The sequence below is a fragment of the Mycobacterium sp. DL genome, from assembly GCF_039729195.1.
GTDB classification, from domain to species: domain Bacteria; phylum Actinomycetota; class Actinomycetes; order Mycobacteriales; family Mycobacteriaceae; genus Mycobacterium; species Mycobacterium hippocampi_A.
Genome location: NZ_CP155796.1, coordinates 2,397,324 through 2,452,649, shown reverse-complemented (window position 1 = coordinate 2,452,649; position 55,326 = coordinate 2,397,324). Strand labels below are relative to the sequence as shown.

At 67.0% G+C, this 55,326-nt stretch carries 63 protein-coding genes and 1 pseudogene (2 of these 64 running past the window's edge); 36 read left to right on the top strand and 28 right to left on the bottom strand.

The window, feature by feature from the left end; translation table 11 throughout:
- The 5 genes in view from hflX to ABDC78_RS11825 are tightly spaced (at most 44 nt apart) and all read right to left on the bottom strand, a layout consistent with a single transcriptional unit that may run on beyond the window.
- Window positions 1-115 carry the 5' end (the start) of a GTPase HflX gene (gene hflX / locus ABDC78_RS11845; RefSeq protein ID WP_178358572.1) on the bottom strand. It extends 1,283 nt beyond the left edge of the window, so only the first 115 of its 1,398 coding nucleotides appear in the window; the start codon lies at window positions 113-115; the stop codon falls past the left edge of the window.
- A gap of 44 nt (window positions 116-159) precedes the next feature.
- The gene (dapF, locus tag ABDC78_RS11840) at window positions 160-1,026 is read right to left on the bottom strand and encodes a diaminopimelate epimerase (protein ID WP_178358573.1); all 867 of its coding nucleotides are present in this window, start codon (window positions 1,024-1,026) and stop codon (window positions 160-162) included.
- 4 nt (window positions 1,027-1,030) lie between these two features.
- Window positions 1,031-1,957 (bottom strand): tRNA (adenosine(37)-N6)-dimethylallyltransferase MiaA, encoded by a 927-nt coding sequence (miaA, locus tag ABDC78_RS11835; RefSeq protein WP_178358574.1) that lies wholly within the window; start codon window positions 1,955-1,957, stop codon window positions 1,031-1,033.
- Window positions 1,954-2,649: a hypothetical protein gene (locus ABDC78_RS11830; RefSeq protein WP_178358575.1), complete on the bottom strand. Its 696-nt coding sequence runs from the start codon at window positions 2,647-2,649 to the stop codon at window positions 1,954-1,956. Before ABDC78_RS11830 ends, miaA begins: the two co-directional genes overlap by 4 nt.
- A 22-nt stretch (window positions 2,650-2,671) precedes the next feature.
- The gene (locus ABDC78_RS11825) at window positions 2,672-3,547 is read right to left on the bottom strand and encodes a DMT family transporter (protein ID WP_178358576.1); all 876 of its coding nucleotides are present in this window, start codon (window positions 3,545-3,547) and stop codon (window positions 2,672-2,674) included.
- Window positions 3,548-3,754: 207 nt separating this feature from the next.
- On the opposite strand from ABDC78_RS11825, the gene ABDC78_RS11820 reads away from it, so the two are divergent.
- On the top strand, window positions 3,755-5,110 hold the full coding sequence (locus tag ABDC78_RS11820; protein WP_178358577.1) for a DUF349 domain-containing protein: 1,356 nt from the start codon (window positions 3,755-3,757) through the stop codon (window positions 5,108-5,110).
- Between the two features lie 25 nt (window positions 5,111-5,135).
- Here the strand turns inward: ABDC78_RS11820 and ABDC78_RS11815 are convergent, their stop codons facing one another.
- Entirely contained in the window at window positions 5,136-5,735 is a 600-nt protein-coding gene (locus tag ABDC78_RS11815; RefSeq protein ID WP_178358578.1) for a hypothetical protein, read from the bottom strand.
- Window positions 5,732-7,252: a tRNA (N6-isopentenyl adenosine(37)-C2)-methylthiotransferase MiaB gene (miaB, locus tag ABDC78_RS11810; RefSeq protein WP_178358617.1), complete on the bottom strand. Its 1,521-nt coding sequence runs from the start codon at window positions 7,250-7,252 to the stop codon at window positions 5,732-5,734. Before miaB ends, ABDC78_RS11815 begins: the two co-directional genes overlap by 4 nt.
- Before the next feature lie 138 nt (window positions 7,253-7,390).
- Between miaB and ABDC78_RS11805 the strand changes: the two genes are divergently transcribed.
- The 6 genes from ABDC78_RS11805 to ABDC78_RS11780 are packed head-to-tail and all read left to right on the top strand — an operon-like array spanning window position 7,391 to window position 11,314.
- Window positions 7,391-8,119 (top strand): amino acid ABC transporter ATP-binding protein, encoded by a 729-nt coding sequence (locus ABDC78_RS11805; protein ID WP_178358618.1) that lies wholly within the window; start codon window positions 7,391-7,393, stop codon window positions 8,117-8,119.
- 52 nt (window positions 8,120-8,171) lie between these two features.
- Window positions 8,172-9,014: a glutamate ABC transporter substrate-binding protein gene (locus ABDC78_RS11800; RefSeq protein WP_178358579.1), complete on the top strand. Its 843-nt coding sequence runs from the start codon at window positions 8,172-8,174 to the stop codon at window positions 9,012-9,014.
- 31 nt (window positions 9,015-9,045) lie between these two features.
- Window positions 9,046-9,726, top strand: a complete 681-nt coding sequence (locus tag ABDC78_RS11795; protein ID WP_178358580.1) for an amino acid ABC transporter permease — start codon at window positions 9,046-9,048, stop codon at window positions 9,724-9,726.
- Window positions 9,723-10,604, top strand: coding sequence for an amino acid ABC transporter permease (locus tag ABDC78_RS11790; protein ID WP_178358581.1), 882 nt, complete (start codon window positions 9,723-9,725; stop codon window positions 10,602-10,604). The genes ABDC78_RS11795 and ABDC78_RS11790 overlap by 4 nt, the downstream gene beginning before the upstream one ends.
- Window positions 10,605-10,634: 30 nt before the next feature.
- Entirely contained in the window at window positions 10,635-11,048 is a 414-nt protein-coding gene (locus ABDC78_RS11785) for a DUF1622 domain-containing protein (RefSeq protein WP_178358582.1), read from the top strand.
- Entirely contained in the window at window positions 11,045-11,314 is a 270-nt protein-coding gene (locus tag ABDC78_RS11780) for a hypothetical protein (RefSeq protein ID WP_178358583.1), read from the top strand. Before ABDC78_RS11785 ends, ABDC78_RS11780 begins: the two co-directional genes overlap by 4 nt.
- 3 nt (window positions 11,315-11,317) lie before the next feature.
- On the opposite strand, the gene recX is transcribed toward ABDC78_RS11780, so the two are convergent.
- Window positions 11,318-11,875 (bottom strand): recombination regulator RecX, encoded by a 558-nt coding sequence (gene recX, locus ABDC78_RS11775; RefSeq protein ID WP_178358584.1) that lies wholly within the window; start codon window positions 11,873-11,875, stop codon window positions 11,318-11,320.
- Window positions 11,844-12,893, bottom strand: a complete 1,050-nt coding sequence (gene recA, locus ABDC78_RS11770) for a recombinase RecA (protein WP_178358585.1) — start codon at window positions 12,891-12,893, stop codon at window positions 11,844-11,846. Before recA ends, recX begins: the two co-directional genes overlap by 32 nt.
- A 158-nt stretch (window positions 12,894-13,051) precedes the next feature.
- Here recA and ABDC78_RS11765 point away from each other — a divergent pair, with 158 nt between their 5' ends.
- The 16 genes from ABDC78_RS11765 (at window position 13,052) to ABDC78_RS11690 (ending at window position 28,233) form a co-directional block, all read left to right on the top strand.
- Entirely contained in the window at window positions 13,052-13,951 is a 900-nt protein-coding gene (locus ABDC78_RS11765; protein ID WP_178358586.1) for an alpha/beta fold hydrolase, read from the top strand.
- 79 nt (window positions 13,952-14,030) lie between these two features.
- Entirely contained in the window at window positions 14,031-14,360 is a 330-nt protein-coding gene (locus ABDC78_RS11760) for a hydrogenase maturation nickel metallochaperone HypA (RefSeq protein WP_178358587.1), read from the top strand.
- A 2-nt stretch (window positions 14,361-14,362) separates the two neighbouring features.
- Window positions 14,363-15,184: a hydrogenase nickel incorporation protein HypB gene (hypB, locus tag ABDC78_RS11755; protein ID WP_178358588.1), complete on the top strand. Its 822-nt coding sequence runs from the start codon at window positions 14,363-14,365 to the stop codon at window positions 15,182-15,184.
- Between the two features lie 128 nt (window positions 15,185-15,312).
- Entirely contained in the window at window positions 15,313-16,368 is a 1,056-nt protein-coding gene (locus tag ABDC78_RS11750) for a hydrogenase expression protein HypE (RefSeq protein WP_178358589.1), read from the top strand.
- 88 nt (window positions 16,369-16,456) lie between these two features.
- Entirely contained in the window at window positions 16,457-18,256 is a 1,800-nt protein-coding gene (locus ABDC78_RS11745; RefSeq protein ID WP_178358590.1) for a nickel-dependent hydrogenase large subunit, read from the top strand.
- Between the two features lie 3 nt (window positions 18,257-18,259).
- Entirely contained in the window at window positions 18,260-19,213 is a 954-nt protein-coding gene (locus ABDC78_RS11740; RefSeq protein WP_178358591.1) for a NifU family protein, read from the top strand.
- Entirely contained in the window at window positions 19,213-19,851 is a 639-nt protein-coding gene (locus ABDC78_RS11735) for a DUF5947 family protein (RefSeq protein ID WP_178358592.1), read from the top strand. Before ABDC78_RS11740 ends, ABDC78_RS11735 begins: the two co-directional genes overlap by 1 nt.
- Complete coding sequence (locus tag ABDC78_RS11730) at window positions 19,848-20,501, top strand: DUF6084 family protein (RefSeq protein WP_178358593.1); 654 nt, start codon at window positions 19,848-19,850, stop codon at window positions 20,499-20,501. Before ABDC78_RS11735 ends, ABDC78_RS11730 begins: the two co-directional genes overlap by 4 nt.
- Complete coding sequence (locus ABDC78_RS11725) at window positions 20,498-21,856, top strand: hypothetical protein (RefSeq protein ID WP_178358594.1); 1,359 nt, start codon at window positions 20,498-20,500, stop codon at window positions 21,854-21,856. Before ABDC78_RS11730 ends, ABDC78_RS11725 begins: the two co-directional genes overlap by 4 nt.
- A 123-nt stretch (window positions 21,857-21,979) precedes the next feature.
- On the top strand, window positions 21,980-22,468 hold the full coding sequence (locus tag ABDC78_RS11720; RefSeq protein ID WP_178358619.1) for a hydrogenase maturation protease: 489 nt from the start codon (window positions 21,980-21,982) through the stop codon (window positions 22,466-22,468).
- A 3-nt stretch (window positions 22,469-22,471) separates the two neighbouring features.
- Window positions 22,472-22,714 (top strand): HypC/HybG/HupF family hydrogenase formation chaperone, encoded by a 243-nt coding sequence (locus tag ABDC78_RS11715; RefSeq protein ID WP_178358595.1) that lies wholly within the window; start codon window positions 22,472-22,474, stop codon window positions 22,712-22,714.
- A complete protein-coding gene (gene hypF / locus ABDC78_RS11710; RefSeq protein ID WP_178358596.1) occupies window positions 22,711-25,002 on the top strand; it encodes a carbamoyltransferase HypF in 2,292 nt (763 codons plus the stop codon). Before ABDC78_RS11715 ends, hypF begins: the two co-directional genes overlap by 4 nt.
- Window positions 25,003-25,020: 18 nt before the next feature.
- Window positions 25,021-25,320: a HypC/HybG/HupF family hydrogenase formation chaperone gene (locus ABDC78_RS11705; RefSeq protein WP_178358597.1), complete on the top strand. Its 300-nt coding sequence runs from the start codon at window positions 25,021-25,023 to the stop codon at window positions 25,318-25,320.
- A complete protein-coding gene (gene hypD / locus ABDC78_RS11700; protein ID WP_178358598.1) occupies window positions 25,317-26,417 on the top strand; it encodes a hydrogenase formation protein HypD in 1,101 nt (366 codons plus the stop codon). The genes ABDC78_RS11705 and hypD overlap by 4 nt, the downstream gene beginning before the upstream one ends.
- A complete protein-coding gene (hypE, locus tag ABDC78_RS11695; RefSeq protein ID WP_178358599.1) occupies window positions 26,410-27,483 on the top strand; it encodes a hydrogenase expression/formation protein HypE in 1,074 nt (357 codons plus the stop codon). The genes hypD and hypE overlap by 8 nt, the downstream gene beginning before the upstream one ends.
- Complete coding sequence (locus ABDC78_RS11690; RefSeq protein ID WP_178358600.1) at window positions 27,484-28,233, top strand: DUF6390 family protein; 750 nt, start codon at window positions 27,484-27,486, stop codon at window positions 28,231-28,233.
- A 5-nt stretch (window positions 28,234-28,238) separates the two neighbouring features.
- Here the strand turns inward: ABDC78_RS11690 and ABDC78_RS11685 are convergent, their stop codons facing one another.
- Complete coding sequence (locus tag ABDC78_RS11685) at window positions 28,239-28,433, bottom strand: DUF3046 domain-containing protein (protein ID WP_178358601.1); 195 nt, start codon at window positions 28,431-28,433, stop codon at window positions 28,239-28,241.
- Window positions 28,434-28,442: 9 nt separating this feature from the next.
- Window positions 28,443-29,615 carry a nucleotide disphospho-sugar-binding domain-containing protein gene (locus ABDC78_RS11680; RefSeq protein WP_178358602.1) on the bottom strand — a complete coding sequence of 391 codons (1,173 nt, stop codon included), beginning with the start codon at window positions 29,613-29,615 and terminating at the stop codon, window positions 28,443-28,445.
- A gap of 41 nt (window positions 29,616-29,656) precedes the next feature.
- Here ABDC78_RS11680 and ABDC78_RS11675 point away from each other — a divergent pair, with 41 nt between their 5' ends.
- Window positions 29,657-30,097, top strand: coding sequence for a limonene-1,2-epoxide hydrolase family protein (locus ABDC78_RS11675; protein ID WP_178358603.1), 441 nt, complete (start codon window positions 29,657-29,659; stop codon window positions 30,095-30,097).
- A gap of 16 nt (window positions 30,098-30,113) precedes the next feature.
- Here the strand turns inward: ABDC78_RS11675 and ABDC78_RS11670 are convergent, their stop codons facing one another.
- From ABDC78_RS11670 to pgsA, 5 genes are all read right to left on the bottom strand, one after another.
- On the bottom strand, window positions 30,114-30,932 hold the full coding sequence (locus ABDC78_RS11670; protein ID WP_178358604.1) for a hypothetical protein: 819 nt from the start codon (window positions 30,930-30,932) through the stop codon (window positions 30,114-30,116).
- A 27-nt stretch (window positions 30,933-30,959) separates the two neighbouring features.
- On the bottom strand, window positions 30,960-31,787 hold the full coding sequence (gene pspA / locus ABDC78_RS11665; RefSeq protein WP_178358605.1) for a phage shock protein PspA: 828 nt from the start codon (window positions 31,785-31,787) through the stop codon (window positions 30,960-30,962).
- A gap of 131 nt (window positions 31,788-31,918) precedes the next feature.
- Entirely contained in the window at window positions 31,919-32,260 is a 342-nt protein-coding gene (gene clgR / locus ABDC78_RS11660) for a transcriptional regulator ClgR (RefSeq protein WP_178358606.1), read from the bottom strand.
- Between the two features lie 99 nt (window positions 32,261-32,359).
- Complete coding sequence (locus ABDC78_RS11655; protein ID WP_178358607.1) at window positions 32,360-32,848, bottom strand: CinA family protein; 489 nt, start codon at window positions 32,846-32,848, stop codon at window positions 32,360-32,362.
- Window positions 32,826-33,422, bottom strand: a complete 597-nt coding sequence (gene pgsA, locus ABDC78_RS11650; protein ID WP_178358608.1) for a CDP-diacylglycerol--glycerol-3-phosphate 3-phosphatidyltransferase — start codon at window positions 33,420-33,422, stop codon at window positions 32,826-32,828. The genes ABDC78_RS11655 and pgsA overlap by 23 nt, the downstream gene beginning before the upstream one ends.
- A 42-nt stretch (window positions 33,423-33,464) precedes the next feature.
- On the opposite strand from pgsA, the gene ABDC78_RS11645 reads away from it, so the two are divergent.
- Window positions 33,465-33,986: an amino-acid N-acetyltransferase gene (locus ABDC78_RS11645; protein WP_347133437.1), complete on the top strand. Its 522-nt coding sequence runs from the start codon at window positions 33,465-33,467 to the stop codon at window positions 33,984-33,986.
- 117 nt (window positions 33,987-34,103) lie between these two features.
- Here ABDC78_RS11645 and ABDC78_RS11640 read toward each other — a convergent pair whose 3' ends face one another.
- Window positions 34,104-36,764: a DNA translocase FtsK gene (locus ABDC78_RS11640; RefSeq protein ID WP_347133497.1), complete on the bottom strand. Its 2,661-nt coding sequence runs from the start codon at window positions 36,762-36,764 to the stop codon at window positions 34,104-34,106.
- A 65-nt stretch (window positions 36,765-36,829) separates the two neighbouring features.
- Between ABDC78_RS11640 and ABDC78_RS11635 the strand changes: the two genes are divergently transcribed.
- From ABDC78_RS11635 to ABDC78_RS11610, 6 genes are all read left to right on the top strand, one after another.
- On the top strand, window positions 36,830-37,144 hold the full coding sequence (locus ABDC78_RS11635; protein ID WP_178358611.1) for a putative quinol monooxygenase: 315 nt from the start codon (window positions 36,830-36,832) through the stop codon (window positions 37,142-37,144).
- A gap of 10 nt (window positions 37,145-37,154) precedes the next feature.
- Window positions 37,155-37,973 carry a mycofactocin-coupled SDR family oxidoreductase gene (locus ABDC78_RS11630; protein ID WP_178358612.1) on the top strand — a complete coding sequence of 273 codons (819 nt, stop codon included), beginning with the start codon at window positions 37,155-37,157 and terminating at the stop codon, window positions 37,971-37,973.
- Between the two features lie 4 nt (window positions 37,974-37,977).
- Window positions 37,978-38,853 (top strand): SAM-dependent methyltransferase, encoded by an 876-nt coding sequence (locus ABDC78_RS11625; RefSeq protein WP_178358613.1) that lies wholly within the window; start codon window positions 37,978-37,980, stop codon window positions 38,851-38,853.
- Window positions 38,854-38,915: 62 nt separating this feature from the next.
- Window positions 38,916-39,308: a hypothetical protein gene (locus tag ABDC78_RS11620; RefSeq protein ID WP_347133436.1), complete on the top strand. Its 393-nt coding sequence runs from the start codon at window positions 38,916-38,918 to the stop codon at window positions 39,306-39,308.
- A gap of 32 nt (window positions 39,309-39,340) precedes the next feature.
- Window positions 39,341-40,789 carry an ATP-binding protein gene (locus ABDC78_RS11615; protein ID WP_256736492.1) on the top strand — a complete coding sequence of 483 codons (1,449 nt, stop codon included), beginning with the start codon at window positions 39,341-39,343 and terminating at the stop codon, window positions 40,787-40,789.
- Window positions 40,790-40,797: 8 nt separating this feature from the next.
- Window positions 40,798-41,460 (top strand): response regulator transcription factor, encoded by a 663-nt coding sequence (locus tag ABDC78_RS11610; protein ID WP_178362356.1) that lies wholly within the window; start codon window positions 40,798-40,800, stop codon window positions 41,458-41,460.
- Between the two features lie 10 nt (window positions 41,461-41,470).
- Here ABDC78_RS11610 and ABDC78_RS11605 read toward each other — a convergent pair whose 3' ends face one another.
- Genes ABDC78_RS11605 through thyX form a run of 3 tightly spaced genes read right to left on the bottom strand, consistent with a single transcriptional unit; the run spans window position 41,471 to window position 44,875 of the window.
- The gene (locus ABDC78_RS11605) at window positions 41,471-43,147 is read right to left on the bottom strand and encodes a ribonuclease J (RefSeq protein WP_178362355.1); all 1,677 of its coding nucleotides are present in this window, start codon (window positions 43,145-43,147) and stop codon (window positions 41,471-41,473) included.
- A gap of 9 nt (window positions 43,148-43,156) precedes the next feature.
- On the bottom strand, window positions 43,157-44,059 hold the full coding sequence (gene dapA / locus ABDC78_RS11600) for a 4-hydroxy-tetrahydrodipicolinate synthase (RefSeq protein WP_178362354.1): 903 nt from the start codon (window positions 44,057-44,059) through the stop codon (window positions 43,157-43,159).
- 51 nt (window positions 44,060-44,110) lie between these two features.
- The gene (thyX, locus tag ABDC78_RS11595; RefSeq protein ID WP_178362353.1) at window positions 44,111-44,875 is read right to left on the bottom strand and encodes an FAD-dependent thymidylate synthase; all 765 of its coding nucleotides are present in this window, start codon (window positions 44,873-44,875) and stop codon (window positions 44,111-44,113) included.
- A 62-nt stretch (window positions 44,876-44,937) separates the two neighbouring features.
- On the opposite strand from thyX, the gene ABDC78_RS11590 reads away from it, so the two are divergent.
- Window positions 44,938-45,525: a nucleoside deaminase gene (locus tag ABDC78_RS11590; RefSeq protein ID WP_178362352.1), complete on the top strand. Its 588-nt coding sequence runs from the start codon at window positions 44,938-44,940 to the stop codon at window positions 45,523-45,525.
- 59 nt (window positions 45,526-45,584) lie between these two features.
- Here the strand turns inward: ABDC78_RS11590 and ABDC78_RS11585 are convergent, their stop codons facing one another.
- The 4 genes from ABDC78_RS11585 to ABDC78_RS11570 are packed head-to-tail and all read right to left on the bottom strand — an operon-like array spanning window position 45,585 to window position 49,200.
- Window positions 45,585-46,664, bottom strand: coding sequence for a diguanylate cyclase (locus tag ABDC78_RS11585; protein WP_178362351.1), 1,080 nt, complete (start codon window positions 46,662-46,664; stop codon window positions 45,585-45,587).
- 19 nt (window positions 46,665-46,683) lie between these two features.
- Window positions 46,684-47,892, bottom strand: a complete 1,209-nt coding sequence (locus ABDC78_RS11580) for a crosslink repair DNA glycosylase YcaQ family protein (RefSeq protein ID WP_178362350.1) — start codon at window positions 47,890-47,892, stop codon at window positions 46,684-46,686.
- Window positions 47,889-48,377 (bottom strand): dihydrofolate reductase, encoded by a 489-nt coding sequence (locus ABDC78_RS11575; RefSeq protein ID WP_178362349.1) that lies wholly within the window; start codon window positions 48,375-48,377, stop codon window positions 47,889-47,891. Before ABDC78_RS11575 ends, ABDC78_RS11580 begins: the two co-directional genes overlap by 4 nt.
- A 22-nt stretch (window positions 48,378-48,399) precedes the next feature.
- The gene (locus ABDC78_RS11570; RefSeq protein WP_178362348.1) at window positions 48,400-49,200 is read right to left on the bottom strand and encodes a thymidylate synthase; all 801 of its coding nucleotides are present in this window, start codon (window positions 49,198-49,200) and stop codon (window positions 48,400-48,402) included.
- Between the two features lie 42 nt (window positions 49,201-49,242).
- On the opposite strand from ABDC78_RS11570, the gene ABDC78_RS11565 reads away from it, so the two are divergent.
- Entirely contained in the window at window positions 49,243-49,980 is a 738-nt protein-coding gene (locus ABDC78_RS11565; protein WP_178362347.1) for a dienelactone hydrolase family protein, read from the top strand.
- 34 nt (window positions 49,981-50,014) lie between these two features.
- On the top strand, window positions 50,015-50,944 hold the full coding sequence (locus ABDC78_RS11560) for a CoA ester lyase (RefSeq protein WP_178362346.1): 930 nt from the start codon (window positions 50,015-50,017) through the stop codon (window positions 50,942-50,944).
- Here ABDC78_RS11560 and ABDC78_RS11555 read toward each other — a convergent pair.
- The 4 genes and pseudogenes from ABDC78_RS11555 to dapB form a co-directional block, all read right to left on the bottom strand.
- Window positions 50,938-51,397: pseudogene (locus ABDC78_RS11555) on the bottom strand (hypothetical protein). The gene ABDC78_RS11560 and the pseudogene ABDC78_RS11555 overlap by 7 nt on opposite strands.
- A gap of 145 nt (window positions 51,398-51,542) precedes the next feature.
- Entirely contained in the window at window positions 51,543-51,998 is a 456-nt protein-coding gene (locus ABDC78_RS11550) for a flavodoxin family protein (protein WP_178362345.1), read from the bottom strand.
- Window positions 51,995-52,456: a hypothetical protein gene (locus ABDC78_RS11545; RefSeq protein WP_178362344.1), complete on the bottom strand. Its 462-nt coding sequence runs from the start codon at window positions 52,454-52,456 to the stop codon at window positions 51,995-51,997. The genes ABDC78_RS11550 and ABDC78_RS11545 overlap by 4 nt, the downstream gene beginning before the upstream one ends.
- Window positions 52,453-53,190, bottom strand: a complete 738-nt coding sequence (gene dapB, locus ABDC78_RS11540; protein WP_178362343.1) for a 4-hydroxy-tetrahydrodipicolinate reductase — start codon at window positions 53,188-53,190, stop codon at window positions 52,453-52,455. Before dapB ends, ABDC78_RS11545 begins: the two co-directional genes overlap by 4 nt.
- Window positions 53,191-53,306: 116 nt before the next feature.
- On the opposite strand from dapB, the gene ABDC78_RS11535 reads away from it, so the two are divergent.
- Complete coding sequence (locus tag ABDC78_RS11535; protein ID WP_178362342.1) at window positions 53,307-54,857, top strand: HNH endonuclease signature motif containing protein; 1,551 nt, start codon at window positions 53,307-53,309, stop codon at window positions 54,855-54,857.
- 189 nt (window positions 54,858-55,046) lie between these two features.
- Window positions 55,047-55,326: the 5' portion of a hypothetical protein gene (locus tag ABDC78_RS11530; RefSeq protein ID WP_347133435.1), read on the top strand. The gene runs 92 nt beyond the window's last position; 280 of the gene's 372 nt are visible here — the first part of the coding sequence; it begins with the start codon at window positions 55,047-55,049; its stop codon lies off the right edge, out of view.

The window sequence follows — 55,326 nt, the reverse complement described above, 5'->3', positions numbered from 1 at the left end:
GGTACTCGACCTCGGTGACGTCGGCGAGTTCGGTCGACAGGCCCGCCACGCGGCGCAGTGCCACCCGGTCTTCGAGGGCGAGTTCGCCGGTGCTGGGAATGTTGGGTTCAGTCATGTACTCGGAGATGTTGCCCTCTCGGGGTGCGTCCTGCATCTGATTTACTGCGCCCGCCACCAAGCGTCGGACAGTTCGCCGTCGGCGACCAGGACCGACGGCCCCCGCAGGTAGCTCGCGGCGTCGGTGATGGTCACCGCGACCTCACCGCCGGGAACCCGGACCCGCAGGGTTCCGGTCGTACGTCCGTCGTGCTGCAGGGCGGCGAACGCGGCGGCCACCGTTCCCGTCCCACACGAGCGGGTCTCCCCCACACCACGTTCATGCACCCGCATGGTCACTGCGCCGTCGACCGGGGCGGTCAGCACTTCGACATTGACCCCCTCGGGGAACTGCGAGGCGTCGAACGAGACGGGCGCAGCGACATCGAGGGCGGCGAGGTCGGCGTCGGTGAGGGCGGCGTCAACACAGGCCAGGTGAGGATTGCCGACGTCGACTGCCACCCCGGCGAAACGGCGCCCACCGACAACGGCCGAACCGCTCCCGAATTGACTGGCCTTGCCCATCTCGACGGTGACGTCCGCGCGCAGCGCACCGGCGTCGTGCAGTTCGACCGGGCGCGGACCGGCCAGCGAGCCGACGACGAACTGACGGCGCCGTTCCAAGCCGTGCGCCCACAGGTAGTGGGCAAAAACCCGCACCCCGTTGCCGCACATCTGCGCAGGAGAACCGTCGCCGTTGCGGTAGTCCATGAACCAGTCGTCAGCGCTCACGCCTTCGGGCAGTTCCTCGAGCACACCCGCATCGCGTGCCGCGCCGGCGATGGTGACACGCAGCAGTCCGTCCGCACCGAGGCCACGCCTGCGGTCGCAGAGGGCAGCGACCGCCGCCGGCGTCAGGTCGATCGCGGCGGTCAGGTCGGGCAACAGCACGAAGTCGTTCTCCGTGCCGTGCCCCTTGGCGAACTTCACCTGCTCAGGATACGTCGCGCCACAGGCGCAGCACCCGGTCGACGTTTCCCGGGGCGGCTCCGTCGAGCCAGGTGATGCGGTGATCGCGGCGGAACCACGACCGCTGTCTACGCACATAGCGGCGCGTGCCGATGAACGTCGGCTCGTGGGCGGCCGATCCGTCTCCACCGGCATCCAGGTCGGCGATCACCTGCGCGTATCCCAGCGCCCGCGACGCCGTCACCCCGTCGCGCAGACCTCTGCCCAGCAGCGAGGTGACCTCCTCGACCAGACCGCAGGCGAACATCGTGTCGGTTCGGCGCGCCAGTCTTTCATCAAGAATCGTTGTCTCCCAATCCAACCCGATGATCGCAGTGTTCCATCGCGGTGCGCCGATCCGGGGCGCCGACGCGGCGAACGGCTGTCCGGTGAGCTCGACGACCTCCAATGCCCGCACGATGCGGCGGGCGTCGGTGGGCAGTATCGATGCCGCCGCGGCCGAGTCGACGCGGGCCAGTTCCCGGTGCAGCGCAGCCACGCCGCCCTCGGCGAGGCGCTGCTCCCACCGTGCCCGTACCTGCGGGTCGGTGGCGGGAAATGCCCATTCGTCGAGCAGTGACTGGATATAGAGCATCGATCCGCCGACCACGATCGGCACCGCTGACCGCGCGGCGATCGCCTCGACGTCCGCCGCGGCGGCCTGCTGGTAGCGGGCGACGGTGGCGGTCTCGGTGACGTCGAGGACGTCGAGCTGGTGGTGGGGCACCCCGCAGCGCTGCTGCGCCGGCAGCTTGGCGGTGCCGATGTCCATGCCGCGATACAGCTGCATCGCGTCGGCGTTCACCACCTCGACGGCGACCTCCGAGGCGAGCGCCCCGGCGATGGCCAGCGCCAACTCCGACTTGCCCGTTCCGGTCGGCCCGACGATGGCCAGCGGGCGCGGGTTGCTCACGGATGCCAGACGCCGACGAAGTAGCCGACGCCGTAGGGCGCGCCACGGTAGAGCTCCCGGGTCGTCCGCACAGGGGAATCGACCAGTCCGGCCAGCACCTGGTGGGCGACGCGGCCGACGATGCCGTCGGGCAGGCGGGTCAGCGCCGCGGTGTCACCCGCCGCCAGAGCGTCGTCCAGCGCCGCCTGCACGGGGACCGACTGCGGGTCGTAGCCTCCCGGCGCGGGCGGGGTGAGGGTGTTGGCGCCGTCGGCCACGACGAGAACCCCGACCGGCTCGTCGCTGCGCGCGATCTCCGCGCGCAGCGCCCGGCCGAACCCCACCGCGGTGTCGCACCCGTGATCGCCGCGATAGACCCGCATCTCGACGGCGGCGCCGGGCGCCGCGATTCCCCGTAGCCACCCCGCAATCAGGACGCACAGCGGCAGCCGGATCGGGGCGCTGCCTGATTCGACGGCACCGCCGGACAGCCCGACCCGCACGTCGGCGCCGTAGCCGGCGAAGGTACCCACCGATTCGGGGCCCGCGACACTGTCGGCCGACCCCACGCCGATACCGATCCACCGCGCGGGCAATGCCGTCACCGCCGACCGCGCGGCATCGCGCAGATCCGTAGTCTCGGTGGCGGCCGAGGCCGCGAGTTCGGGAACCATGACCGGCGCCGACGGCACGATCGCGATGGCGCTCAGCACGCCACCAAGGTAGCCGCCGGGTTCAGACGGGTTCGCGGGTGGCGGCTTCCCCCCGTGCCAGCGCCGCAGCCGCCGCGATCATCACGGTCACCGCGAGGACGAGGATGACCCAGCCCGCTTCGCCCGGGCGCAACGTCTCGCCGAGAACGACGACGCCGAGCGCGCACGCCACCAGCGGCTCGGTGAGCGTCATCGTCGGCAGCGAGGCCGTCAGCGCACCGGCACGGAACGACGCCTGCTGCATCGCCGTGCCCGCGATCGCGACGACGACCCATATGTAGAGCTCCGGGGTGACGAGTAGCTCCCCCACACCCGCCCAACTCGTCACGTCGAGGCGGTCCACCACAGCCTTGGTCAGCACCGCGAACAGTCCCCACAGCGTGCCCGACACCACCGCGAGCAGCACCGCGCTCGTCGGTCCCGACCACACTCTGGCTCCCAGCAGGCACAACGCCACGACGGGCCCCAGGACCGCCGCCACCTCGAGCCACGTCTCCAGCGAGGCGCGCGACTGGCCGGCGGTCGGATTGCCGACCGTGACGATGACGATCACTGCCCCGGCAAGCAGCACAGCCCAGATCCACTGCCACCGCGTGACCCGCCGGTGTGCCTGCCTCGCGCTGATCGGGAGCGCGAACAGCAGCGACGTGACCAGCACCGCCTGCACCAACAGCACCGAACCCAGACCGAGCGCTGCGGCCTGGAAGGCGAACCCGGCGGCGGCCACTCCGCTGCCCAGCCACCACTGGCGGTCCCGCAGCAGGCTCAGGAACAGCGTCAGGTGGCCGACGGGCTCGTCGGTCACCTCGTGGGCGGACCGCTGATGGATGACATCACCCACCGCGATGAAGAACGCGGCGGCGAGGGCGAGCAGAACAGCGATATCCGCTCTCGCCATCTACGACCTCCCCGGGTTTTCGACCGAGCTTAGATACCGGGCATCCCAACGCATGGGCGCAGCACCCGATGACCTGTTTCAATGGCTGCTACAGCGTTCGGTAGGTTTCGTCGGCTGACAGAACTTCCGACGCTGGGGTCAGCTACCAGGCGCCGCGTTGCGCGGCAGGTGCGCGGAGGTCCGCGCGGAGGGCACGAGGTTACCGATATGACGATCACCGATCCGGGCGGTCCCCAGGACTCCCAGCACGACGCGCCGAAGCCGAAGCCGGGCCCGCGGCCCGGACCGGGTTCCGCGCGACCGGGGCCGAGACCGGCCGCTCCCGCCAAACCGGCGACCGCCGGTGTCGCCCCGACCAGCGACCCCCATCGATTCGGGCGGGTGGACCCGGACGGCACCGTATGGCTCATCACGTCCTCCGGAGAGCGCAACATCGCCTCCTGGCAGGCCGGTGACACCGAAGCCGCCTACGAGCATTTCGGTCGGCGCTTCGACGACCTGCAGACCGAGGTGTTGCTGCTCGAACAGCGGCTGGCATCCGGAGTCGGCGACGTACGCAAGATCCGCGGTGCCGCGTCAGCCCTGGCCGAGACCTTGCCAACGGCTCACGTGCTGGGAGATATCGACTCCCTGGCCGCCCGTCTCCAGGCGATTCTCGAACATGCCGAGAGCGCCACCGCAGAGGAGAAGGCCAGGCGTGAACAGGCCCGCGCCGAGCAGGTCGCACGCAAGGAGGCCCTGGCCGCCGAGGCCGAGGAGTTGGCCGCCAACTCCGTGCAGTGGAAGGCCGCCGGCGACCGGATGCGAGCGATCCTCGACGAGTGGAAGACGATCACCGGCCTGGACCGCAAAACCGACGATGCGCTGTGGAAGCGTTATTCGGCCGCGCGCGAGACGTTCAACCGTCGCCGGGGCTCACACTTCGCCGAGCTCGACCGCGAACGGGTCGGCGCCAAGCAGGCCAAGGAGTCGCTGTGTGTGCGCGCCGAGGAACTGTGTGACTCCACCGAGTGGAGTGCGACGTCGGCGACGTTCCGCGACCTGCTGACCGAGTGGAAGGCCGCCGGCCGGGCCGCCAAGGACGTCGACGACACGCTGTGGCACCGGTTCAAGGCAGCTCAGGACAAGTTCTTCTCGGCCCGCAATGCAGCGACAGCCGAACGCGACGCGGAGTTCAAGTCCAATCTCGCCGCCAAAGAGGCCCTTCTGGCCGAGGCCGAGAAACTCGACGCCTCCGACCTCGATGCGGCACGCGCGGCGCTGCGCACCCTCGGAGACAAGTGGGACGCTATCGGCAAGGTCCCCCGTGAGCGCAGCGCTGATCTGGAGCGCCGGCTGCGTGCGGTCGAGAAGAAGATCCGCGATACGCCGTCCGGCGGGGTCGACCCCGAGGCGCAGGCGCGCGCGGACCAGTTCCGGGTCCGCGCCGAGCAGTTCGAACGTCAGGCGGAGAAGGCAGCCGCCGCCGGCCGCACCAAGGATGCCGAGCAGGCTCGGGCCAGCGCCGAGCAGTGGCGTCAGTGGGCCGACGCGGCCGCCGACGCGCTGGGCAAGAAGAGATAGCCGGCCCCGGACCGTAGAGGTCGGGTCAGGATTTCTCCGGTCCGGGCTGCTCGTCGTCGCCGAAGCTGTCGAGCACGCTCTTCTGCCGGCTTTCGGCTGCCAACCGTCGGCGATCCTCTTCGGCGGCCAGGTGCAACGCGGTGCGGGTGAGCACCACCCTGGCCCAGTTGTAGGCGAGCAGGATCACCGCCAACCACGCCAGGATCAGCCCGATTCCGGGGCCGGGGAGCGACTCCAGATCGGTCTGGCGGGACCACACCGACAGCAGCCCCAGGATCGACGCCACCGACGAGCCCGCCAGCGCGATCCACGCCAGCGCCCAGCGTCTCGTCAGCAGGGCCAGGATCGAGAAGCCGACGCTGAAGACCAACGCGAACCACGTGAAAACCCTTGACGGCAATGCGATCCCGTTACTGATCGCAGCGTCGGAGCCGACCAGCACGTCCAGTCCCCTGGCACCGCCGGTGTGCGGCAGCACGAGGGTCACCAACAGGACGAACACAAAGATCGCGATGGCAACCGCGCGAGGCCCCGGGTCGATCTCACCTGCGACGCGGCGCTCTGCTGCTTCGAGGTCACCCTTGAAGTCGTTGAACTCCGACTCTCCACGCGATTCCGGGGTCATCGGGTACACCCCACGGCTTCGGGCCGGGCTTCGGGGGCGCCCAATCCGGGCATTCCCAGACCGACACCGGTGCGGGGCTTGCGGCCCGCGGCGTGCGCGTCGCCTGCACGGGTACGCCGATGTTCGATCAGCGTGGCGTCGGCGATCAGATGATGCGGTGCGGCACCGGTCACGGTGGTGACGACGATGTCACCGGGCCGGATCTGTTCGGTTCCGCCGGGGGCGAAGTGCACCAACCGTCCGTCGCGCGCCCGGCCCGACATGCGGGCGGTGCTGGCGTCCTTGCGTCCCTCTCCTGTGGCTACCAACAATTCGACAGTCCCCCCGATCTGAGCGGCGTTCTCTTCGAGTGAGATTCGCTCCTGGAGTTCGATCAGTCTCTGATAGCGCTCGGACACAACGGCTTTGGGAATCTGACCGTCCAGGTCCGCCGCCGGGGTGCCGGGACGCTTGGAGTACTGGAACGTGAACGCGGTAGCGAACCGGGCAGCGGCGGCGACGTCCAACGTGGCCTGGAAGTCCTCTTCGGTCTCACCCGGGAAGCCGACGATGAGGTCGGTGGTTATCGCGGCGTGCGGGATCGCTGCGCGCACCCGTTCGATGATCCCGAGATATCGCTCCGCGCGGTAGGAACGCCGCATCGCGCGCAGGATGCGATCGGATCCCGACTGCAGCGGCATGTGCAGCGTCGGGCACACGTTGGGGGTCTCGGCCATCGCCTCGATCACATCGTCGGTGAACTCGGCGGGGTGCGGCGAGGTGAAGCGCACCCGTTCGAGTCCGTCGATGCTGCCGCAGGCCCGCAGCAACGTGGCGAATGCGCCACGGTCACGCGGTTGGTCGCGGTCGGCGAACGACACACCGTAGGCGTTGACGTTCTGCCCCAGCAGGGTGATCTCCAGAACACCCTGGTCGACCAGGGACCGGACCTCGGCCAGCACATCGCCGGGGCGACGATCCACCTCCTTGCCGCGGAGCGCGGGAACAATGCAGAACGTGCACGTGTTGTTGCATCCGACGGAGATCGAAACCCATGCGGCATAAGACGACTCGCGACTGGCCGGCAGTGCCGAGGGGAATTCCTGCAGCGCCTCGGCGATCTCGACCTGCGCGACACGGTTGTGGCGGGCGCGGTCGAGCAGGGCGGGCAGCGAGCCGATGTTGTGGGTGCCGAACACCACGTCGACCCAAGGGGCCTTTCGCAGCACCGTCTCGCGGTCCTTCTGCGCCAGGCAGCCGCCGACAGCGATCTGCATATCGGGCTCGGCATGCTTGCGCGGAGCCAGATGACTGAGGTTGCCGTACAGCTTGTTGTCGGCGTTCTCACGCACCGCGCAGGTGTTGAAGACGACGACGTCGGCGTCCGCACCCTCGTCGGCCCGCTGATATCCCGCCGCCTCCAGCAGTCCGGAGAGCCGCTCGGAATCGTGCACGTTCATCTGACAGCCGTAGGTCCGGACCTGGTAGGTGCGTGCGCGACGGTCGAGGGCTGCCCCGCCCGTCTGCGGCGCCACCATGGAAGTCACGGCCCCCATCCTACGGACGCGCCGAACCCATCTCAGCACGCGGTGATCTGGGCGGATTGTCGAGTTGCGGGCAGGCTGGGCGTTACCTGGGTAAGGTCACTGCCCATGGAGAGCGCCTCGGCCGTGCCGATGATCTCGATGAAGTCCGTCGACAAGCATTTCGGTGAGCTCCATGTGCTCAAGGACATCAACCTCGAAGTCGCCAGGGGGCAGGTCGTCGTCGTGCTGGGACCATCGGGTTCCGGCAAGTCGACGTTGTGTCGCACCATCAACCGCCTGGAGACGATCGACTCGGGCACCATCGCGATCGACGGTGAGGTCCTGCCGGAAGAAGGCCGCAAGCTCGCGCAGTTGCGGTCCGACGTGGGGATGGTGTTCCAGTCCTTCAATCTGTTCGCGCACAAGACAATCGTCCAGAACGTGATGCTGGCCCCGATGAAGGTCCGCAAGTCGTCCAAGACCGCGGCACGGGAGAAGGCGATGAGCCTGCTCGAGCGGGTCGGCATCGCCAACCAGGCCGACAAGTACCCGGCTCAGCTGTCGGGCGGTCAGCAGCAGCGGGTGGCGATCGCCCGTTCCCTGGCGATGGACCCGAAGGTGATGCTGTTCGACGAGCCGACCAGTGCCCTCGATCCGGAGATGATCAACGAAGTGCTCTCGGTGATGGTCGCGCTGGCGACCGAGGGCATGACGATGCTCGTGGTCACCCACGAGATGGGGTTCGCACGACGGGCCGCCAACCGCGTGGTGTTCATGTCCGACGGCGCCATCCTCGAGGACGCGGAACCGGTGGAGTTCTTCGACAACCCCAAAACCGATCGCGCGAAGGACTTTCTCGGCAAGATTCTCCACCATTGACGACCCCATCGACGTCTACTCGATGACCGCCCTGCGAAAGGAAACACCGAGAATGGCTCCCATTTCTCAGAAGTCACTGTCCAAGCGCGTCCTGGGTGCCGCGGCACTGGCGATCGCACTCCCCTTTGCCGCGGTCGCCTGCGGCGGCGGCGACAGCGGCGGTGGTGGAGGTGACGGCGACTCGATCGTCATCGGCACCAAGTTCGATCAGCCCGGCCTCGGGATGCAGAACCCCGACGGCACGATGAGCGGCTTCGACGTCGACGTGGCGACCTATGTGGCCGGCGAGCTCGGCTACACCCCGGAACAGATCGAGTGGAAGGAAGCGCCTTCGGCGCAGCGCGAGAACCTGATCCAGAACGGCCAGGTCTCCTTCATCGCGGCGACGTACTCGATCACCGATGCCCGCAAGGAGAAGGTCGCGTTCGCCGGCCCGTACCTGATCACCGGGCAGAGCCTGCTGGTGAACGCGGACAACACCGACATCACCGGAGCTGCGTCTCTGGAGAACAACAAGATCCTGTGCTCGGTGTCGGGTTCGACGCCGGCGCAGAAGATCAAGGACGAGTACGCCGGCGTGCAGCTGCAGCAGTACGACACGTACTCGGCGTGCATCGAGGCGCTCCGCAACGGCGCGGTCGACGCTGTGACCACCGACGAGGTCATCCTCGCCGGCTACGCCGCGCAGTCCCCCGGGGACTTCAAGATCGTCGGCGAGCCGTTCTCCGAGGAGCGCTACGGTATCGGCCTGAAGCTGGACGACGCGGAGATGCGCACGCAGATCAACGATGCGCTGACGAAGATGGAGGAGAGCGGCGCCTGGAAAGAGGCGTTCGACAAGAACCTCGGCCCCGCGGGCATCACCGCTCCGGCCCCGCCGCCGCTCGACAACTGAGGAATCCGGCCAGAGAACCAAGGGTTCCCCAGTGGAAGTTTTCACCGAGTACCGCGAGGAGATCTTCTCCGCGTTCTGGACGACGATCCAGCTGACGGTGTTCTCGGCGATCGGTGCACTTGTGATCGGCACGGTGCTGGCTGCGATGCGGCTGGCACCGGTGCCGATGCTCAATTGGATCGGCACGAGCTATGTCAACATCGTGCGGAACACTCCACTGACGCTGATCATCTTGTTCTGCTCGTTCGGGCTGGCGCAGACACTGGGGATCACCTTGGCCAGTCGGCAGTCGCCGACGTTCATCGCGGACAGTGGCTTTCGGCTGGCACTGCTCGGTTTGACGGTCTACACCGCCGCATTCGTGTGTGAGACCGTCCGCTCCGGCGTCAACACCGTCCCACTGGGTCAGGCCGAGGCAGCCCGGTCCCTCGGCCTGACGTTCGGGCAGAACCTGGGAGTTGTGCTGCTGCCACAGGCTTTTCGCGCGGTCATCATCCCGATGGGTTCGGTGTTGATCGCCCTGACCAAGAACACGACGATCGCGTCGGCGATCGGGGTGGCCGAGGCGGCGCTGCTGATGAAGGAGATGATCGAGAACACTGCGGCGGTGATGGTGGTCGGCTCCATCTTCGCGTTCGGATTTGTTGTCCTGACGCTGCCGCTGGGGTTGTTCTTCGGCTGGCTCGGCAAGCGGATGGCGGTGTCGAGGTGAGCGGAGCATCGGTCCTGTTCGACGCGCCCGGCCCCCGGGCGCGGGTGCGCAACCATGTGATCAGTGCGATCACCGCCGTGGTGGTGCTGCTGGTGGCGTGGGTCGTCTACTCGCGACTGAACAGCAGCGGACAGCTCACCGCGGCCAAGTGGGAGCCCTTCCTGACGCCGGATCTGTGGCGGACCTACGTCCTGCCCGGCGTGAGGGGCACGCTGACGGCTGCCGCCGTGTCGATCGTGTTCGCGCTGGCCCTGGGCTTTGTGCTGGGTGTGGGCCGGATGTCGACACACACCGGTATCCGCTGGGCTTCATCGGTGTTCGTCGAGTTCTTCCGCGCGGTGCCGGTGCTGATCATGATGATCTTCGCCTACTTCCTCTACGCGTTCTATGACGTCTTCCCGTCCCAGTACCTGGCGCTGGCCGGTGTCATCACCGGCCTGACGCTGTACAACGGCGCCGTCATCGCCGAGATCGTCCGAGCCGGGGTGAATGCGCTGCCCCGCGGACAGGGTGAGGCGTCCTCGGCTCTGGGCCTGACGTCGGGGCAGACGATGCGGGCGATCCTGCTCCCCCAGGCAGTCACGTCGATGTTGCCCGTCCTGATCTCCCAACTGGTGGTGGTCCTCAAGGACACGGCGATCGGCTATCAGATCACGTTCGTCGAGATGGTCCGACAGGGCACGGTGGTCGGTTCGTCCTACGGAAACTACATTCCGGCACTGATCGTCATCGCCTTGCTGATGATCAGCGTCAACTTCGCGCTGTCGTGGTTCGCGACATGGCTCGAGAAGCGCATGCGGAAGTCGCGGCGTGGTGGTGCCCCGCTGGACCCCGGTGCTGTGGAGACAGAGGGGGCTCCCGGCGCGAAGGTCCTCTGACCTTCGCGGTGGGATGCCCGGAACCTGACGATGACGCAGACGTTGCACGCTCTCGAGATCCTGCCCGAGTGGGCGTTGCGCGACATGGTCGACCTCATGGTGCGGCTCATCGAGGGCTGCGGCGCCATCGTGATCATGATCGGGGCGATCGTCGCGATGGTGAAGTTCGCCGTCGCGCTGGTGCAGCGCGACATCAATCAGTTCTCCGCGGTTCGCTTGTCGCTGGCCCGGTTTCTCGTGCTGGGGCTGGAGTTTCAGCTTGCCGCTGACGTCCTGCGGACGGCAATCTCACCGTCGTTCGAGGAGATCGGCAAGCTGGCGGCGATCGCCGCCATCCGCACCATCCTGAACTACTTCCTCAACCGCGAGATCGCTCAAGAGCAGCACGAGATCGAGATGGCAAAATCGCCGCGCCAGCCCTCCGGGCCGCCGCAGACGCCATGAACATCGCGGTCGGTGCGGCGTGGTGTATCGCTCTTGCCGCAATCCTGCTCGGTGTCACCGCGCTGGCCACGTTCCGCCAACCACTACTCGCGCTGCGGGTGATGGTGGACCTGTTCGTCGCGGCGGGACTGCTGCGGTTGAGCGTCGATCTCTCGTGGGCGACCATCGCCGGCACCGTGACCGTGATCGCAGTGCGACTTCTACTCACCCACAGCCTGACCTCAGACCTGATCGGGGCACGCCGACGCCGAGCAGACGCCGGCTAGGCCCTACACCTTTCGGCGCTCCCTCTCGTTGGCCATCTCCGCGGTCACGACGTCGAGAGCCATGCTCTGGCCGTAGCCGCGACGAGCCAGCATTCCGACGAGCCGACGGGCCACCTTGTTCTGCGCGTCCCTGTCGGACGCATCGCCGAGCTTTTCGCGGCGCAGCTTGTCTCGGACCAGTTGCTCGGCCCGTGCCCGTTCGGCTCCCGCATCGATGCCGGCCAGCGCGGTGGTGATCACCTCGTTGTCGACACCCTTGGTGCGAAGCTCGGAGAGCAAGGCCCGCTTGCTCTTTCCGGCGTTGGCGTGCCTGGAACGCACCCACTGCTCGGCGAAGTCACGGTCATCGATCAGCCCCACGTCGACCAGACGATCCAGCACGGCTGCGCTCACGTCGTCGGCGTAGCCGCGTTTGGCGAGCTGGCCCTCCAGCTCTGCGCGGGTCCGCGCCCGCGCGGTGAGCAGACGCAGGCACAACGCCCGCGCCTGCTCCGCACGTGTGGCCGGCTCGCCGGTCGAATCCGAGCGGCTAGAAGTCGACGGGGGCGGGAAGTGCGTCATCGATCACATCGTCGGTCAACACGGCGCCGATGCCGAGCTTCTCCTTGATCTTCTTCTCGACCTCGGCGGCGATCTCGGGGTTCTCGATCATGAAGTTGCGGGCATTCTCCTTGCCCTGACCCAGTTGCTCACCCTCGTAGGTGAACCAGGAGCCGGACTTGCGGATGAAGCCATGCTCGACACCCATGTCGATGAGCGAGCCCTCCTTGGAGATGCCCTTGCCGTAGAGAATGTCGAACTCGGCCTGCTTGAACGGCGGCGCCACCTTGTTCTTGACGATTTTGGCGCGGGTACGGTTGCCCACCGCGTCGGTACCGTCCTTGAGGGTCTCGATCCGACGCACGTCGATCCGCACCGAGGCGTAGAACTTCAAGGCCTTTCCGCCCGTGGTGGTTTCTGGAGAACCGAACATCACCCCGATCTTCTCGCGGAGCTGGTTGATGAAGATCGCCGTGGTACCCGAGTTGCTCAGCGCACCGGTGAGCTTGCGTAGCGCCTGGCTCATCAGCCGGGCCTGCAGACCGACGTGGCTGTCACCCATCTCGCCTTCGATCTCCGCCCGCGGGACCAGTGCGGCGACCGAGTCGATGACCAGGATGTCCAGCGCGCCGGACCGGATCAACATGTCGGCGATCTCCAGCGCCTGCTCACCGGTGTCCGGCTGGGACACCAGAAGGGCATCGGTGTCGACACCCAACTTCTGGGCGTAGTCCGGATCGAGTGCGTGCTCGGCGTCGATGAACGCGGCGATGCCGCCGGCGGCCTGCGCGTTGGCGACGGCGTGGAGCGCGACGGTGGTCTTGCCCGAGGACTCCGGGCCGTAGATCTCGACGACACGGCCGCGGGGCAGCCCACCGATGCCCAGGGCGACGTCGAGGGCGATCGATCCGGTGGGGATGACCGAGATCGGCGTGCGCACCTCGTCCCCGAGTCGCATCACCGAGCCCTTGCCGTGACTCTTCTCGATCTGAGCGAGAGCCAGCTCCAGAGCCTTCTCGCGGTCGGGCGCTTGCGCCATGGTGGTACCTCTTCCGGTAGTCGTTGTTGACCGGTTCTCGGTCGGTTGGCCGTGACGTTAGATCAGGGCTCCGACAAGTCACTGCGTCGAACGTCCCCCACAGTAGACGAACAGGTGTTCGATACAAGGAGACACGCCGTCGGGCTAGGTTGTCGACCATGACGACGCCACAGGATGTCCGGATTCCGTCGCACGGTGAACAGCTCGCCGCCTACGTCTACCGGCCGCAGTCCACCGACCTCGACCTGCCCTGCATCGTCATGGCCCACGGCTTCAGCGCCACCCGCGACGACGGCCTGCCCGCCTACGCCGAGGCCTTCCGTGACGCCGGCTACGTCGTCGTCCTGTTCGACTACCGGCACTTCGGCGCCTCGACGGGCGAGCCACGGCAGCTGCTCGACATCGGCCGCCAACACGAGGACTACCGCACGGTCATCGCCTGGGCGCGCCGACTCGACGGCATCGATCCGGATCGGATCGTGCTGTGGGGGTCCTCCTTCAGCGGCGGTCACGTCCTCGCCGTGGCTGCGCAGGATCCGAGATTCGCGGCGGTGATCTCCCAGGCGCCGTTCACCGACTCCGTGCCCGCACTGCGCGAGGTCCCGCTCAGGACCGCAGCGGCGCTCACCCTGGCCGGACTCCGCGATCAACTGGACGCGTGGCGCGGACGTCCACCCCGGCTGGTTCCCGTCGTCGGCACCCCGGGCACCGTTGCTGCGATGACATCACCCGGCGCCGACGCCGGCTTCAAGGCGATCGTCGGCCCGGATTCTCTGTGGCACAATACTTTTGCGGCTCGCCTGATGCTGCGGTTCCCGTTCTACCGCCCCGGGCGGAAGACATCGGAGATCCGCATGCCGCTGCTGGTCTGCGTGTGTGAGACCGATACCACCACACCGCCGGGTTCGACGATCAAGGCGGCGCACCGGGCACCGCGTGGCGAACTTCGCCGCTATCCGTACGACCACTTCGACATCTACCACGACCCACGGGTCAAGGCCGACCAGATCGACTTCCTGCGACGCGCGGTGCCGGCCGTCCTGTCGGACCACGCCTGACACCGCTCGCCGCACCGATTCGTGGACGTCGACAGGACACCGGCCTATCGTGGGCTGACCCTGCAAGAACGGTTCGACGATGCACGAAATGGCGATCACCCAGAGTCTTGTCGACACGGTGTGCGAGCACGCCGCAGGCCGGCGCGTGCACAGTGTCCAACTGCAAGTCGGCGCGCTCTGCGCGATTGTGCCCGCGGCGATGGAGTTCTGTTTCGACCTGGTGACCGAAGGGACCGTTGCCGCGGGAGCAAAGCTCGACGTCGACGTCCGACCGGGCGCCGCGCAGTGCCGCACGTGCGCTGCGCGTTTTGAGCTGAGCGACCCGATCCTGTTGTGCCCGTGTGGCAGTGCCGATGTCGAGGTGCTCGAAGGCCGGGACATGAAGATACTCTCGATGGAAGTGAGTTGAGCATGTGCGCAACCTGTGGCTGCGGCGAAGACGGTGCGGTCATCACGCTGGCCGGCCTTCACCACGACGAACACGACGACCACGGTCACGATCACGACGGTCACCGCCATGCCGACCACCCACACGAGCACGAGCACGAGCACCCGCACGAGCACACTCACACCACGACGGTCACCCTGGAGCAGAAGGTCCTCGCGAAGAACGACCTGATCGCCGACGAGAACCGCAGGTGGCTGGCCGAGCGCGACATCCTGGCGCTGAACATGACGAGTTCGCCGGGCGCCGGGAAGACCACGCTCCTCGAACGCACCATTCGCGACCTGGCGGGACAACGGCCGATCGTGGTCATCGAAGGAGATCAAGAGACCCTGCTCGACGCGAATCGCATCCGGGACGCCGGCGCCCGTGCCGTACAGATCAACACCGGCGCGGGCTGCCATCTCGACGCCGAGATGGTGCGCCGTGCCCTCGAGACGCTCGATCCCGAACCGGGATCGCTGCTGTTCATCGAGAACGTCGGCAATCTGGTCTGTCCGGCCATGTTCGACCTCGGGGAGCACAGCAAAGTCGTGGTGATCTCGGTGACCGAGGGCGCCGACAAGCCACTGAAGTACCCCCACATGTTTGCCGCGGCGGGACTGGTCGTCGTCAACAAGACCGACCTGTTGCCCTACGTGGACTTCGACCTCGGCGCGTGCACCGCTTGGGCACGGTCGATCAACGCTGACGTCACCATCCTGCCGCTGTCGGCGTCCACGGGTGATGGCGTCTCCGATTGGTACGACTGGTTCGGATGTCTGGCAGGACAGCCGAGGAGTTGCTAGATGTCGCGAAATCCGTTGACAAGTCAAGGTTGCCGGAGTAGACCTCAAAGTTAGCGCCGCGCAAGTGGGCCGACGGTCGACTCCATTGGCGCAGGGCTCTCCAGCCCAGAGCCCGGAAAGCTGTGACCATGCCGACAGAGGCGGCAGTCAAAGCAGAAGAGGCCTTGATCCACGTGCTGTGGATCAATGCCGGATTGAGTTGTGACGGCGACTCCGTGGCGTTGACTGCCGCCACACAACCGAGCATCGAGGAGATCGCCCTGGGCGCTCTTCCCGGTCTTCCCAAGATCGCCGTGCATTGGCCACTCATCGATTTCGAGTGCGGGCCCAATGGAGGTGCCGACGACTTCCTCGAATGGTTCTTCAAAGCAGACAGAGGCGAACTGGAACCGTTCGTGTTGGTCGTCGAGGGGTCCATCCCCAACGAACAACTCCACGACGATGGGTACTGGTGCGGTTTCGGAAACGACCCCGCAACCGGGCAGCCGATGACCACCAGCGAGTGGCTCGACCGGCTCGCACCCAAGGCGACTGCGATCGTGGCGGTCGGTACCTGCGCCACGTATGGCGGAATCCATGCGATGGCGGGTAATCCAACCGGCGCCATGGGCGTTCCGGACTACCTCGGATGGGAGTGGAAGAGCAAGGCCGGCATCCCGATCGTCTGCGTACCGGGATGCCCGGCGCATCCGGACAACATGGCCGAGACCCTGACCTACCTGCTCTACATGGCGACCGACCAGGCACCGATGATTCCGCTGGACGACGCACTACGGCCACAGTGGTTGTTCGGCCAGACCGTTCACGAGGGGTGCGACCGGGCCGGTTACTACGAGCAGGGTGACTTCGCCACCGAGTACGGCTCACCGAAATGCATTGTGAAGCTTGGTTGCTGGGGTCCGGTCGTCAAGTGCAATGTGCCCAAACGCGGCTGGATCAACGGCATCGGCGGTTGCCCGAACGTGGGCGGCATCTGCATCGGCTGCACCATGCCCGGGTTCCCGGACAAGTTCATGCCGTTCATGGACGAACCGCCGGGCGGCAAGGTCTCCACCGCCGCCTCCGGCCTGTACGGCTCCGTCATCCGCAGCCTGCGCCACGTCACCGGAAAGACCGTTGACAAGGAGCCCAGGTGGCGGCATCCCGGGCGCACACTCGAAACCGGAGCGACCCGTACCTGGTAGGTGCCGGCTACTCCGTGCGCTCCGCGACTCCTCCGGGTGTCGAAAGATTCTCCGGTGCAGCGCCTCTAGACGAAAGAAGTTGAATTCGATGTCGACAACGATCATTCCCGAGCCGTCCCACGTGAAGCGCGATCCCGGACAACTGGTGGAGATGGCATGGGATCCCATCACCCGGATCGTGGGCAGCCTGGGCATCTACACCAAGATCGATTTCGAGAATCGCGAAGTCGTCGAGTGTCACAGCACCTCGTCGATCTTCCGCGGCTACTCCATCTTCATGAAGGGCAAGGATCCCCGCGACGCCCACTTCATCACCAGCCGCATCTGCGGGATCTGCGGCGACAACCACGCCACCTGCTCGTGTTACGCCCAGAACATGGCATACGGCGTGCAGCCGCCGCACATCGCCGAGTGGATCGTCAACCTCGGCGAAGCCGCAGAATACATGTTCGACCACAACATCTTTCAGGAGAACCTGGTCGGGGTCGACTACTGCGAGAAGATGGTCTCCGAGACGAACCCGAGTGTGCTGGCCAAGGCGGAGAACACCCAGGCGGCGCACGCCGGCGAGCACGGGTACCGGACCATCGCCGATATCATGCGCGCGCTCAACCCGTTCACCGGCGACTTCTACCGTGAGGCGTTGCAGGTCAGCCGGTGGACACGAGAGATGTTCTGCCTCATGGAAGGAAGGCACGTCCATCCCTCGACTCTCTACCCGGGCGGGGTGGGCACCACGGCGACGATCCAGTTGATGACCGACTACATGACCCGGCTGATGCGCTACGTCGAGTTCATGAAGAAGGTCGTGCCCATGCACGACGACCTCTTCGACTTCTTCTACGACGCGCTTCCCGGTTATGACCAGGTGGGTCTGCGACGCACGCTGCTGGGGTGCTGGGGGTCGTTCCAGGACCCCGAGCACTGCAACTTCGCCTACAAGGACATGGAGAACTGGGGCCGCAAGATGTTCGTCACCCCGGGCGTGGTGGTCGACGGCAAGCTCGTCACCACGTCGCTGGTGGACATCAACCTCGGTATCCGGATTCTTTTGGGCAGTTCGTACTACGACGACTGGAAAGACCAGGAGATGTTCGTCAAGACCGATCCACTCGGGAACCCGGTGGATCGGCGGCACCCCTGGAACCAGCACACCAACCCCAAGCCGCAGAAGCGCGACTTCGACGACAACTACAGCTGGGTGATGTCGCCGCGCTGGTTCGACGGTACGGACCATCTGGCGCTCGACACCGGTGGCGGACCGCTGGCGCGGCTGTGGTCCACCGCGCTCGCCGGCCTCGTCGACATCGGCTACGTGCGCTCGACCGGTCACAGCGTGCAGATCAACCTGCCGAAGACCGCGCTGAAGGGACCGGTCGAATTCGAGTGGAAGATTCCCCAGTACGGGAGCAACACCATCGAGCGCAACCGGGCCCGCACCTATTTCCAGGCCTACGCCGCGGCCTGCGCGCTGCACTTCGCCGAGAAGGCGCTGGCGGAGATCCGGGCCGGCCGCACGAAGACCTGGGAGAAATTCGAGGTGCCCGACGAGGGCATCGGGTGCGGGTTCACCGAGGCGGTGCGCGGAGTCCTGTCGCACCACATGGTGATCCGTGACGGCAAGATCGCGAACTACCACCCGTACCCACCGACGCCGTGGAATGCGAACCCACGCGACAGTTACGGCACGCCGGGCCCTTACGAGGACGCAGTCCAGGGCCAGCCCATCTTCGAGGAGAACAGCAGGGAGAACTTCAAGGGCATCGACATCATGCGGACGGTCCGCAGTTTCGACCCCTGCCTGCCGTGCGGGGTGCACATGTATCTGGGCGAGGGCAAGAGCCTGGATCTGCTGCACTCCCCCACTCAGTCGGTCACCGGGGAATAGCGGATGGGCCCGTCTGGATCGTCACACCCGGACGAATCCGCGGCGGATGCGCAATGGCGCACGGCGGGCGATCGGATACAGGCGCTGCTCGACGCGACATCGTCGGGCGGCGCCGTCGCGCGCGAACGCGCCGAGCAACTGGTACGCGAAATCACCGATCTCTACGGCGCCGGGCTGGAAAGGCTGTTGGGGCTCGCGGTTCGGGCGAGCCCCGCGATAGCCGACGAACTCGTTGCCGACGACCTGATCGCCAGTCTGCTTCTCGTGCACGGCCTGCACCCGCATCCCGTGGAACGCCGCATCACCGACGCGCTGGACTCCGTGAGGCCCTACCTCGGGTCGCACGGCGGCGACGTGCACTTGCTCAGTGTCGAGGGAGAGCCAGGGAACTTCGCCGTGCGCCTGCGGTTCTCCGGCAGCTGCAAGAGCTGCCCTTCGTCGGCGGTCACCTTGGAACTGGCGGTCGAGGACGCGGTGCGGGCCGCAGCGCCCGAGATCTCGTCCATTGAAGTCGTCCCGCACGAGGAGGATCCCACGGCCGCGGTGATTCCGGCCGCCTCGCTGCTGGATCATGTGCACGCGGTTCGGCATGTACCCGCCGTGTGGCATCCGGTCCCCGCCCTGGCCGAGCTGGTCCCCGGTGAAGTCGGCGGTTTCCACGTGGCCGGGATGACGGTGCTCGCCTGCCGTGTGGGCGATGACGTGTACGCCTACCGGGACCGCTGCGCCGGTTGCCGCGAGTCGCTCGCAGGCGCGGTCCTGCACCGCCGGCTGGCCTCGGCCGATGTGGTGTTGCGGTGCCCCCGCTGCCACGCGCACTTCGACGTCGTGCACGCCGGGGCGTCGGCCGACGAAATCACCGGGAGTGCCCAGCACCTGGACCCGATTCCGGTGCTACTGCGTGACGGCGTGCTGTCGATGGCACTCCCGAGCGCGTCGGCGGAGAGTGTGGCCTGATGACCTCCGGGAGCGCCTACGACGTCCTGGCCCGCATCCGCGCCAACCGGGCGGCACCGCGCCCGGCTGGGGAATCCTGCGAGATGTGCGCCGAACAGATCGCCGACGACCACCGGCATGTGGTCAACGTCGAGGGCCGCCAACTGATGTGCGTCTGCCGTGGCTGCTATCTGCTGTTCACCGACCGGCAAGCCACCCTGCGGTATCGCGCAGTGCCGGACCGCTACCTGGCGTTCCCGGGTTTCGCGCTCGACCGCCGCCGGTGGGAGGCCCTGCAGATTCCGGTCGGACTCGCCTTCTTCTTCCGCAACTCCCACCTCGACCGGACGGTCGCCTTCTATCCCGGCCCCGCAGGGGCCACCGAATCTGAACTGGATCTGGAGTCCTGGAACGACCTTCGCGCTGCCGACCCCCGGGTCGACACCCTGGCCGAAGACACCGAGGCTCTGCTGGTGCGGGTCCCCGACCAGCAGGACGCGCCGCCCGTCTGCCATCTCCTGCCCATCGACGCCTGCTATGAGTTCGTCGGCCGGCTCCGGCTGCTGTGGCGCGGCTTCGACGGCGGGCAGGACGCGCGCCGGTACATGGACGACTTCTTCCAGACCGTCGCCGACCGGAGCAAGGTGATGGTCCGATGACCGGGCCGGCGACCTCGGTGACGTTCGCAGTGCTGGGAGTGGCGCCCGAACCGTACGCGGTGACCCCGGTCCTGACGGCAAGGGTCGGCATCGCCGCAGTCGGCGACGACCCGATCCACGCGATCGCGCTGCGCTGCCAGGTGCGGATCGACCCGATTCGGCGCACCTACTCCGACGCGGAGGCCGCGGGCCTGACCGACCTGTTCGGCACGCGGGAGCGCTGGGCCACCACGCAGCACACCTTCCTCTGGCAGCACACGACCGCCATGGTGCAGGGATTCACCGGAGTCACCCAGATAGGAATGCCGCTGGAGTGCACGTACGACTTCGAGGTGTCGTCGGCGAAGTATCTGCACGCCCTGCGCGATGGCACCGTTGCGTTGCAGTTCCTCTTCAGCGGAACGGTTTTTGTGCAGGGCACCCGTGGCTTCTCCGTCCAGCAGGTGCCGTGGGACCGAGAGGACCGCTACGACATGCCGGTGTCGGTGTGGCGCGACCTGATGCAGCAGCACTTCCCGAACACCGGCTGGCTACGGCTGGACCGCAGTACCGTCGACGCGCTCGCCCACTACAGGTCGACCCACGGGCTGCTGTCGCAGGACGAGGCCATCATGTCGCTGCTCGCCCGGTCGAGCGAGGACGTGCAATGACGAATTGGGACCGGGCCCGCGCGGTCGCCGACGCCGTCCTCTACGAGGGCTATCTGCTCTACCCCTACCGCGCGACGTCGGCGAAGAACCAGTCCCGCTGGCAGTTCGGGGTGCTCGGTCCGCAGGATGCCGAACAGCGTGGCATCGGCGAGAACGACGGCCTCTGGGCGGACGTGCTGGTGCGACCGGGCGATACGGCGGCGCTGTCTGTTGTGGTCCGTTTCCTGCAGCTGCAGCATCGGGCGGTCGAACGGGCCACCGGCGATGGTCGTTTCGAGCCGGTCGGTGAAATCGTCAGCGGTGACCGATCGTGGCTCACGTGGGACGAAGCCGTCGAACACGAGATCCCGTTCGGTCCCTTCAGCGTCGCCGCACTGGCTGACACGCCGAGACTCCCGCTGGCGGTACCGCGTACCGAAGAGATCGAGACCATCGACGGCGGGCGACTGCTGAGGACCAGGCGCGAACTCCGCGCCGAGGTGACGCTGTCGGCCGAACCCGACGACGGGCTGATCCGGGTGCGTATGGCGGTGCGCAATATCTCCCCACCCGCAGACGACAAGGACGACGCGATCGCGATGTCCCTGATCGGCACCCATGTGCTCACCGAAGTGCACGGTGGACAATTCGTCTCGCTACTCGAACCCCCACCCGAGGCCATCGACGCGGTGTCACGGTGCCGACGCCACCGCTGCTTCCCGGTGCTGGCCGGACCTGCTGATGCCACCGACCTGATGCTGATCTCGCCGATCATCCTGTACGACCATCCCGAGATCGCGGAACAGAGCGACGGCGCGCTCTTCGACTCGTGCGAGATCGACGAGATACTCACGCTGCGGATCATGACGATGACCGATGAGGAGAAGGCCCAGGCCCGCGCCACCGATCCGCTGGCAGCCCAGATCATCGACCGGTGCGACACGATGTCGGCCGAGGCCCTGCTCAACCTGCACGGTGTGCTGCGCGATCCGCATGCCCACGTTGCCGATCCGGGGCTGATCCCCGAAATCCCCGACGGCGTCGACTGGTGGGACCCGATGGCGGACAACGCCGTCAACCCCGGGGTGGACGCCGTGCTGGTGAACGGAATCCGGGTGAGCGCAGGCACCCGTGTTCGGCTGCGGCCCACCCGGCGCGCCGACGCGCAGGATCTGTTCTACAGGGACCGCGTCGCGCGGGTGACGGCGGTGCACGAGACCGTCGACGGAGAAACTCACGTCGGCGTGGTGATCGAGGACGACCCGGCTGCCGACCTGCACGAGTGGTACGGCCGCTACCTGTACTTCGCACCTGACGAAGTGGAACCTCTCGAAACGCAGGATCTCAGCCCGGAAAGGAGTTCGAGATGGAGGTAGTCGGCTGGATCGCCACGGGAGTTGTGGCAGTGGTCGTCGTGGTGGCCGTGATGGTTGGTGTGCGGTCGGTACCGGATGCCAAGCGTTATCTGAAGATGCGCCGGATGTAGCAGCGAGGCAGACATCAAGCCCACCACGCTGGTAGCCGGTATCGGCAACATCTTCCTCGGCGACGACGGTTTCGGACCCGAGGTGTTGCGCCATGTCGCGCCACTCCTCAGCGACCCGGCAGTGCGTGCAACCGATTACGGTATCCGGGGCATGCACCTGGCGTACGACCTGCTCGACGGGTACGACGCGCTGGTGCTCGTCGATGCGATACCGGATCGCGGTACACCCGGCGCCGTGCACGTCTTCGAGGCCGATCATGGGAGCCTCTCGGCGGCAACCGGTCTCGATGCCCATGCGATGGATCCAGCAGCAGTGTTCGCAAGCCTCAACGCACTCGGCGGCAGCCCGCCCTACACCGTGGTGATCGGTTGCGAAGTGGTCTGTATCGAGGAGCACATCGGCCTTTCCGACGCCGTTGCATCCGCAGTTCCCGCCGCGGTCCGCGAGGTCATGAACGTGGTGGCTGGGCTGTCGGCACGCACCACGGCACGGGAGGGCTGAGCGATGTGCCTGGGGATTCCCGGACGGGTCCTGCACCTGCTCGACGGTTACGGCGGTCAACTCGCCCTCGTCGACGTCGCAGGTGAGGCGCGCAAGGTCAACATCGGCATGCTGCCCGGGGAGACATTCGAGGCAGGCGACTGGGTTGTCATCCACATGGGCTTCGTCGTGGAGAAGACCGACGAAGCGGGGGCGGATGCTGCGTTGGCCGGCCTGAAGTTGATGGGCAGCGGGGACTCGCCGTGACGGGCCGATGCCGGCGGCGGATCGGCGTGAGCGGTGTGGTCCAGGGTGTCGGATTCCGGCCCTTCGTGTACACCACCGCCGCGGCGGCCGGCCTGTCCGGCACGGTGCGCAACGACAGTTCCGGTGCCGTGATCGAGGTCGAGGGCGATCCAGACGATGTCGACGGTTTTCTCGACCTGCTGCGTGCTGACCCGCCCCCGCTGGCAGTCATCGAAGCTGTTGATGTCCAGAACATTCCGACTATCGGCGGCACCGGCTTCCGGATCGAGGACACGTCCCGTTCGGGCGGCGGTCGCACCCTCGTCTCCCCCGATGTGGCGATGTGCGCGGATTGCCGGGCGGAACAGCACGACCCGTCGAACCGTCGATACCGGCACGCCTTCGTCAACTGCACGAACTGCGGTCCGCGCTTCACGCTCATCGCCGGGGTGCCCTACGACCGCGCCAACACCACCATGGCCGGCTTCCCGATGTGCGCGGACTGCGCGGCGGAGTACACCGATCCGACCGACCGCCGGTTCCACGCCCAACCGGTGTGCTGCCCGAACTGCGGCCCGCGCCTGTCCTACAGAGACCGACGGCACCGACGCACGGACGGCGAGGACGGCCTGCGACGCGCCCGGCGATTGCTGCGGGACGGCGGCATCCTGGCGGTCAAGGGGATCGGGGGCTACCACCTGGCATGCGACGCCGCGAACGACATTGCGGTGTCTGAGCTGCGCCGCCGTAAACAGCGCGGAGACAAGCCCTTTGCCGTGATGGTTGCGGATCTGCCGGCGGCGCGCACGCTGTGTGTCTTCGACGGGGCCGCGCAGCGACTGTTGTCGGGTACGCAGCGACCGATCGTACTGGCAGTCCGGTCACCGGACGCCCCGGTCGCCGACTCGGTGGCGCCACACAATCCTGATCTGGGCGTGATGCTGGCCTACGCCCCGCTGCACACACTGCTGTTCGGGCTTCCCGGTGACGAACCGGGGCCCGCCACCTTGGTGATGACATCCGGAAACCGCGGTGGTGAACCGATCTGCTATCGCGATGATGATGCGGCAGAACGCCTTTCGGATCTGGCCGACGGTTGGCTGCTGCACGATCGGCCGATCCTGGTGCCGTGCGACGACTCGGTGGTACGGGTGGTGAGCGGCGTCGAACTGCCGATCCGGCGCTCGCGCGGGTATGCACCCCTGCCGATCGCGCTGCCGGTGTCCGTGCCCCCGACACTCGCGGTCGGCGCGGATCTGAAGAACACCATGGGGCTCGCCGAGGGCCGGTATGCGTGGCTGAGCCAGCACATCGGCGACATGGACGACCTCGCCACCCTGTCTGCGTTCGGCGCGGCGACAGCCCACCTCGGTGCGCTGACAGGAGTGCGACCGGAGATCCTGGTCGCCGACGCGCATCCCCGATACCGGTCCACTTCCTGGGCGCACCGCCACGCCGATGGCCGGCCGGTGCGCACCGTTCAACACCACCACGCCCACATCGCGGCGGTGATGGCCGAACACGGTCTGGACGGTTCCGGGCAGGTGCTCGGCTTCGCGTTCGACGGCACCGGTTACGGGACCGACGGCGCGGTCTGGGGCGGTGAGGTCCTGCTCGCCGACTACAAGGGCTTCCAACGGATCGCGCACATGAAATACGTTCCCCTGCCGGGCGGGGACGTGAGTGTGCTCCGACCCTACCGCATGGCCATGGCACACCTGTGGGCCGCCGGTGTGCCGTGGGCCGACGACCTGCCACCTGTTCGTGCCTGCCCGCCGGACGAGACCGCCGTACTGCTGCATCAACTCGAGACCGGGTTGGGCTGTGCCCCGACCTCCAGCATGGGCAGGCTGTTCGATGCGGTGGCCGCGCTGGCCGGGGTCCGCCAGGTGGTGGACTACGAAGCACAGGCGGCCATCGAACTGGAAGGCCTGTCGCGAGGCGCGGATCCGGGCGGGCTGCAGTACCGCTTCCTTATCGACTTCGCACCCGGCGCCACCGCGCTGATCGATCCCGCACCGCTCCTGAACGCCGTCGTCGACGATGTGCGCACCGGAGTTTCCTGCGGCGTGATCGGCGCCCGGTTCCACGCCGCCGTCGCCCGGTTGATCGTCTCTCTCACCGCAGAGTTCGCGACCGAAGGCGCGACGGTCGCCTTGTCGGGCGGCGTGTTCCAGAACGCCTTGCTCCTGGAGAACTCGATCACAGCTCTGCGCGACAACGGTTTCGAGGTCATCACCCATCGTCGGGTACCGCCCAACGATGGCGGCATCGCGCTGGGACAGATCATGGTCGGAACCTCGGGGTAGCAGAAAGGAGAACGTCTCATGTGCCTGGCCGTACCGGGAAAGATTCTGCGGTTGGTGGACCGCGACGGCACGCTGATGTCGGTTGTCGACTTCGGCGGCGTCCAAAAGGACGTCTGCCTGGAGTACATACCCGACGCCCGGGTGGGCGAATACGTGGTGGTCCATGTCGGGTTCGCGATTCAGCGTCTCGACGAGGAATCCGCGATCCAGACTCTGGCCGAGTTCGAGCGTCTCGGGGTGCTCCGGGAGGAATTCGGCGACGGGTTCGACCTGGCCGCGCAGCAGGCGGGCCTGACCAATCCTGAGGTGACGCGATGAAGTATCTGGACGAGTTCAGCGATCCTGAACTGGCGGGAAAGCTACTCGATCAAATCCGGGCGGCGACCAGTAGGCGGTGGGCCATCATGGAAGTCTGTGGTGGACAAACCCATTCGATCATCCGGCATGGCATCGACCAGCTGCTGCCCGATGAGATCGAGATGATTCACGGCCCGGGCTGCCCGGTGTGCGTGACGCCGTTGGAGATCATCGACAAAGCGCTGGAAATCGCGTCCCGGCCCGACGTGATCTTCTGTTCGTTCGGTGACATGCTGCGGGTTCCGGGCAGCGGCAAGGACCTGTTCCGGATCAAGAGCGAGGGCGGCGACGTGCGGGTGGTCTATTCACCGCTGGATGCACTCACCATCGCCAAGGACAATCCCGGCAAGCAGGTGGTGTTCTTCGGGATCGGTTTCGAGACCACCGCCCCCGCCAACGCGATGACGGTGTATCAAGCCAAACGTCTTGGCATCAGGAACTTCTCGCTTCTGGTATCGCACGTGCTCGTCCCGCCCGCCATCGCGGCGATCATGGAGTCTCCGACCTGCCGGGTGCAGGCGTTCCTGGCCGCAGGCCATGTCTGCTCTGTGATGGGTACCGCCGAATACCCGCCTTTGTGCGACAGATATGCCGTTCCGATCGTGGTCACCGGCTTCGAGCCACTGGACATCCTCGAGGGTATCCGGCGCACCGTGCTGCAACTGGAGTCCGGGCGACATGAGATGGAGAACGCGTACCCACGTGCGGTGCGGGCCGAAGGCAACGCCCCTGCAAAGGCGATGCTGCTCGATGTGTTCGACGTGACGGACCGGGCCTGGCGCGGCATCGGGGTGATCCCGTCGAGCGGCTGGCGGCTGTCCGCGGAGTACCGCGACTTCGACGCCGAGCACCGGTTCGCGGTCACCGACATCCACACCGAGGAGTCGGCGGTGTGCCGGTCGGGCGAGGTGCTGCAGGGCCTGATCAAGCCGCACGAATGTTCGGCGTTCGGCACATCGTGCACACCGCGGAACCCGTTGGGCGCCACCATGGTCTCGTCCGAGGGCGCGTGCGCGGCCTACTACCTGTACCGCCGGCTGGAGGTGACGCATGCCTGAGACTTCCGGACCGACGGCGATCGACATCGAAGCGTGGGTGTGCCCCGCACCTCTGCGGGATGCGCCCAACATCCTGATGGGACACGGCGGCGGCGGGGCGATGTCCGCCGAGCTGATCGAGCACCTGTTCCTGCCGGCATTCGGTTCGGCGGCGGACGCCGCGATGGGCGACTCCGCGGTACTGCGGGTCGGCTCCGAGAGGTTGGCCTTCTCCACCGACTCGTATGTGGTCAAGCCGTTGTTCTTCCCCGGCGGCAGCATCGGCGATCTGGCGGTGAACGGCACGGTCAACGACCTGGCAATGGCCGGAGCTCAGCCGATGGCGCTGTCCACCGCGTTCATCCTCGAGGAGGGCACGGCACTGGCCGAACTCGCGCGGGTCGCGCACGCGGTGGGGACCGCGGCGCTGGCGGCCGGGGTGAGGTTGGTGACCGGTGACACCAAGGTGGTCGACTCCGGGCACGGTGACGGCGTCTACATCAACACCGCGGGCATCGGCCTGGTCGACCAGCGCGCCGACATCCGCCCCGAGCGGGCTCGCCCCGGTGATGTGGTGATCGTCAGCGGCGATATCGGCGTGCACGGGGTGGCCGTGATGAGCTGCCGCGAGGGTCTCGAGTTCAGCACCGCCGTCGCCAGCGACAGCGCACCGTTGCACGGTCTGGTGGCGGCGATGATCAACACCGGCGCCGACATCCACACCTTGCGCGACCCCACCAGGGGCGGCGTCGGGGCGACGCTGAACGAGATCGCCAAAGCCGCCGGTGTGGGAATCTCGTTGATCGAGCGGTCCATTCCCATTCCCGGCGATGTTCGCGACGCCTGCGGACTGTTGGGCCTCGATCCGCTCTATGTCGCCAACGAAGGCAAGCTGATCGCCTTCGTCGCACCCGAAGACGCCGACCGGGTGCTCGCCGCGATGCACGCCCACCCCCACGGCGGCGGCGCCGCGATCATCGGTGATTGTGGTGCCGAACACCCGGGGATGGTGGTGGCGCGTACCGCACTCGGCGGCACCCGGGTTGTCGACCTGCCCATCGGCGAACAACTTCCACGGATCTGCTGAATGGCGGCGACGGGCGGCCGTGCCCATCCTGGACACGCACTGTTTGCCAGGTACGCCTACCCGCCCAACGAACTCGGGTACTGCGGCCCGCCCGGCACCGGGAACCTGCCCGGCCGGGATGTAACGGAGCTGGCCGACTATGCCCGCGAGTTCGACGGCGCATGGCCCTACCTCCGCGCCATCGCCGATGCGGCCGGCCGGCCGGATCCCCTCGACGAACAGGTCGTACGCAGCTACTGGGTGGGCGGGCAGCTGCTGGATCACGTCGATCCCTCGGCGCTGCTGGCCCGACTCCGGGATGCGTTCAGTCGCCAGGTGACGGGCCTGCTCGCCGAGGTCGCGCCTGACAACGCCGTGGCCAATCACAGCTTTCACGTCTTCGTGGTGTACCCGTGGGCGCGTTTTCTGGATCGCGACCCCACCACGCCGTTGAAGGTCATGCAGGACTGCAGGATTCGCTGGGGTCTCGTTGACGAGGTCCGCGACGATCACGCCGTGATCATTTCGCGGCCGCTGACTTTCCAATCCGGTGCGCTCGGCCTAGGTCCGCCGGCCGCCGAGCAGGTGCGGTGGCGCAGGAACGGAGCGTCGTTGGCGCCCGCGCCGAAGCGTGGGCAGATGGTGGCTGCGCACTGGGACTGGATCTGCGGACCGTTGACCGCCGCAGAGGTCACCGACCTCGAAGCGGCGACCCAACGGACTCTGACACTGGTCAACGTCGCGCTGCCGAGCCTGGACAGCAGTGTGTGACATTTTCACCACTGATCGCGTGGGACCTCGAAGTCCGCGCACAGCGCCCGCCACACCTCGCGGGGATCCACCCCGTCCTCGATGGCCTGGGCCCCGGTGCGACCACCCAGGCTTGTCAGCACGTGGTCGACCAACATCGACGACGCCCGAATCGCACCGAACTGGCGCTCCACGAGCTCAGAGAATTCCGTCAGCCGCACAGGCCCAACTTACGCCGACGGGTCGAGTGCGTCGTGGCACACCCGTACCGGATCGGCGACCTCCGCGGCACCGGCACCGGCCCGCCTCGCGGCCTCCCGATAGCGTGGTGTGCCCAGCACTTCCCGGGTGGCCGCCGCGAGCGCGTCGGGGGTGAGCGGCCTGATGAGCTGCGCACTCCCCTGCCGCACAACACGATTGGCGATCTCCCATTGATCGCCGCCGCCGGGGACGATGACCATCGGCACGCCGGCGAGCAGTGATTTTGCGACGGTTCCGTGGCCGCCACCGCAGATCAGCAGATCCGCGCGGGACAGCAGTTCGTCCTGCCGTCCGAGCCCGACCACCGCCCATGGCGGGATCTGCCCTTCCGGTCCTTCCAGCCGCGACACCACCACGCGCGCGCCCTTCGGCAGCACGTCGCCGGGCACGAGCGTCTCCAGTGCGAGTTCGGTGAGCCCACTGGCCCCGGTGTTGGCGGTCGACGGCGCCACCACCACGACGGGACCGTCCCCGGGCGGCAGCTGCCACACCGCTGTCGTCGGCTCGAAATGCAGCGGGCCCACCACGACGGCCTCGGCGGGCCAGTCAGGTCGGGACACCTCCAGGGCGGGCAGCGTCGCGATGAGGCGACGCAGCGGGCCCGGATCGACGGCGGGAAGGCCGATCCCGACACGCGCCTCGGACCGCTGGCGCAGACCGGCACGCCAGGAACGCGCACTGAGAGCCCGCAAGACGGAGTCCCGCAGCCGGCCGCGCAGACCGGTGCCGGGCGCCAGCCCACTGCCCAGCGGCGGAAGGCCCTTCGACGGCCGGTAGAGCGGATGGGTGTTCAGCTCGATCCACGGCAGGCCCAAAAGGTCGGCAGCCAGTCCGCCGCAGGTGGTGATCGAATCCGAGATCACCAGATCGAGCCCCAGGTCCCCGATCCGCTCAGTGTTCAGCACCGCCATCCGCGCGGCCCGCCGGTGGATCTTGGCACCGGAATCTGCATCGTCGTCCTCGGCCGTCGGATCGAGCCCGTCGAGTTCGACGGCGTCGATGCCCTCACCACGCGCCACATCCAGCCATTTCCTGCCGGTCAACAGCGTCGGCTCGTCGCCGGCGGCAAGGAAGCGCAGGCACAACGCGATCGCCGGGAAGGCGTGTCCGGGATCGGGTCCTGCGACCACGGCGACACGCATGCGGGCTACCCTGCCACAGCATCCGCCGTTAGGCTCAGGCGATGACCGACGAGGCACTGCTCACCACGACAGCGACCAACTCCCGTACGGTGCAGGCGTTCCTGTTCGCTCTGGCCGACGAAGACTTCGACACCGTCGAGTCGCTCGCGGCGCCCGAGTTGATCTGGCAGAACGTCGGCCTGCCGTCCATTCGCGGTCGCGCCCGGATCATGAAGGTGTTGCGACGCGGCGAGGGCAAGGTCGGGTTCGCCGTGAAGTTCCACCGCATCGCCGAAGACGGCACGACGGTGCTGACCGAGCGCACCGACGCGATCATCATCGGGCCGCTACGGCTCCAGTTCTGGGTCTGTGGCACGTTCGAGGTGCACGACGGCAAGGTCACGCTGTGGCGCGATTACTTCGACTTCTTCGACACCCTCGTGAAAGCTCCGCTGCGGGCCGTCGCCGCGTCGGTGTTCCCGTCGCTACGCCCGACCTTCTGATGAACCCGAGCGCAGGCTACGCACCGCGCAGTCGGCCGAGTTCGTCGAAGGCCTGCGCCCAACCGGTCAGCCGGTCGGTGGCCAGGACCAGCTCGTCGCGGTAGCGCCGTTGTGACATCGGCGAACTCGACATCGAGCCCGAGTTAGCCGCCGACACCAATTGCGCTGCGGCGGTGACCATCTCGTTGTATTGATGGGCACCGCGGTCGAGTTGGGACCTGAAAGCGGCGATCGTCGGCGCGAGGTGGGCCCGCGACTGCGGCGCCGAGTTGATGGCTCGCTCCATCGACACCACCTCGGTGGCGGTGGCCGACATGGTCGCCACCGTCATGTCCGCGGCAGTCCTCAACTCGTGCAGTTCGTCGGCGGGCAGCATCCGGCCCCGCTCCATGACGCCCAGCAGCGAACTCAGTCCCCGTTCTGAGGTCGCCAGAGCCGACATCGGCGCACGGGCCGCCGACCCCGACGGCGGCAACCGCCGGGCCGCCCGGTTCCGCTCCGGCGGCAGCGGTTCGCCACGCAGCCAGCGGTAACGCAGGAACGCCAGTGTCGCGAGGAACGCGGCGCCGACGGCGATCGGTGCCGGGATGAACAACGCCCAGACCGGGGTGCTCCAGGACGCCAGCACGGCCGTCACGCCCACCCAGAACAGCGCCGAGACGGTGAGGAAGACGCCGAGCCGAAGTGCCCACCGCCGCTTGCGCAACAGCTTCGCCCGAGGGTCGGCGGCCGCGTTGAGCTTGTCGGCCAGCACGCCCGACCAGTCCGCGGCGGTGTCGACCCCGCGTTGCGCCAGGGAGCGCCAAGCCTGCGGTCTGCCGGTGTGTGTGCTCATCGAAACAACTCAGCGTCCTCGTCGAAACTACTGCGACAGCGGGTTTTCCGGTGTCGGATTCGGGTTGGCCGCCGGGGTTGCCGGCGCCTGGGCGGGGGTGGCCGGCGTGGCCTGGCCACCCGCGGGCAACTGCTCGCCACGCATCGAGGCGCGGATCTGCTCGAGCCGTGAATGCCCGGCCATCTGAACGCTGGAATGCTGCACTTCCATCATCCGGCCCTGCACCGAGTTCTGCGCCAGCTCGGCGGAGCCGATCGCGTTGGCGTAGCGGCGCTCGATCTTGTCGCGCACCTCGTCGAGACTGGGCGTATTGCCCGGTGCGGCCAGCTCGCTCATCGACCGAAGTGACGAGCTGACCTGCTCCTGCATCTTCGCCTGCTCGAGCTGGCTGAGCAGCTTGGTGCGCTCGGCGATCTTCTGCTGCAGCATCATGGCGTTCTGCTCGACCGCCTTCTTGGCCTGCCCGGCGGCCTGCAAGGCCTGATCATGCAGACCCTTGAGGTCCTCGACGCTCTGCTCGGAGGTCACCAACTGTGCGGCGAAGGCCTCCGCGGCGTTGGTGTACTCAGTGGCCTTGGCGGCATCGCCGGCCGCGGTCGCCTGGTCGGCCAGGGTGAGAGCCTGGCGCACATTGACCTGGAGCTTCTCGATATCGGCCAGCTGCCGGTTGAGCCGCATCTCCAGCTGCCGCTGGTTGCCGATCACCTGTGCAGCCTGCTGGGTCAGTCCCTGGTGTTGGCGCTGGGCTTCCTCGATCGCCTGCTGAATCTGCACCTTGGGGTCGGCGTACTCATCGACCTTCGAGCTGAACAGCGCCATGAGGTAGCGCCATGCCTTGCTGAACGGATTGGCCATCGGTTCGCTCCGCCTTACGTGTCTGTGTGTTCGAACAGTGTCAGCTGTACCTGGAAGTGCCTTGGACCCAACTTATCGGTTCCCCGCAGATCACCACACCCCTGCGGGTCTTTTGCACAGGCCCGTCGGGGTCAGGCCACCGCCATGGACACGACCTGCGGAATGACCACCTTGGTGGAGGCGTCGATGCCGGCGGTGCCGGCAGGCTCGACGACCGGTGTGATCGCAACACGCGCTTCGTCGATCGCCAGATCGTCCCCGGCCTCCGACAGCACCCGCGACAGCGGCACGTCGAGGGCTCCGCAGATCGCGCTGAGCAACTCGCTCGAGGCTTCCTTGCGGCCGCGTTCCACCTCGGACAGGTACCCGAGGCTGACGCGCGCCGAATCCGATACCTCGCGCAGGGTGCGTCCCTGCTCGACGCGGGAACGACGCAGCACGTCGCCGATCACCTCGCGCAGCAATGCCGTCATCGCGTTCTCCTCAATCGCTTGGCTCTCTAGCCCAACGCTCGATGTCGCCGAGATGGTTCCCGATCCGGGCCCATGATCGCCGGAGCATCCGACATCGGTTCAGGATCGGGCGATGAACAGGCGCAACTCGCTGATCGCCGCCTGCACCGCCGCCAGCCGGATGTCCCAGCGGGACCCGTGGAGCGTCAGCTCGACCACATCGGTGGCCACCGGACCGGCCAACCCCAAGAACACCGTGCCGACCGGGTGCCCGCCGTGGGGCTCGGGGCCCGCCACGCCGGTCAGCCCGACGCCCCATGTCGTACCGCACCGGTGCATGGCGCCGACGGCCAGCGCGCGTGCCGTGGGCTCGGCCACCGGACCGACGTCGTCGAGCAGTTCCGGTGCCACACCCGCCAACTCGACCTTGGCGTCGACGGTGTAGGTCACCAGACCGCCCCGCAGCACGACGCTCGCGCCGGGCACTCCGGCAAGCGTGGCCGCGAGCAGACCGGCGGTCAGCGATTCCGCGGTGGCGACGGTCTCCCGACGCACGGTCAGGTCGGCGACCAGCGCGCGAGCATCGTCATTGACCAGCGGGTCGTCCACGCGAGTCCCTCACCGCCGAGACGAAGTAGTCGACGCCGGTGATCACCGTCAGCACCACCGCGGTGATCATGATCACCCAGGCCCCGGTCAGCCAGCCGCCCGACAGGGGCAGGATGAAGAGCCCGATCGCAACCGCCTGAACCAGTGTCTTGAGCTTGCCGCCGCGACTCGCAGGGATGATGCCGCGTCGCATCACCGCCAGTCGCAGCCCCGTCACGCTGACCTCACGGACAAGGATCACCGCAGTCACCCACCACGGCAGATCGCCGAGCAGTGACAGTCCGACGAGCGCGGCGCCGATCAGAGCCTTGTCGGCGATCGGGTCGGCCAGCGTGCCGAACTCGGTCACCATGCCGTAGCTGCGGGCCAGTGCCCCGTCGAAGTGGTCGGTGATGACAGCCACCGTGAAGATGATGAATGCGACTACCCGCCAATATGTTTCATGCCCGTCGCCCACGAACAGCGCGACGAGGAAAACCGGCACCAGGATGAGTCGCACACCGGTGAGGGCGTTGGCGAGATTGGCCACCCGAGCGCGCGGGACCACGGGATCGGTATGTGGTTGTCCCGGCACCGCCACAGAATACTGGTTGCCAGTGCCGATACTCTTCGGTGTGTGAGCCCAGTTCCGGATGAGCCCGCCGGTCGGCTCGTGCTACGGCGCGCCAGGACGTCCGATGTGCCGGCGATCAAGTCGCTCGTCGACATCTACTCCGGGAAGATCCTGCTCGAGAAGAATCTGGTGACGCTCTACGAATCGGTGCAGGAGTTCTGGGTCGCCGAACTCGACGGCGAGCTGATCGGATGCGGAGCCCTTCACGTCCTGTGGTCCGATCTCGGCGAGGTGCGCACTGTCGCGGTACACCCCAAGGTGCGCGGCCGCGGCGTGGGCCACGCGATCGTCGACCGGTTGCTCGCCGTCGCCACCGAACTGCACCTGCAGCGCATCTTCGTCCTCACCTTCGAGGTCGAGTTCTTCGGAAGCCACGGCTTCGAGGAGATCGACGGCACCCCGGTCACCGCGGAGGTGTACGACGAGATGCGCCGCTCCTACGACACCGGCGTGGCGGAGTTCCTCGACCTGTCCTACGTCAAGCCGAACATCCTGGGCAACACCCGGATGCTGCTGACCCTCTGACTGACCCCGCCGAGACTGTAATCCACGCGGTCTTTTGTCGTATTTTTCCGCGCGGAATACAGCCTCGGCGATTGATGAGCCGGTGAGTCGGTGCGGTGACTCGCAGGCCCGGGTGGGCTAGAAGTCGGGCTCGTCGGTGTCGCCGCCCGCGGCGTCGCTGCCGCCGCGGATCAATGCCAGCGTTCCCGCGAGTTCGTCGGGCTTGACCAGCACCTCACGTGCCTTGGACCCCTCTGACGGGCCGACGATGCTGCGGGTCTCCATCAGGTCCATCAGCCGGCCGGCCTTCGCGAAGCCGACCCGCAGCTTGCGCTGCAGCATCGAGGTGGACCCGAACTGCGACGACACCACCAGCTCGACCGCCTGCAGGAACACATCCATGTCGTCACCGATGTCGGGGTCGACGTCGGTGCGCTCGCCGGCGGCCTTGGCGGTGGTGACGCCTTCGGTGTACTCGGGTTCGGCCTGGTCCTTGCACGCGGCGACGACGGCGTAGATCTCCTCGTCGCTGATGTAGGCGCCCTGGAACCGGACCGGCTTGTTGGCTCCCATCGGGAGGAACAGCCCGTCGCCCATACCGATCAGCTTCTCGGCGCCCTGCTGGTCGAGGATCACCCGGCTGTCGGTCAGCGACGACGTCGCGAACGCCAGTCGGGACGGCACGTTGGTCTTGATCAGGCCGGTGACGACGTCGACCGACGGGCGCTGGGTTGCCAGGATCAGGTGAATGCCCGCGGCGCGGGCCTTCTGGGTGATCCTCACGATGGCGTCCTCGACGTCGCGGGGCGCGGTCATCATCAGGTCGGCGAGCTCGTCGACGATCGCGATGATGTAGGGGTACGGCTTGTAGACACGTTCGCTGCCCAGCGGTGCGACGATCTCACCGGAGCGCACCTTGGAGTTGAAGTCGTCGATGTGCCGCACCCGGTTGGCCTGCATGTCCTGGTAGCGCTGCTCCATCTCCTCGACCAGCCACGCCAACGCCGCCGCCGCTTTCTTCGGCTGGGTGACGATCGGCGTGATCAGGTGCGGAATGCCTTCGTAGGGGGTCAGTTCCACCATCTTCGGGTCGATCAGGATCATCCTGACCTCTTCGGGGGTGGCCCGCGCCAGCAACGACACCAGCATCGAGTTGACGAAGCTGGACTTGCCCGAACCGGTCGAACCGGCGACCAGCAGGTGCGGCATCTTCGCCAGGTTCGCCGAGATGAAGTCGCCCTCGATGTCCTTGCCCAGCCCGATCACCAGAGGATGGTGATCACGGCGGGTCGACGGGGCGGTCAGCACGTCGGCCAGCCGCACCATCTCGCGGTCGGTGTTGGGCACCTCGATGCCGACAGCCGACTTGCCCGGGATCGGGGCGAGCATCCGGACACTCTCGGTGGCCACGGCGTAGGCGATGTTCTTCTGCAGCGCCGTGATCTTCTCGACCTTGACGCCCGGGCCGAGCTCGACCTCGTAGCGGGTGACCGTCGGCCCGCGGGTGCATCCGGTGACCGCGGCATCGACCTTGAACTGATCCAGTACCGAGCCGATGACCTCGACCATCTTGTCGTTGGCCGCACTTCGGATCTTCGGCGGATCGCCGGCGACGAGCAGATCCAGCGACGGCAGCGCGTACGGGCCCTCCACCACCCGATCCAGCTGCATCGGCTCCGCTTTGGGCTTCTTCTTCCGCGAGCGGGTGGCCGGCTCGGGAAGCGTCGGTGCGTCTTCCTCGATCGGGTAGTTGTCCAGCGGCGTGCCCGCGGGTCCGGCAGTCAGCGCCAGCGGGGCCAACGGTTGGGTTGCCGCGGCCGACGGCCACGACCGTGACTCGTCCGGTCCGTACCCGTCCGGATCGTCGTAGTAGCCGTCGGAGAAGTCTTCGGCTTCCTCGGTGTCGCCCACTTCGTCGTCGTACTCGTCGTATTCGTCGTACTCGTCGTCGTATTCCGAGCGCCATCGGGTGGAGAACATGTCCCGCACCGTGTTCGGGACCTCGCGGATGGTCGTTCCGGTGACCAGCAGGGCACCGAAAAGCACCCCGAGGAACAACAGCGGAGCGGCGATCCACGCGGTCAGTCCGTCGGAGAGCGGGCCGCCGATCGCGAAGCCGAAGAAGCCGGCCGCACCCTGACGGGCCACCGGATCCTGCGGCGAATCCGCCCACAGATGCCACAGGCCCAGCGCGGGCAGCACGATCATCGCCGTCCCCAGGATCAACCGCGGGCGCGATTCCGGGTCCGGTTCGGAACGCATGAGCCCGATGCCGAGCGCAGCCAGTGCGATCGGGATCAGCACCACCGCGGAGCCGATCAGCACCCGCAGGAACGTGTCGATCCACTCACCCACCGGTCGCGCGGCCTCGAACCACGAGCTCGCGGCGACGACGACCGCGAGGCCCAGCAGTGCCAGGGCGACCCCGTCGCGGCGATGTCCGGGCTCGATTTCGCGCGCCCGGCCGACCGAGCGAGCGGTGCCCCCGGCGCCCTTCGCCACCATCAGCCAGCCGGCACGCATGCCGCGACCGACCGCGGTGCCTGCTGCCGACACCGCGGAGGGGTTCCGGCGGGCCGGCTTGCGCCGTGGGGCGGCAGGTCTGGATGATCGCGCACCACCCCGCGAACTGGCCTTTGACCTGGTCGGACGTGCTGCAGATCGGGCCGCGGTCTTACTCGCCATGCCGGTAAGCCTAGTCCCAAACGCCCCAGTTGCACCATCTGCCACACAGGTAACAACGAGGTGTCGATCCGTGATCCCAGCGTGACCCGAGCGACGCGCCCTGCCACGTCGGATCCACTCGCACCGTAATAAGGTGGACACCTGTCCAACTCAGTGCCGAGATCGAGGAGCCCGCACCCATGCCGATAGTCGTCGTCGCCACCATGACCGCCAAGCCTGAGTCCGTGGACGCCGTGAGGGACGCGTGCAAGCAGGCCATCGAGGCGGTGCACAACGAGCCGGGCTGTGACCTGTACTCACTGCACGAGGCGGACGGCACCTTCGTGTTCGTCGAGCAGTGGGCCGACACCGATGCGCTGACCGCCCACAGCACCGCGCCCGCGGTGGCCACGCTGTTCGGCACCATCGGCGAGCACCTCGACGGAGCCCCCGACATCAAGATGCTGCAGCCGGTGGTGGCGGGTGATCCCGCCAAGGGTCAGCTGCGGCCGTAGTCTGCGCACCATGGGTGAGCTCACCGGCAAGGTCGCATTCATCACCGGCGCTGCCCGGGGCCAGGGCCGCGCACACGCCGTGAAGCTGGCGTCCGAGGGCGCCGACATCATTGCGCTCGATCTCTGCGAGCAGATCGACTCGGTGCCGTACCCGCTGGCCACCCCCGACGACCTGACCGCGACCGTCAAGCTCGTCGAGGAGGCCGGCTCGCGGATCGTGGCCGTCCAGGCGGACGTCCGAGACCGCGACGCCGTGAAGGCCGCCGTGCGAGAGGGGACCGAGAAACTCGGTGACCGCCTCGACATCGTGGTCGCCAACGCCGGGATCGCTCCGATGGCAGGCGCCGGCGCGTGGCAGGACGTGATCGACGTGAACCTCACCGGCGTCTACAACACCGTCGACGTCGCGATGAAACCGATGGTCAAGTTCGGCAACGGCGGCTCGATCGTGTTGATCAGTTCGGTCGCCGGCCTGGTGGGCCTGGGTGCGCCGGTCGGCGGGTCCGTCGGTTATGCGGCCGCCAAGCACGGCATGGTCGGGATCATGCGGGTGTACGCGAACTTCCTTGCGCAGTACAGCATTCGGGTCAATTCGGTGCACCCCGCAGGAGTGAACACCCCGATGATCGACAACGATTTCACCCGGTCGTGGCTGGAGGGCATGGCGCAGGAGAGCGAGGGGGGTCCGGACATGGGCAACGCACTTCCGGTGCAGGCGCTGGAACCGGAAGACATCGCCAACGCGGTGTTCTGGTTGGTCTCGGACGCCGCCCGCTATGTCACCGGGATCACGCTGCCCGTCGACGCGGGGTATGTGAACAAGCGTTGACACGATGACGCAGCCTCGGAACCCGGCCGCGCAGACGGCTTTCGGGCCCATCGTGCTGTCGGCGATCGAGCACAACGAGCCGACGGAACGCCGCCTGGTCGACGACGACCTGGCGGCGTCTTTCCTGCCGGCCCGCTACCGCCTGCTGGTGCGGCTGACCCGGTTCGATGCCGTGCGCCGGACTGCGCTGGCCGCCGTGGACCGGTCGGGTCCCGGATTGTGGGCCAGCATCGCCTGCCGCAAGCGCTACATCGACGAACGCCTGTCGGACCCGATCATCGAATTCGACACCGTGGTCGTGCTCGGCGCCGGGCTGGACACCCGGGCGTATCGGATCGCCCGGCACAGCGAACTGCCGGTGTTCGAGGTCGACCAGAAGGTCAACATCGAACACAAAGCCGCTGTCGTGCAACGGGCGCTCGGCGCGGCCCCCGCATCGGTGCATCTCGTGGAGGTCGACTTCGAGCACGACGAGTTGATTCCAGCCCTGGAGGCGCACGGGTACCGCGGCGGCGACCGTACGTTCTTCATCTGGGAGGGCGTCACCCAGTACCTCACCCCGGAGGCGGTGCGGGAGACGCTGCGCCAGCTCAGCGACGCCGCACCGGGCAGCCGCCTGATCTTCACCTACGTGCGGCAGGACTTCATCGACGGGACGCAGCGCTACGGCGCGGAGGCGGTGTTTCGACGATTCCGGCAGCGCACCCAGGTGTGGAAGTCGGGGCTGGTGCCCGAGGAGGTCGGGGAACTGCTGGCCGAGTACGGATGGCGGCTCGTCGAGCAGGCCGGGCCGAGCTACTTCCGCGACACCTACATCCGTCCCACCGGACGGGTGCTCTCGGCTTCACCCATCGAATGGACCGTCCTGGCCGAGCGCTGAGATGAGAGCCCTCTCATCTCCGTCTCACCTCGGCGACACACCCGCACGACACCCTCGAGGACATGCGTATCGCCCTGATCGGCGCCATCGTCCTCGTCCTGGCGGCGGGAATCGGCGCCACGACGCTGTCGGTGGTGCCCAGCTCCGACAGCGAACCGCTGCGGCCCATCCAGGTCACCGCTCCACAGGTGACCGCCCCGCCCCCGCCCGCAGCAGATCCGGCTCCGCCCACTGCCGATCCGGCCCCCGCCCCCCGCGTGACCGCCGACCAACAGGGTGTTCCGCCCCCTCCGCCGCCCGCGCACACCCAGGCGCCGACGGTGAATCCCGGCGTTCAGGGCGGCGGTGCGGACTGGGACGACCGGGACGACTGGGATGACGACTGGGACGACGACGATGACCGGGATGACGACTGGGATGACGGCGGTGGTGACGGCGATGACGATGACGACTGACCGTGACCGCTCCGCCCGGCAGGATGGCGTCCATGAGCAAGCCCGAACGGTGGCGCCGACTCGTGCCGACGACCGCCCGTACCCGCATCATCGGGTGGGTGCTGCTGCTGGTGCTGGCAGCCCTGGGAATCGTCACGTTCGTCACCTGGCTGTTGCTCGTCTCGGTCACCAACGAGCGCATGGATGAGGCCTTGCGCATCGAGGTCGCAGAGTTCAACGAACTCACCGCCGACGGAGTCAACCCACGCACCGGCGAACCGTTCGCCGACGTCAACGAGGTGATCAGCGAGGCGATCGCCTACAACGTCGCGCGGCCCAACGAGAAATTCCTCGGCTACGTCGACGGTCGGTACGTGGCGCAGAGCCGGCAGGTGCCGGGGACCCCCGAGGTGCTGGCCTCGGACTCCGCATTCGCCGACCGGGTCGCGACTGTCACCGATCCCGGTCAGAGCCGATATCACCATCCGGAGGTCGGCGAGGTCCGCTACCTCGCGATACCCGTCTCACTCGCCGGTGACCCGGCGAAGGGGGTGATCGTCGCCGCGTACCTCGGTGACGCCGAGCGAGCCGAGGCGGGCGACGCCGCACGGCTGATGCTGTTCGTCGGATCGATCACGGTGGTCGGCGCCGCCGGTGCGGCGTGGCTGGTGGCCGGCCGAATTCTGCGACCGCTGCGCGACATCGTCAGCACGGCACGCACCATCAGTGACACCGATCTGTCGCTGCGCATCCCGTCTCCCGGCGGGCCTGACGGCGATGAGATCAACGACCTGGTGACGACACTGAACGGCATGCTGGATCGTGTCGAGTCCGGGGTGAGCGCCCAGCGGCGGTTCATCGACGACGCCGGGCACGAACTGCGCACACCGATCACCATCGTCAAAGGACATCTGGAGGTGCTCGATCCCACCGACCAGCAGGATGTCCGCGCAACCGTCGACCTCGTCGACGACGAACTGACCCGAATGAACCGCATGGTCTCCGACCTGCTGGTGCTCGCACATTCCGAGCAGCCCACCTTCCTGCGCCCCGAATCCGTCGACGTCGCCGCGTTGACCGCTGAGACGTTCGAGAAGATCACAGGCCTCGGTGACCGGAACTTCGAGTTGCAGGTCGCGGCCCACTGCACCGCCGTCCTCGACCCCCAGCGGATCACGCAGGCACTGGTCGCGCTTGCCGACAACGCGTGCCGGTTCACCGGCCCCGGCGGCTGGATCGGCGTGGGATCCGAGGTCGCGAACGGCTGGCTCAGGTTCTGGGTGTCCGATTCCGGGCCCGGTGTCACTCCCGAGAACCGCGCCAGGATCTTCGACCGCTTCGCCCGCGGCGAGCAGATCGGAACCCACTCCGACGGTGCCGGTCTCGGGTTGTCGATCGTCCGGGCGATCGCGGTCGCACACGGCGGGGACGTCCTTCTCGAGTCGGTGGTGGGTCGCGGTTCCACATTCACCGTCGCGATCCCCCTGCAGAACGGGTGGTGACCGGGTCCATGGCAGCCATCCTGATCGCCGAAGACGAACCCCGGATCTCTGCTTTCATCCGGAAAGGCCTGTCCGCCAACGGCTACACAGTGACAGTGGTCTCCGACGGCCCGTCGGCCTACGAGTACGCCCGCACCGGCGACTTCGATCTGATGGTGCTCGACATCGGACTTCCGAAGATGGACGGCTTCGCGGTGCTCGAACGCCTACGGGCCGAGGGCAGTTCACTTCCGGTGATTGTTCTCACCGCCCGCACCAGCGTCGCCGACACGGTGGCCACCCTCGAGGGCGGAGCCGACGACTACATGCCCAAGCCGTTCCGTTTCGAAGAACTACTGGCGAGGGTGCGCCTGCGACTGGCCACCGAACGGGGCGGCGAGTTGACCGTGTTGTCCCATGGCGGCCTGCGGTTGGATCTGCGGACCCGGCAGGCCCTGGTGGACAATCGCACCGTCGACCTGTCGGCACGCGAATTCGCCTTGGCCGAGACGTTTCTCCGGCATCCCGGGCAGGTACTGTCCCGCGAGCAGTTGCTCAGCCAGGTATGGGGTTACGACTATGACCCCGGCTCCAACGTCGTCGACGTCTATGTCCGGTACCTGCGTCGCAAGTTGGGCGCCGACCGCTTTGTGACGCTGCGCGGCATGGGATACCGTCTCGAGGCGGTCTGAGTGGCAACCGCTAGATCTCGATGACCGTCGGCACGATCATCGGCTGGCGGCGGTACGTCTCGCCCACCCATTTGCCGACCGCGCGACGGACGGCCTGCGCAATGCGGGACGGGTCGGTGATGTTCTGGGAGGCAAGGCCGGCCAACTCGGCCTCGACCTTGCGGGCCGCGGGTTCGAGCGCTTTGGGGTCCTCGGAGAACCCCCTGGACTGCAGATGCGCCGGGGCTGCCGGCCGACCGGTACCGCGGTGCACGACGACCGTCACAGCGATGAAACCCGAAGACAGGATGAGCCTTTCACCCAGGGTCGCGTCGCCGACATCACCGGTGACCAGACCGTCGACGAACATCTTGCCCACGGTGACTCCCCCGGCGATGCTGACCTGGCCCGCCGTCAGGTCGACGCTGACGCCGTTCTCGGCCAGCACGATGTTGTCCTCCGGTACGCCGGAACGCGCGGCCAGAGCTGCGTTGGCACGCAGCATCCGCCACGTTCCGTGCACCGGCATCACATTGCGCGGCCGGACGCCGTTGTAGAGGAACAGCAACTCCCCGGCATACGCGTGACCCGAAACATGCACCCGCGCATGCTGATTGGTGACAACTCGGGCGCCGATCTTGGCCAGCGCATCCATCACGCCGAACACTGCCTCCTCGTTGCCCGGAATCAGCGACGACGACAAGATGATGAGATCGCCGGCGGTCAAGGTGATGCTGCGGTGTTCACCGCGCGACATCCGCGACAGCGCGGCCATCGGCTCACCCTGGGTGCCGGTGGTGATCAGCACGACGCGGTCCGCCGGCATCATCTCCGCGGCGGCGATGTCGAGGATGTCCTCGTCGGCGACCTTGATGTATCCCAGGTCGCGCGCGATTCCCATGTTGCGCACCATCGAGCGACCGACGAAGGACACCCGCCGCCCCAACGCGACCGCGGCGTCGATGATCTGTTGTACACGATCGACATTCGAGGCAAAGCAGGCGACGATGACCCGACCGTCCGCACCGCGGATCAGTCGGTGCAATGCCGGGCCGATCTCGCTCTCCGACGGCCCGACGCCGGGGATCTCGGAGTTCGTCGAATCACAGAGGAACAGATCCACCCCGGCGTCGCCGAGTCGCGACATCCCCGGCAGGTCGGTGGGCCTGCCGTCGAGCGGAAGCTGATCGAGCTTGATGTCTCCGGTGTGCAGCACCGTGCCCGCTCCGGTGTGGATGCCTATCGCCAGACATCCGGGGATCGAGTGGTTGACCGCGAAGTACTGACACTCGAACACGCCGTGGGTGGACCGACCACCCTCGGCGACCTCGACGAACACCGGCTTGATGCGGTGTTCCCGACACTTCGCGCCGATCAGCGCGAGGGTGAACTTCGAGCCGACAACCGGGATGTCGGGGCGCATCTTGAGAAGGAACGGGATCGCACCGATGTGGTCCTCGTGCGCGTGGGTCACGACGAGCGCTTCCACGTCGTCGAGTCGCCCCTCGATGTGGCGCAGATCGGGAAGGATCAGGTCGACGCCGGGTTCGTCGTGGTTGGGGAAGAGCACCCCGCAATCGACGATGAGCAGCCGTCCCAGATGCTCGAAAACGGTCATGTTGCGGCCGATTTCGTTGATTCCGCCGAATGCGGTCACCCGCAGGCTGCCCGGGGCGAGCGGCCCCGGCGGGGTGAGTTCTGAATCCATCAGGTCCAATTACCTCAATACCGCCGCGGCACGCATGTCTGCGGCCAGTGCATCAAGCTGCTCGTCGGTGGCAGCCATCTGGGGCAGCCGCGGCTCCCCCGCATCAAAGCCCTGCAGCCGCAGCCCTGCCTTGGCCAGCGTGACTCCGCCCAACCTCGTCTGGGCGGCGTTGAGCGGGCCGAGCGCGACGCTGATCTTGCGCGCGGTGGCGACGTCGCCGGAGGCGAAGGCCGCCAACATGTCTCGCAGCTGACCGGCAGCGACATGTCCCCACACGCTGACGAAGCCGACCGCACCCATCGCCAGCCACGGCAAGTTCAGTGCGTCATCGCCGGAGTAGTAGGCCAGCCCGGTCTCGGCGATGATCTGCGCACCGCCGTGCAGATCCCCTTTGGCGTCCTTGATCGCGACGATGTTGGGATGCTCGGCCAGGCGGCGCATCGTGTCCCACTCGATCGGGACGACCGACCGCGGCGGGATGTCGTAGAGGATCAGCGGCAGATCGGTCGCGTCGGCAACCGCGGTGAAGTGCGCAAGCAGGCCCGACTGCGGCGGCCGCGAGTAGTACGGGGTCACGACCAGGAGTCCGTGAGCCCCTTCGGCGGCGCAGGCCTTGGCCAGGTGAACGCTGTGAGCGGTGTCGTAGCTGCCCGCTCCGGCCACGATCCGCGCGCGGTCCCCGACGGCGTCGAGCACGGCGCGCAGCAGGGTGATCTTCTCGTCGTCGGTGGTGGTGGGCGATTCGCCGGTAGTTCCGGACACCACGAGACCGTCACAGCCGGCGTCGACGAGGTGGGTGGCCAGCCGGGCGGCAGTCTCGGTGTCCAGCGAGCCATCGGGCTTGAAGGGAGTGGCCATCGCGGTCAACAGGGTGCCCAAACGGGCGGTGACGTCGAATCCGCTGGTACTCACGGGAAGCAAGATTACCTGGTCGGCTGATCGAGACACGACTGCATTGTCGCCTCAGATCTCCGTTGCCAGCGGGCTGGTCGCGACCTCCGTGCCGTCCGCGAGCACGGTGATCTCGAAGTCGGAGAACACCTGGGGAGAGACCTCGACGAGTTGGCGCAGGCATTCGATGGCCAGCCGGCGAATCTCGACGTCGGCATGCTCGCTGGCTCTCATCGCGATGAAGTGACGCCAGGCGCGATAGTTCCCGGTGACGACGATCCGGGTCTCGGTGGCGTTGGGTAGCACCGCGCGGGCAGCTTGGCGGGCCTGTTTGCGCCGCAGCACCGCAGCGTTTCCCGCGGGTTGATCGCCGATGAACTTGGCCTCCAGCCGGGTGAGCAGCTCGGTGTAGGCGGCACGACTGGCGTCCGCTGCGGCGGCGAGGATCTGCTGAAGTTCCGGGTCGTCTTCGATGCCCGGGGGGGCTACGACCTGCGAGTCGTGCTCGGGTACATAACGCTGCGACAGCTGCGAGTAGGAGAAGTGCCGGTGCCGGATCAGCTCATGGGTGCAGGATCGCGAGATGCCGGTGATGTAGAACGACACCGAGGCGTGTTCGAGCACCGAGAAGTGGCCGACGTCGATGATGTGACGCAGATAGGAAGCGTTGGTGGCAGTGCGCGGATTCGGCTTGGACCAGCTCTGGTAGCAGGCGCGACCGGCGAACTCGACCAGCGCGGCGCCTCCGTCGGCGTCGGTGCTCCATGGCACGTCCTCCGGTGCGGTGAACTCGGTCTTGGCGATCAGCTGCACACGCAGCGGCGCGATCTCGGCCACGCGCTGCAGCCTAGCCGCCGTTTCGACACTGCATGGACCGCGCCGCGCGGTTAGGGTGGCCCATGACCGCGACCACGCTCGCCTCGCGCCTGCTCGAGGTCATCGAGTCCGACATCCTGCCGCTGACCGAACGCGGCGTCGCCGGCGGCAACAAGGTGTTCGGGGCGGCGATACTGGACAAATCCGATCTGTCCGTGGTTATCGCGGGCACCAACGACGAAACCGACAACCCGCTCTGGCACGGGGAGATCAACACGCTGCGGCAGTTCTACGAGTTACCCGATCGGCCCACGACGCAGGATCTGGTGTTTCTGACCACCCACGAACCCTGCACCCTGTGTATGTCGGCGATCACGTGGGCGGGGTTCGACAATTACTACTACTTCTACAGTCATGAGGATTCCCGCGACAGCTTCGCGATCCCTCACGACTTGAAGATCCTCAAAGAGGTGTTCGGCCTCGATCCGGGTGGCTACCGCAGGACCAATGCGTTCTGGACGGCTTATGCGATCGGCGACCTCATCGAGGGCGCACCCGAGCCACTGCGCGTCCGACTGCTCGAGCAACGTGATCGGATCCGCAGACGGTACGACGCACTGTCAGTGCAGTATCAGGACCGCAAGGGCGACAACGATATTCCGCTCAACTGACGCTGCATCTCCGGCTTCAGCACTTGGTCGGGTGGCAGGGATCGACGTGCGTCGCGACCTCATCCTCGATCGCGGTCGAGATACCGGTGCTCGATCCGGTTTCCACCTGCCCGCTTCGACCGGTACATCGCCGCATCCGCCATTCGGATGAGCTGGTCGATGAACTCCGGGTGCTCGAGGGAGGCATCAGCGTCCACGACCGCACTGCAGGTACCCAGACTGGCAGTGATGCGGAAGGGAAGTGCGGCGATGCCGACGCGGATGCGCTCGACGGTGACGGCATGGCGCGCGGCGGTATCGGAATCTGCGACGACGAACTCTTCGCCACCCAGGCGACCGAGGATCCCGTCGGCACCACCGGTTTCTTGGAGCACCGCCCCGACGCGAACGAGGGCCTGGTCGCCGGCGGCATGACCTTGGGTGTCATTGAGCGTCTTGAAACTGTCGAGATCGACCATGGTGACGTTCAGCCGGAATCCGGTCACATCCCGCTCGCGCACGGTGAGCTCGTGAACCGCGTTGTAGAAAGACCGGCGGTTGAGCAACCCCGTGAGGGGATCACGGTCGGAGTTCCGCAGATCGGTGTGCAGGGAATGGACGAGCGAATGGATACCGAACGGCACCCCGACATTCAGGCCGAGCACGATCAGAAACGATCCGGCCACCACCGCGACGTCTTCGGGGCCGCCCAACATCCGACTGGCGCTCAACGTTGCGCACACCATCGCCACTCCGAAGTTCGCCAGCACGTGCGCGAAGGCGTGAAAGTACGCGAGAAACCCGCCGAGTGCGGCGAACAACGTGCATCCCATCAGCCCGCCGTAGGCGTTCGGCACCACAAGACAACCCGCGGCGATGCACCCGCAGCAGATGACGTTGTAGGCGAGCGACTGCGCGCGGGAGGGCCACCGGAACAGCCACAGCGTCGATGCGGCGAATGCCGCGCCCGACGCGATGAGCGCGCCCGCCGTTGTCAGCGCGCTGCTGGGACCCTCGGGACTGGCGAGCATCACGACGGGCACCGCGCCCAGGAGCACGGTGAACACGAAGATGGCCAGCCGCCACTGCCGCTGGAGACCGCGGTCGCGCAGATAGCTACTGAACCAGTCGAACTGGTCGGTCTGCCGCCACCAGGCCATCTCCGCAGTTTGCCCGTCGCTAGTCGAGCGCGCTACGCAACGCGGAGGCCAGATCCCCGCGTTCGGCGACGCTGACATCACCGAGAGCGAGCCAGCTCGCCATCGAGCGCAGTTCCCCCGCCAACGCGGTGGCGACGTGTGAGCGGTCGCGCCCGCCCTCGGTGAACGCCCCGACGACGTTGAGCGTGCTGTTCGCCCGGTCGGCCTTCAGATCAACGCGACCGACGAGATCACCGTCGAGCAGGAACGGCCACACGTAATAGCCGAACTGACGTTTGGGGCCCGGTGTGTAGATCTCGATGCGGTAGTGGAAGCCGAACAGCCGCTCCACCCTCGGCCGGAAGAAGATCAGCGGATCAAAAGGGCAGACCAGCGCCGTTCCCCGGTCCCGCCGCGGGACGACCTGGCCCGCCCGTAGGTATGCCGGGACAGACCACCCGGCGACCTCCACCTGCTCGAGTGCACCCGATGCCACCAGATCCGCGATCGCCGGTTTGACCTGCCGGGCACCCAGCCGGAAGTAGTCGCGGAGATCGGCCTCGGTGCCGACGCCGAGGGCGGTGGCAGCCCGCAACGTGAGCTCGCGGACGGCCTCGCCCTCGTCGACCTCACGGTCGATCACCTCGGCGGGCAACACGCGTTCGGTCAGGTCATAATGCCGCGCGAACCCGACCCGGGTCGCCGTCGTCAGCACCCCGGCCGACCACAGCGCCTCGGCGACCCACTTGGTGTCGCTGCGGTCCCACCACGGACCCTTGCGACCCCGGGGGGACGAGTCGAGGTGGGCCTCGATCTGGCCCGCGGTCGAGGGACCCAACGCTGCGACGGCGTCGACTACGTCGTCGGCGAGTTTGGCGTTCTTCTTGACGATCTCGGTGCCCCACCGACCGTGCTGGTATTCGCGCATCCGCCACCGCAGCAACGGCCAGTCGTCGACCGCCATCAGCGCGGCCTCGTGTGCCCAGTACTCGACCAGCAGCCGTGGCGATCGCGCCGAATGGCTCCACGCCGCCCGGTCCAGAATGTCGCGATCGTAGGGTCCGAGACGACTGAACACGGGTGCGTAGTGGGCGCGCACCGCCACCGACACCGAGTCCAGCTGCAACACCTGCAGCCGGGCCGCCAATCGCTTCAGGTGCGCCCGGGTGACAGGTCCGGCCGGCTTGGCTTCGTGGAAGCCCTGAGCCGCGACCGCTACCCGCCGCGCCTGCGCAGCGGTGAGCCTCATCGCCTCAGATAGCTGTAAAACCGGTAGCGCAGCCCCGACGCACTGTCGCGCCAGTGCTCTTCGGTCCCGATCCACGACTCGTCGAGCAGCGGCGCCAGCGCGTCGTCGTCTTCGCGGTGCAGGTCGAGATCCACCTCGGTCACCTCGCATCGTGTCGCCAACGGCATCGCCAGGCCGTAGATCTGCGAACCGCCGATCACCCAGGCGTCGTCGAGGGGGGCGTCTTCGAGGGACTGGACTACTTCTGCTCCTTGGGTCACGTAGTCAGCTTGCCGGGTCACTACGACATTTCTGCGGCCGGGCAACGGCCGTACCGACGCAGGCAACGACTCCCATGTCATCCGACCCATGATCACGGTGTGGCCCATGGTGAGCTCTTTGAAGCGAGCCAGGTCTTCGGGTATCCGCCAGGGAATTGTGTTGTCCCGACCGATGACGCCTGAGCTCGATTGCGCCCAGATGAGGTTGAGTTGTGTGGTGGTCATGACCCGGACCTGAAAGCAGTCCTCATACAGCGACGGGTGCTTTGATCGCCGGGTGCGGGTCGTAGTTCTTGATCACAACGTCCTCATAGGTGTAGTCGAAAATTGAATCGCGATGCCCCAGAACGAGTTCCGGATACAGCCGCGGCGGCCGGGAAAGCTGGAGGGTGACCTGCTCGACGTGATTGTCGTAGATGTGGCAGTCTCCCCCGGTCCAGATGAACTCGCCGACCTGCAGGCCGGCCTGGGCGGCCATCATGTGGGTCAGCAGGGCGTAGCTGGCGATGTTGAACGGCACCCCGAGGAACAGGTCGGCGCTGCGCTGGTAGAGCTGACAGCTGAGCCGGCCGTCGGCGACATAGAACTGGAAGAACGCGTGGCACGGCGGCAGGGCCATCTGCGGAATCTCGCCCACGTTCCACGCCGAGACGATGTTGCGCCGCGAATCCGGATCGGATCTGAGCAGGTTCACCGCGGCGCTGATCTGATCGATGTGCTCACCTGACGGTGTCGGCCACGACCGCCATTGCACCCCGTAGACCGGCCCGAGATCACCTGTTGGAGAGGCCCATTCGTCCCAGATCGTGACGCCCCGCTCCTGAAGCCACCTGACGTTGGAATCTCCGCGCAGGAACCACAGCAGCTCGTAGACGATCGACTTGGTGTGCACCTTCTTGGTGGTGATCAGCGGGAACCCGGCACCCAGGTCGTAGCGCAGCTGATGCCCGAACAAGCTGCGGGTGCCGGTGCCGGTGCGATCGGATTTCGGGACCCCGGTATCGAGCACCAGGCGCAACAGATCCTCGTATGGAGTGGCGATCGGCACGCCGTCAGCTTACGTCGCGTCGGCCGGAGTAGAACTACAACCATGCCGAGGATCACCGACACCGTGCCGACCGCTGACGGCACCTGCCCCGTCTCCCTGCACACTCCGGACTCCCAGGGCTCCTGGCCGGGGATCGTCATGTACCCCGATGCCGGCGGTGTCCGTCCGACGTTCCGCGCGATGGCCGACAAACTCGCGGACCACGGATACGCGGTGCTGGTACCCGATGTCTACTACCGCGACGGTGACTGGACGCCGTTCAGCATGGCCACGGTTTTCGAGGACGAGAGTGAACGCGGCCGGCTGTTCGCGATGATCAGCAAGATCACACCCGACCTCATGGCCGCTGACGCGCGGGCGTTTTTCGACTACCTGTCGTCACGGGAGGAGGTCAGCGGAGACTCCTTCGGTACCACCGGGTACTGCATGGGCGGACGGACCTCACTGATCGTCGCCGGCAGGATTCCCGAGCGTGTCGCGGCGGCGATGTCGTTCCACGGTGGCGGGCTTGTCACCGAGGATCCCGACAGCCCCCATCTGCTCGCCGGCCGGATCCGGGCGGCGGTCTACGTGGGTGCCGCCCAGAACGACCGCGCATTCACCACCCAGGACGGCGAGACGCTGGCCAAGGCTCTGACCGAGGCAGGTGTCGAGCACACCATCGAGTTCTATTCGGCGTTCCATGGATTCGCCGTCCCGGACAACGGGCCTTATGACGAGCCGGCGGCGCGGCGCCACTGGGAGGCGACGGAATCGTTTTTCGCCAGCCATCTGCGATGAACCGTTTTGCCCGGGAAGTGCCCGATGAGCGACCATGAACGCCGTGTATGACCAGACCTTCGGCGATCCGACCTCCCATGAGCGCGGAACCCGCATCGATCCAGTGCTGGCCCGTAGCTGGCTGCTGGTCAACGGCGCCCAGTACGAGCGCTTCCAGTCCGCGGCCGACTCGCGGGCCGACATCGTCGTCCTCGACATCGAGGACGCTGTCGCACCGAAGGACAAGGCGACCGCATCCGGCAACGTGACCCGCTGGCTCGCCGAGGGCAACACCGATTGGGTGCGCGTCAACGGGTTCGGAACCCCATGGTGGGCGGGCGATCTGGAGATGCTGGCCGGGACGTCGGTGGGCGGGGTGATGCTCGCGATGGTCGAATCGGTCGACCATGTCACCGAAACCGCCAAACGACTCCCGGGAGTGCCGATCGTCGCCCTGGTCGAGACCGCTCGCGGTCTGGAACGGATCACCGAGATCGCGGCGGCGAAAGGCACATTCCGCCTCGCGTTCGGCATCGGCGACTTCCGCCGCGACACCGGCTTCGGGGATAACCCGACAACACTGGCCTACGCGCGGTCGCGCTTCACGATCGCCGCGAAGGCAGCGCACCTCCCGAGCGCCATCGACGGGCCGACGGTGGGCTCCAGCGCGCTGCGGCTGAGCGAGGCCACCGCCGTCTCGGCGGAGTTCGGCATGACCGGCAAGATCTGCCTGACACCCGATCAGTGCGCCACCATCAACGAGGGGTTGTCCCCGTCGGTCGAAGAGATCAGTTGGGCCAAAGAGTTTTTCGTCGAGTACGAGCGCGACGGCGGCGAGATCCGCAACGGCTCGGATCTGCCGCGCATCGCACGCGCCAACAAAATCCTGGATCTGGCACGCGCCTACGGGATCGAACCCTCAGAGTTCGACGACGTCGACGACCCGGTGCACATCCCGGCGCCGTCGGACACCTACCACTACTGAGCGCGTTTGCGGGAGTGCATGAAGGTTGCCACTCCGCGCAGGATGCCGCGCGCGGCGTAGACGCCGGCGATGATCGACAGGATGATCAGCACGATGAACAGGATCAGCCAGTTGCTCCGACTGTGGCTGACGTTCCACCAGACGATGGTGAACAGGATCGCGCAGATGAACACGACGATGTCGCGCCAGTTGCCCTCGTAGGAGGTCGCAAGCTCGCGGATCTGGCGGTTCTTGTCGACCGCCGCGACGATGTCGTCGATCCGAAGGTCGATCACCCGCTGCAGTTCGGCGCGGCGCTCGACATCCTCGGGCGGGATGCGGTCCAGAAGGTCCATGTCGGTCTTGATCGACGCCCGAACATCAGGACCTTTGAAGCCGCCTGCGGCAAGACCCCAGCAGTGCCCCACCGGCGATCGGTGCGCCGGCCATGGCGATTTCGGCGATACCCGGCATGTGACTCCTCAGCGAGCGTCAGGGGTCTGCATTGAACGTGCCGTTCCACGAGCGCACCCGCATGTGATTGTAGGTTCGGTCGCCCACGACAGGCCGATTCGGCTCGCCGGTTTCCACCGTCGTGTATGCGGCGCGACTGGCCGCGTCATTCCATTAATCGAGCAGCAACCGTCGCACCGAGATTCCAGCATGCTTCCAGATCGGCCTTCGTCGGCTTGCCCGACACGACAACCGTCTCTGCGGCACGCTCCCACTGCAGCCCCGTGGTGATTCCGTTCACTGCACGCTCGGCTCCCTCGGTGCCCTCGTTGCCGTGGAGGTACAGACCGAACGGGCGGCCCGACGTCGAATCGATCAGCTGGTAGTAACTCTGATCAAACGCGTGTTTGAGAGCGCCCGAGATATAGCCCAGGTTCGCCGGCGTTCCCAGCACATACCCGTCAGCTTCCAGCATCTCCACCGAGGACACCGTCAGCGCGGGCCGGCGCACCACCTCGACGCCGTCGATCTCGGGATCGGTGGCACCGGAAAGCACCGCCTCGAGCATCTCCTGGCAGTGCGGCGACGGCGTGTGGTGCACGATCAGCAGCGTCTTACTCATGACGCCTCCATCTGGACGGCCTTCTTCATCGCCTCTCGGGCGCGTGTGCGATCACCTGCATAGTCGTACGCGCGTGCCAATCGGTACCAGCGCTGCCAGTTGTCCCGATCGGACTCCAGCTCGCTACGCACCGTCTCGAACAGCGCGTCGGCGGCGTCCCTTTTGATGCGCCCGGAGGGCATCCGCGGTAGGTCGCTGACGTCGAGTTCCATCCCGCCTTCGCGTGCCAGCCGCGCCAACCGCTGATGTGCCAGGCCCGCCTTCAACGTCGAGACCATCACCCAGACACCGATGACGGGCATGATCAGGATGGCGGCACCCAGCCCGATTGCCGCGGGTCGCCCCGACGTGATGAACACCAGTGCAGCGCGGCCCAGCATCACGAAGTAGACGATGAGCGCCACGCACATGAAGCCGATCAGCAGCTGGATCCGCAGTGCGCGTGCCCCGTCGCTCATGTCAGGTCGAGCAGCGGCTCGATGCCGATGGTCAGACCCGGGAACTCGCGAATCTTGCGGACCGCGAGCAGCACTCCGGGCACGAACGAGGTCCGGTCGATGCTGTCGTGGCGGATTGTCAGCGTCTCCCCCATCGTGCCGAACAGCACTTCCTGATGAGCGACGAGCCCGGCGAGTCGGATCGAGTGCACGGGAACTCCGTCGACGTTCGCTCCGCGCGCTCCCTCCAGACCGGTGCTGGTGGCATCGGGATTGGGCGGCAACCCTTTCCGCGCCTCGGCGATCAGCTTGGCGGTTCGGGCGGCCGTCCCCGACGGCGCATCGGCCTTGTGCGGGTGATGAAGTTCGATGACTTCCACCGAGTCGAAGAACCGCGCGGCCTGTTTCGCAAAGTGCATCGACAGCACCGCGCCGATGGCGAAGTTCGGCGCGATGAGCACGGCCGCATCGGGTTTGGCCGCCAGCCAACCCTTGACCTGCTCGATGCGCTCGTCGGTGAACCCGGTGGTACCGACGACCGCGTGGATGCCGTTGTCGATGAGGAACTTCAGGTTGTCCATCACCACACTGGGATGGGTGAAGTCGATGACGACCTCGGTTTCGGCGTCAACCAGTGCGGTCAGAGAATCGCCCGCATCCACACCTGCGGAGAAGGTGAGATCATCAGCGTCCTGCACAGCAGCCACCATGGTCGCGCCGACCTTGCCCTTGGCGCCCAGCACTCCGACTCGCATGGGCTAACCCTAACGTGCCGCCCGACGGCACTCGGGCCTACCGCTTTCGCCACTCAATTCACTTGTGTCACTGCGGTTTCAAGGTTCACACTCCGAGCGGTTTTGTCGGTGGTCGAATGTATGTTCGAAGCATGTCGGGTACGGCGGTTTTGCAGGAGGCGGTGACCGCGTTACGGGCCGCCTTCGACGCGGTCGCTGCCTGCGACATCGACCTGCTGACCCGCGCTGAGCTGATCGGACCCCTCGACGAGCTCGAAACGTTGGGGTGCCAGCTCCCGGCGGTGAGGCAGCGGTTGTTGGCCCGGCTGCAGACCGAGACCACTCCACAGCAGCTGGGTGCCAAGTCCTGGAAAGACGTCCTGACCGTCCGCTGGCGCCTCTCGGGGGCCGAAGCGAATCGTCGGCTGAACGATGCGGCGGTGTTGGCGCCGCGGCGCACCATCACCGGCGAACCCCTCCCTGCCGCGCTGCCGGCGACCGCGGCCGCCCAAGACCTCGGGCTGATCACCAGCGAGCATGTCGCGGTGATCCGCGCTGCGGTCAAAAAACTCCCGAGTTTCGTCGACGCGGCCACCGCCGCCCAGTTCGAAGTCGACCTGGTGCGCGTCGCGGTCGGTGTCGGACCCAAAGAACTCGAAGGCGAAGCCGCGCGGGCGTTGTTCCTGCTCGATCAGGACGGCCCCGAACCCGACGACACCGAACGCGCCCGCAAACGCGGTGTGTCGGCAGGTAAACAACGCGCCGATCTGATGACACCGCTCACCGCAGAGCTGACCCCCGAGGCGTGGGCGGTGTGGGAGCCGATCTTCGCCAAATACGCCGCCCCCGGCATGTGCAACCCCGACGATGCGCAACCGTGCACCTCGGGCACACCGAGTCAGGCTCAGATCGACAACGACCACCGGTCGCTGGCGCAACGCCAACACGACGCGCTGGTGGTGGCCGGGCGGATCGCGCTGATGAGCGGGGAACTCGGACAGCTCAACGGACTGCCGGTCATGGTCATCATCCGCACCACCCTGCAAGACCTCGAGAGCAGAGCCGGGGTCGGTGTCACCGGCGGTGGCACCGTCATGCCGATCAACGACGTGATCCGCCTCGGCGCCCACGCCCACCACAGCCTCGCGGTATTCGACCGCGCCACCGGATCCGCCCTGGACCTGTTCCGCACCAAACGCGTCGCCTCGATCGCCCAACGGCTCATGCTCGCCGCCCGCGACGGCGGCTGCACCAAACCCGGCTGCACCGTCGGCATCTACGGCACCCAAGTCCACCACGCCACCGCCGACTGGAACGACGGCGGCAACACCAACATCGACGACCTCGGCCTCGCGTGTGGACCCGACAACAGAATGGTCAACACCCACGGCGGCTGGACCACCCGGATGAACGATCGCCACGAGGTCGAATGGATCCCACCACCGGGACTGGACACCGGCCAAGCGCGGATCAACTACTACCACCGCCCCGAAGCCCTCCTCCGCCCACCAGATGAACCCCGACCCGGCGACGCCGAACCGATCGCGTCCGAGCCGATCGACCCTGAACCGATCGACCCTGAGCGGGTTGCCCCCGAACCCATCACCCACGAGGAACTCGACCCCCAACCGAGCGACCACACCAGCGAACCCGGCGGACCCGCACCACCCGACAACCAAGCAGCCTGACCGCTGCAGATATCGGTTGCCGACAACTCGCCAGTCCGCACCATCGGGGACTGTGGATTTGTCGGTGATTCCGGCCTGACATGCTGAGCGTTGCTGGGCGGGGGAAGTTGCCCGGCGACGACCCGCCCGATGGTGGCGACTTACCCGAAGACAGCAAAGATCCGTGACGCGCTGTCTACGCTCCATGGTGTGAAGAGCATTGTTTCCGCCGTGATTGCCGCCGGCCTGGCATCCGCGGGTGTCCTGGCTGCGCCGGCCATCGCATCTCCGGGGAGTTACGGCAGCAATGGCGTGTTCGGCGTCAGCACCCAGCCGCGCGAGGGCTGGGCGACCACGTTCATCCCACCGGGCCGTTACCGCGTCGACCAGTCTCCCAGCATGCGGCCCTACCAGAGCGCTCCGGGCTACTGGCTGCGGTGTCGCGACTTCCCCTGTGCAGGAACATCTCCCGCCAACATCATCGCCACGG

Coding starts and splice junctions, on each gene's coding strand:
- ABDC78_RS11725 (WP_178358594.1), top strand. CDS start 20,498: ATGACGAATTGGGACCGGGCCCGCGCGGTCGCCGACGCCGTCCTCTAC.
- ABDC78_RS11825 (WP_178358576.1), bottom strand. CDS start 3,547: ATGGCGAGAGCGGATATCGCTGTTCTGCTCGCCCTCGCCGCCGCGTTC.
- miaB (WP_178358617.1), bottom strand. CDS start 7,252: ATGGTGGCGCCGCAGACGGGCGGGGCAGCCCTCGACCGTCGCGCACGC.
- ABDC78_RS11730 (WP_178358593.1), top strand. CDS start 19,848: ATGACCGGGCCGGCGACCTCGGTGACGTTCGCAGTGCTGGGAGTGGCG.
- ABDC78_RS11750 (WP_178358589.1), top strand. CDS start 15,313: ATGCCGACAGAGGCGGCAGTCAAAGCAGAAGAGGCCTTGATCCACGTG.
- hypB (WP_178358588.1), top strand. CDS start 14,363: ATGTGCGCAACCTGTGGCTGCGGCGAAGACGGTGCGGTCATCACGCTG.
- ABDC78_RS11745 (WP_178358590.1), top strand. CDS start 16,457: ATGTCGACAACGATCATTCCCGAGCCGTCCCACGTGAAGCGCGATCCC.
- ABDC78_RS11705 (WP_178358597.1), top strand. CDS start 25,021: ATGTGCCTGGCCGTACCGGGAAAGATTCTGCGGTTGGTGGACCGCGAC.
- dapB (WP_178362343.1), bottom strand. CDS start 53,190: ATGCGAGTCGGAGTGCTGGGCGCCAAGGGCAAGGTCGGCGCGACCATG.
- ABDC78_RS11560 (WP_178362346.1), top strand. CDS start 50,015: ATGAACGCCGTGTATGACCAGACCTTCGGCGATCCGACCTCCCATGAG.
- ABDC78_RS11635 (WP_178358611.1), top strand. CDS start 36,830: ATGCCGATAGTCGTCGTCGCCACCATGACCGCCAAGCCTGAGTCCGTG.
- ABDC78_RS11780 (WP_178358583.1), top strand. CDS start 11,045: ATGAACATCGCGGTCGGTGCGGCGTGGTGTATCGCTCTTGCCGCAATC.
- ABDC78_RS11690 (WP_178358600.1), top strand. CDS start 27,484: ATGGCGGCGACGGGCGGCCGTGCCCATCCTGGACACGCACTGTTTGCC.
- clgR (WP_178358606.1), bottom strand. CDS start 32,260: ATGACGGCATTGCTGCGCGAGGTGATCGGCGACGTGCTGCGTCGTTCC.
- ABDC78_RS11675 (WP_178358603.1), top strand. CDS start 29,657: ATGACCGACGAGGCACTGCTCACCACGACAGCGACCAACTCCCGTACG.
- ABDC78_RS11815 (WP_178358578.1), bottom strand. CDS start 5,735: ATGACCCCGGAATCGCGTGGAGAGTCGGAGTTCAACGACTTCAAGGGT.
- ABDC78_RS11680 (WP_178358602.1), bottom strand. CDS start 29,615: ATGCGTGTCGCCGTGGTCGCAGGACCCGATCCCGGACACGCCTTCCCG.
- ABDC78_RS11715 (WP_178358595.1), top strand. CDS start 22,472: ATGTGCCTGGGGATTCCCGGACGGGTCCTGCACCTGCTCGACGGTTAC.
- ABDC78_RS11535 (WP_178362342.1), top strand. CDS start 53,307: ATGTATGTTCGAAGCATGTCGGGTACGGCGGTTTTGCAGGAGGCGGTG.
- ABDC78_RS11785 (WP_178358582.1), top strand. CDS start 10,635: ATGACGCAGACGTTGCACGCTCTCGAGATCCTGCCCGAGTGGGCGTTG.
- ABDC78_RS11670 (WP_178358604.1), bottom strand. CDS start 30,932: ATGAGCACACACACCGGCAGACCGCAGGCTTGGCGCTCCCTGGCGCAA.
- ABDC78_RS11610 (WP_178362356.1), top strand. CDS start 40,798: ATGGCAGCCATCCTGATCGCCGAAGACGAACCCCGGATCTCTGCTTTC.
- ABDC78_RS11800 (WP_178358579.1), top strand. CDS start 8,172: ATGGCTCCCATTTCTCAGAAGTCACTGTCCAAGCGCGTCCTGGGTGCC.
- ABDC78_RS11740 (WP_178358591.1), top strand. CDS start 18,260: ATGGGCCCGTCTGGATCGTCACACCCGGACGAATCCGCGGCGGATGCG.
- ABDC78_RS11585 (WP_178362351.1), bottom strand. CDS start 46,664: ATGGCCTGGTGGCGGCAGACCGACCAGTTCGACTGGTTCAGTAGCTAT.
- ABDC78_RS11760 (WP_178358587.1), top strand. CDS start 14,031: ATGCACGAAATGGCGATCACCCAGAGTCTTGTCGACACGGTGTGCGAG.
- ABDC78_RS11590 (WP_178362352.1), top strand. CDS start 44,938: ATGACCGCGACCACGCTCGCCTCGCGCCTGCTCGAGGTCATCGAGTCC.
- hypD (WP_178358598.1), top strand. CDS start 25,317: ATGAAGTATCTGGACGAGTTCAGCGATCCTGAACTGGCGGGAAAGCTA.
- ABDC78_RS11545 (WP_178362344.1), bottom strand. CDS start 52,456: ATGAGCGACGGGGCACGCGCACTGCGGATCCAGCTGCTGATCGGCTTC.
- recX (WP_178358584.1), bottom strand. CDS start 11,875: ATGACGCACTTCCCGCCCCCGTCGACTTCTAGCCGCTCGGATTCGACC.
- hypE (WP_178358599.1), top strand. CDS start 26,410: ATGCCTGAGACTTCCGGACCGACGGCGATCGACATCGAAGCGTGGGTG.
- recA (WP_178358585.1), bottom strand. CDS start 12,893: ATGGCGCAAGCGCCCGACCGCGAGAAGGCTCTGGAGCTGGCTCTCGCT.
- pspA (WP_178358605.1), bottom strand. CDS start 31,787: ATGGCCAATCCGTTCAGCAAGGCATGGCGCTACCTCATGGCGCTGTTC.
- ABDC78_RS11580 (WP_178362350.1), bottom strand. CDS start 47,892: ATGAGGCTCACCGCTGCGCAGGCGCGGCGGGTAGCGGTCGCGGCTCAG.
- ABDC78_RS11565 (WP_178362347.1), top strand. CDS start 49,243: ATGCCGAGGATCACCGACACCGTGCCGACCGCTGACGGCACCTGCCCC.
- ABDC78_RS11620 (WP_347133436.1), top strand. CDS start 38,916: ATGCGTATCGCCCTGATCGGCGCCATCGTCCTCGTCCTGGCGGCGGGA.
- ABDC78_RS11615 (WP_256736492.1), top strand. CDS start 39,341: ATGAGCAAGCCCGAACGGTGGCGCCGACTCGTGCCGACGACCGCCCGT.
- ABDC78_RS11575 (WP_178362349.1), bottom strand. CDS start 48,377: ATGACCACCACACAACTCAACCTCATCTGGGCGCAATCGAGCTCAGGC.
- ABDC78_RS11630 (WP_178358612.1), top strand. CDS start 37,155: ATGGGTGAGCTCACCGGCAAGGTCGCATTCATCACCGGCGCTGCCCGG.
- ABDC78_RS11820 (WP_178358577.1), top strand. CDS start 3,755: ATGACGATCACCGATCCGGGCGGTCCCCAGGACTCCCAGCACGACGCG.
- ABDC78_RS11550 (WP_178362345.1), bottom strand. CDS start 51,998: ATGAGTAAGACGCTGCTGATCGTGCACCACACGCCGTCGCCGCACTGC.
- ABDC78_RS11765 (WP_178358586.1), top strand. CDS start 13,052: ATGACGACGCCACAGGATGTCCGGATTCCGTCGCACGGTGAACAGCTC.
- ABDC78_RS11605 (WP_178362355.1), bottom strand. CDS start 43,147: ATGGATTCAGAACTCACCCCGCCGGGGCCGCTCGCCCCGGGCAGCCTG.
- ABDC78_RS11735 (WP_178358592.1), top strand. CDS start 19,213: ATGACCTCCGGGAGCGCCTACGACGTCCTGGCCCGCATCCGCGCCAAC.
- ABDC78_RS11625 (WP_178358613.1), top strand. CDS start 37,978: ATGACGCAGCCTCGGAACCCGGCCGCGCAGACGGCTTTCGGGCCCATC.
- ABDC78_RS11805 (WP_178358618.1), top strand. CDS start 7,391: ATGATCTCGATGAAGTCCGTCGACAAGCATTTCGGTGAGCTCCATGTG.